Origin of the sequence: Chroococcidiopsis sp. (assembly GCF_051657925.1) — a bacterium.
Classification (GTDB): Bacteria; Cyanobacteriota; Cyanobacteriia; order Cyanobacteriales; family Chroococcidiopsidaceae; genus Chroococcidiopsis.
This window is the reverse complement of the sequence record NZ_JBOFLP010000068.1, coordinates 1-42,926: the sequence shown is the minus strand read 5'-3', so window position 1 is coordinate 42,926 and position 42,926 is coordinate 1. Positions and strand designations below refer to the sequence as shown.

The window sequence follows — 42,926 nt, the reverse complement described above, 5'->3', positions numbered from 1 at the left end:
TGCGCCCTACTTCAGTTAATACTGACTCATCGCTGCTACCTTGATAGAGACCGAGGGCATTGTAAGTACTCTGCCCGTGGCGTACTAAGATAACGCGGGTTGCTCGATCTTCCTCATGCTTCGATCGCATAAGTATCTCCTGTTGGCTCGCTATCGATAATGCTTTGCATCTGGTACAAGGTGGCATAATGTCCGCCCAGACGCATGAGTTCGCTATGCGTCCCCTGTTCCAAAATGCTGCCCCCTTCAACGTAGAGGATGATATTTGCGTGTTGCACTGCTCTGAGATTGTGGGAGATTGTAAATGTCGTCTGCCCCTCCGTGAGTTTTTCTAAGGCTGCATTGACAATTTGTTCGCTAGCACTGTCTAAACCCGTAGTTGGTTCGTCCAGAATGACAATCGGTGCTTGACGGATCGCCGCGCGGGCGATCGCAATTCTTTGTCGCTGTCCGCCCGATAGCGTTCCACCCCGTTCGCCCAAAACTGTATCGTAGCCTTGGGGCAGTTGCATGATGAATTCATGAGCATTAGCAAGACGGGCGGCTTGTTCTACTTCTTTGCGAGAAGATCCTAGTTTCCCGTAGGCAATATTTTCTTGTACGCTAACTGCAAACAAAACGCTATCTTGCAAAACTACGCTAATTTGCTGCCGCAGCGAGTTTAGGGTGTATTCGCGTAAATCTTGACTGTCAATTAAAATCCGACCGGAATCAGGGTCATACAGGCGGAGAATTAAACTCAGAAGAGTCGATTTACCACTTCCAGAAGGACCCACCACAGCTACTTGTTGCCCTGGCTGAACGGCAAAGCTAACATTTTTTAATATTTCCTTACCTGTACTGTAGCCAAAAGAGACATTTTCAAACCGGATTGCCCCAAAGAAAGGATGTGCTTTTTTTGCCCCTGGTAAGTCACGCACGTTGAGTTCGTAGTCCAATAACTCCACCACCCTTTCACCAGAAGCCGTCGCTTTAGCAATCTGCCCGACTTGAGTGGAAAGTTTTCGCATTGGTTCAAAAGCATTTTTTAAATAAGTCATAAATACTAATAATTCGCCAGGAGTAAGTCCCTTGTGCAGAACTACATGGGAGCCGCGCCACAAGACTGCGGCGATAATTACTGCCATTAGGACTTGCACCGTTCTTTCTAATGCTGCTGAAAGTTTTAAAGATTCAATCGCCTCATCTAAACTTTTTTGGTTTTGCGCTGCGAAAATGCTATGTAGCATCTCCTGCAAAGAAAGAACTTGTACGACTCTAATCGCCCCAATGGTTTCACCCGTGGTCGCTGCTAAAACACCTTCAGAATCGCGATGTTGTTTGGCAAAACTACGAATACGACCGATTGTTTTACTCGTGAGCAGGGTTAGGAGTGGGAATATTGCTGTTGCGACTAAGGCTAATTCCCAGTTCAGCCAATACATAATTGCCAACATTCCTAGTAAAGAAATAATGTTGGTCAATAAAGGTAGAGCAGTTTTGATCGTCACCAACCGCATTTTTTCAATATCAGCCGTGACGCGAGTAATTAAGTCGCCGCTTTTATGTTGTTGGTGAAAGGAAAGAGAGAGACGCTGCAAGCGATCGAACACTTGACCGCGTACCTCAGATAATATTTCTACAACAGCCAAAGACATACCATAGGTACTCAAATATGCTGCCATGCTACCCAGCCCAGTAATGCCAACTATTGCTAAAGCTGATAAAGTCAGCAGCATAACTGGATTGAGTCCAAAACTATTAGGAATATTAGTAGAGTTGTTATGAGCGGGAATTAGAATATTATCAAAAACATACTTTAGAGGCCAAGGTTCTAGTAATCGTAGACCTGTTTCTATTAATAAAGCGAAAAAAGCACCAACAATTGTGAATCTTTGCTTACGGATATAGGGAGAGAACTTTCTCAGAATCCGTACAAGACCTGGTATTACTCCTCTTAAATCTTTTTCTTTGGGGCGCTGACCCATTTAGTAGTTCTCCTTGAAGTAATGGTATATGGTGCGTGCGAAGAAAGCCATCGGTAGGTTAAATCAGCCAAAAACAATCAAACAAAACTCAAGGTTGCAATCTGAGGGTTGAGAAAACCTTCTAGGAAATTAGCTGTATTTTCAGCTCCTTTAAGATCGAATGCTTGCGAATTATGAAATCGTTGATTAGTTAAGCAATTGATAATTTTATTAGACAAACTTAGGGGCGATAAGGCTAGAGGATGAATACTGTTAACAATCTCCAATTGTTCTAATTTTTGCGTTCTGTGTAACTGTTCTTTATCCACATGCTCGTGACCAATAGGAATTATAATTGCACGGACTCCCGTACTCAGAATATTCATTGTGGTATTGTACCCGCCAAGACTAACGGAAATATCTGCCGTCCGCATGTATTCAAGCAGTTGTGGGGTATAAGTTTCAATTTGAATATTGTCGCGATCGCTAGCCAATTTTCTGAGGTATGTCACCTTCTCTGCTGGCATAAACGATCCAGTAAATATCTTAATAACGTGAGGTAGTTTTTGGCTCAATATCGCACTCGATTCAACCAGTGTTTCTAGCACTTCATAACCGATTCTACCGCCACCTATACTTGCTACAATTTTGACGGTATCTACACCAACTTCATTCCACAATTCTTCAAGAGGTGTAAAGGTAATTTTTGGTAGTTGTGTTACAAATCCTGTGTGGACAATTTTAGCCTTAATTTCTTTATGTCTAGCAAAACTATCCGAAAAAGTTTGAAAGCGAGAATCGGCATGAAACAGGAGCAAATCGAAATATCGATTCATGAGATCGCAAATTGTTTTCTCTTCTTCAGGAGCGCTTTCTTTTCCGATAACGTCACGCAAGCTAGAAACAATTTTGGTTGTAGGACTTGTCGCTTTTAGATATTCGACTAAAGGAATTAGCTCGAAGAGTAGCTTGTGTCTACCAAAAGGAAAAAATTCTGTAATTAAACAGTCAGGTTTGATGCGATCGCACTCTGCTATTAAGATCTTTTTCCTAGCTTCTTTCACTTCTTCAACAGTAAATGGACTATCCCCAACTGTAAATTTCCCCTCTTCTAGCCACAGTGCAGGTAATCGAATAACTTCTACTTGTGTTGGTAGCTCAAAACCTGGAATTTGAGGACCACCAACAATAAAGTAAACTTGAAAATATTTTGCTAAGCTTTGCACAATTTCTGAGCTACGAACTAAATGTCCCATACCACTCAGATATTGACAGTAAAACATAATTTTTTTCATAGCTAGCTCAGAATTCCTACAATAAAAACTATCTAAACTGCTGAGCGATCGATCGCTAAAGCGGGTAAAGAAGTATATTTTTGATAAATTTGGTTCAGTTGATGTTCGCAGACTTTTTGCGACATGAGTTGAAGGAAATAATCTTTCACTCGAACTAACCCATTCATGTCTAAGTTAAAGTCTGGCTTTTGTTGTCCTTCTAACTGACTTAGAAGTAGATTCATTAAAGTTGTGGAACTAAAATCTTCCTTACCAGGTATGAGCGTCTTAATTAACCCTAAGCTCGCCATCCTCTCAGCTCTAATTGATTGTTCTTGAGACGGCTTACTACGCGGAATAATGACAGATGGTTTTCTTGCTGATAAAATCTCACAAACAGTATTGTATCCAGCCATAGACACCACAATATCTGCGGCATTTATATAGCTCATTAAATCATTTGTAAATTCTCCAACTCGAACTTGAGAGTTATTTTCTGCTGCTCGTTCAACGAGTTGCTTTTGCTTTTTAGGCATTTCAGGACCGCAAATTATCAAACTTTTAATGCGATACTTTGCTGGTAATAGTGCTAAGGCTGACAAATAAGTATCTACTAACTCATAGCCATCCTCTCCACCTCCAGGGGTCACTAGAATTAAGCGTTCTCGCTGCGAAACTTGTAATTCTTGTCGAATGCGAGTTCGACTCTTTTGTCCCGGTTGACGGTGCAGATAGCCACAGTAGCGTACTTTTTCAGCAATAGTAGGTGGAAATCTGTATTCTCGTACCGTGTCAAAAACTGCTGGCGTTCCAACTATTTGTATTTGATGGTAAAACTTTTCAATCGCTGTATAAAAATCGTTCTTTTGCCAATCCGCGATCGTTTTTTCTGGACAGTCAAGAATATCTCGTAATAACAGTACTAGTTTAGTCTCTGGTAATGTTGTTTTTAGATAATTGAGCGTACCTCGTAACTCATTTTTTAGTCCATAGGGTTTCTTATCTACCAAAAAGATATCTGGTTGAAAAATAATTGCCGCTGACAAGATCAGTTCCGAACGCAGCTTAACCGTATCTTCCACACCCATTCCTAAATATTTGACAGCGATTTCGCCAGTTTCACCGCGATTGAGACAAGGTAACTTAATATAATCAAGTCCTTTTGGTAATCGAAAGCCCTGAAGCATGGGCGAACCAGAAAGTAATAAAATTGAAAGGTCAGGAATTTCGCTTAATAGGTGTTCGCAGATTGCTAACATTCTGCGAATATTGCCAAGTCCAAATGCGTCGTGGGAATAAACCAGCAGTCGCATGACTGATATCCTTTTTGTGTGGTTGGTTGTGAAAAATTGACCGGCGATCGCAGTTCTTCACTAACGATTTGTTTTCCATCTACATATATCTTTGCAGTCAGTGATGAATTGACAATGAATGTTTAATGAGAGATTTCTCATGAGAAATCTCTCATTTTCGCCATAATTTTCTCTTTCACTTCAACTCATTCGTTCGCATACTTAAACTTAGAGAGGTGACTGCATCTCTACAAAGTCATTAAGAAAACATCTCAGTAGGGTACGTTAGCCTTTGGCATAACGCACCCTACTACCATTTTTTCAAAACTACGCTTGGAGGCGATCCCCCCCAACCCCTCTTGATAAGGGGGGCTAGGAGGGATCTCATGTAGTACAAGGGGCGCACAGATGTGCGCCCCTACAAATGCTAAAAATGTTATTTGAGCATCGTTGGTTTGCAAGCGATTTCCAACTGTGCCTGTATACATCCTAATAAGTCTTTGAAGAGGAAAGGCTTAGTAATGTAATCATTTGCACCAGCTTGCAAAGCAGCTGCCTTACATTGATTATCGTCGCGAGCAGTCATAATGACAATTGGTAGCACTTCTCCCTTGCTACGTAGTTCTTGCATGACCTGCCAACCATCTTTAATTGGTAAACCAAGGTCGAGTAACAATAGATCGGGTTGACTAGTTCGAGCCAATTCAATCGCCTGTTCTCCATCAGTCGCTACAAGAGTATTGAAACCACTTTTGCCAAGTCCTTTCTCAACAAAAGCAGCTAGACGAGCTTCGTCTTCCACAATCAAAATTTGGCTCATAACCTTGTGGTGTACCTATTTCAAGGTGGTCAATGAATCAAGTAAATGCTGAAGAGAACGATTTCGCTAATTTTGCATGGAAATCCTTGCAAATCTTAGCTAGCGATCGCCCTACTGCTACAACTTAACATTCCTCATGATTGTAGGATGATGGAAATAGCTACACAGATAATAACAGACTAAAAATAAACGTCATAAAAGATAAATCTTTTATTTATAAATATTTTATTTATCCGTCTTCTGTTTTCTTAATCCTATCTTCTAGAAACAGTAATAGAACAACCCAGCGAACTCTTAATCATTTCAGCAATTATTCTCTTACCGATTACTTTGGCAGCTCAAGATGAGATTGTGATGAAATTGAAATGAGAAACTTTTCATCTCTGAACTTGCCGATCGCCTTTCTACTTTGATTTAATCGTCAACCAACTCGTTCGACATGACTTTTTTCTCTGGCGATCGCATCAAGGGTATGACAATCGTGAATCTAGCGCCAGCAGCAACATCGCTTTTGAGTAAAACCCGTCCACCGTGAGCTTCTACAATTGCTTGGACGATTGATAATCCCAATCCAGCACCTTCAGAGCGGCGGCGACTGTTAGCAGCACGAGCAAAGCGTTCAAATATCCTTTTTTGATCTACAAGTGCGATCCCTTCTCCCGTGTCACGTACCCAAAAACTAATTCTACTTTTACTAATTGCCGAGCCAATACCAATTATGTCATTCTCTTTTGTGTGTTGGATAGCGTTTTGGATCAAGTTCATCACTGCCTGAGTTAAACGCTGACGATCGGCGATCGTTTGACCTTGAGCTGTACTATCGAATTGCCAGTTACGCTGGGCTAGTGCTTGTGCTTTAGCAAATAATTCCTCTGTAAAAGATTGAAGCTCGACAGTTTCCCAGCGTAAAAAGTCTGGGCGTTCCGCTTTTGCTAGTAAAATCATGTCACTGACAAATCGGCTCATGCGATCTAGCTCATCTAACACTAGCGCTAGAGTTTCCCGTATTTCCTCGGGGTTGTCGCCCATCAATTCTAAATGTCCGCGCACGATCGCGATTGGCGTTCGCAGTTCGTGTCCCGCATCGTTGATAAACTCTTGCTGGCTAGTAAAAGCGGCTTGCAATCTATCCATCATTTCATTAAAGGTAGTTGCTAGCTCCGCCAGTTCGCCCTTTCCTTCCACGGAAATGCGTTGATTGAGATCGGATTCGCTAATCTGATGAGTTGTTTGGAGTAGGAGGCGCAGAGGAGCCAAAACCCCCCGAGAAGCAACCCAAGCTATTAGCAAAGCCAGAAATAGTACTACAGCACTGACTTGAACGATTGCTAATACGGCTTCTACAACTTCAGCTCGTTCGCCAGCGGTAGTATGAGCAACCACAAATACACCCGCAATTTTGCCGTCAATCCAAACAGGTTTAGCTGTGTAAAGAACGCTATTAATATTTGGTTCTGTGGGAAATTCCTTTTCACCTTGCTCTGGTTGAGTCAGTTTTCCCCAGAATTGAATTAACTTAGAATCGGGAGCGAGTACTTTGGGTCTAGCTCTCGGACTAGATTTACGAAATTCTCCATCCACGATCGCAATCAAAAAAGTATCATCTTCCGATAGCTGGCGACCGAGAAAAGCATCGAAAAATTCTTCCAACTCATCCTCTGTCGCTGGAGGTCTTGTCAAACGTATATCTGCTTGTTTGAGCAAATTGACAGCAGCCGTCACTTCTTCATTTTCGCGATCGCCTGCTTCGGTTTCTGGAGCAATTAATTGAGTAAATATTTCCATCTTCTCCGTCAGTTCCCGATTGACACGCTGGTTGACGCGCTCGTAAAGCACCTGGCGAAACGCAGGGATGGAAACCACAAAAATGAAACCGATTGTCAGCAGATACCAGAAGAAAATACGGGTACGTGCTGCCCAAAAGAACCCTCTGGCAGGCGAGAAATTTGATTTAACCTTAGGAGAGGCTCTACTCTCGCTCCGTTTTTCTTGCATCAATCGAAATTTATGATAGTTCTAGAAAAAATTAATAGTTCTTAATATCTGCCATTGATTTACATAATAACTGCTAAACAGGTCTTTTTTGTCAGGGTACTACCTAAGAAGATTAAATATCCTTCCATAAGGGGCTTGACAAATTTATCAACAAGAAAGATTATTCCAGAATCTCTTAGGAGCAAGCTAACAAGACTCACTACAGTCAAAACAGGCACTTGTAAAGAATTAATGCGTCTACGAAAGAGATGAGTCAAACCCGATCTGTGAGTGGCGATCGCTCCTCTATGATGAGAACTGGTCTGACTTTAACCCCAAACCGAACGGTTCAACTACCATTTTTACTTCGGTTTAGCTTGTCACTGGTAGCAAAAATACTTAGTGCGATCGATCGCCTGAAATCTCGTCCACAATGCTAGCGAAGGATATTAAAACATGCACGTATTAGTGACTGGAGTTGCCGGATTTATCGGTTATCATTTAGCACAACGGTTGCTTCAAGAGGGGATAGGAGTCTATGGCATAGACAACCTCAACAGCTACTACGATGTCAAACTCAAGCACGACCGCTTAGCGCAACTTCAGCCACATCCGGGGTTTGCATTTCAAAAATTGGACTTAGCAGAACGCGATCGCCTTTTAGAATTGTTTCAATACAATAAATTCGATTATGTCGTCAATTTAGCGGCCCAAGCAGGGGTTCGTTATTCCCTACAAAATCCCTTTGCCTACTCTGATAGTAATCTTTCCGGGTTTGTTAACCTGCTGGAAGGCTGTCGTCACAGTCAGGTCAAACACTTAGTCTTTGCGTCTTCCAGTTCTGTTTACGGTGCAAATACCAAAATACCTTTCTCAGTTAGCGATCGCGTCGATCGCCCTGTGTCCCTCTACGCTGCTACCAAAAAAGCCAACGAACTAATCGCCCACGTCTACAGCCATCTCTACAATTTACCTACTACCGGATTGCGTTTTTTTACGGTTTACGGTCCTTGGGGAAGACCGGATATGGCTTATTTTAAATTTGTCCAGGCGATTGAAGCAGGCAAACCAATTGAAGTCTACAACTATGGCAAGATGAAACGCGACTTCACCTATATTGATGATGTCGTAGAAGGCGTAGTGCGAGTTATGCAGCGTCCACCTCAACTGTATTCTCAACCCAACGGCAGTAGTGCAATACCTGAAAACCAAGCTCCATATAAAATTTACAACATTGGTAATAACAGTCCGGTAGAACTGAATGAGTTTATTCAGACAATTGAGAGCGCTTTGGGAAAATCAGCTCGCACGCAAATGTTACCGATGCAACCCGGTGACGTTCCTTGCACTTACGCGGATGTAGACGATTTAATTCACGATGTTGGATTCAAACCTACTACGCCTTTATCAGAAGGGATTCAACGCTTTGTTGACTGGTATAAACTTTACTACAAAGAGCAGGGAGCAGGGAGCAGGGAGCAGGGAGCAGTGTAGAGACGTTACATGTAACGCCTGTACAAAGTTATCAGTGACCGTAGGGGTGGGTTTGGCGAATAGATTGACAGCCTGAGCAATACATCTTCGCTCGAAATTCGCCCTTCTCAGGTATCAGTTATTAGCGATCGCCAGATCGCCGATTGAAACAATTTGTAATTATTAAAAATAGTTTTGAAACTCTCTATTGTCTTTCATACTATTACTTTCATTTCTTCATTCTGAGATCAGAGATTTATTTCATAGAAACCTTTCTGAAGGAGTAGTTTTCAACAAATTTATAGAGATTATTCTATAAGTATTATTATCTAAGCTATGGCTGTACTCGTTCGTGAATGTTGTTTTTCTCAAGTTATATGTACAATAAGAACGGTAAACCTCCTATTAAGAAACAATAAGCATTAATACCTGACTCACGAAGCAGAAAAGATGCAGTTGTAATTATCAATCTATTCCTATAGTAATAGTTAGCTTGATGCATATCTGACTCTCGCTCAGTTGCCGCGATCGCCAACATCTAAAAAGGCAAGAAGAATCACGAGCAATCAGTTTAGCAGCTTTTAAAAGTCTTGCTAAAATAAAAAAATATAGAGTGGCAGTAATATGTAGAATTATTGCCAATATAAAATAAATAGACAAATTAGCTAATATATAGAACCTTAGAGTTCGACTAGAGCAAAGTCGGGTTTTTCAGGAATCCAAAGCAAAAGTAAAGCAAAAAGCATAAGGTTGTTAATTATACCATAAATTAACTAACCGCTAGCAATCTATTTAACATTTCATTTCTAAAATCAAGGTCGATTTGGAGTTTCTCTATGAATCAACACAGTTCCCGAAGGAAGTTGATCCGCTTAAGAGAGCTAATAATTACCACTATAGTAGGCTCCTTGCCTAAGCTCGCTATGGGTACGGCTGCACGCCGAAAATTCTACCCGCTAATCTTGCGGCACATGGGTAAAAAAGTCTTTATCCAAGAGGGAGTAGAGTTTCTCAGTGCTGAAAAGATCGAGCTTGGCGACGAGGTTTATTTATTTGGCAACGTCAAGCTGAACGCTTGGAATGATAATTGTCAAATTTTGCTGGGCGATCGCGTTGCTATAGATCGAGGCGTTGATATTAGTTGTGCCGGAGATAACTGCACGATTGAAATTGGTGATGGCACGTTCGTCGGTCCCTACTCCTGTATTGCTGGTCCAGGGAATGTCAGAATTGGCAAGGACTGCATGGTTGCTGCTCACAGTGGCATAGTGGCTAACAATCATATTTTTGCAGACCCCTTACAGAGGATTCGCGATCAAGGAGTGACGAAAAAGGGAATTGAAATTGGCGACGATTGCTGGTTAGGTTATGGCGTGAAAGTTTTAGATGGGGTCACGATCGGCAAGGGTAGCGTCATCGGTGCTGGCGCGGTTGTCACTAAAGATCTTCCCCCTTACTCCGTTGCCGTTGGCGTACCAGCCAAAGCAATTGACAGTCGCCTGCAAGTCAAAGAAGAAGTGACTCACCAACACGAATACAACCAGATCGCTCAAGGCGATCGAGTTTCAGCAAATCCATCCCGCGATCGCGCTGCGAGCAAAAACGAACTTGCCCATAGACCACTAGAAAATTTACTCCAAGCAACCTTGGAATGTATTCGCCACATCCTAGAAGTTGATACTGTCGCAGTCTTATTACAAACAGAAAACGGAGAACAACTAGCAGTTCATGCCACTTTGGGCTTGGAAGAAGAAATCGAAACTGGAGTCAGAATTCCCATCGGACAGGGGTTTGCAGGTAAAATTGCAGCTCATCCAGAGTTAACAATTGTTGACGACCTATCGACAATAGAAGTTTACAGCCCCGTACTGCGACAAAAGGGACTGCATTCTATGCTAGGCGTTCCTTTATTTGCTAGCAATCGAGTTGTTGGTGTATTTCATATTGGCAGCTTGCACCCGCGCCACTTCACCAACAAAGAAGCACAAACAGTACGCTACGTTGCCGATCGCATTGGAGAAGCGATTGAACCAGTCTTTCGTCTGTGGCAGATGCCTGATTATGTGAGTGGGTGATTGAAGAAAGGGAGCAGGGAGCAGGGAACAGGGAGCAGAGGAAGAGAGCTGGGGGAGCTGGAGAGGCTGGGGAAGGCTGGGGGAGAAAAAACAACTGTCTTCACGCAGTGTAGCGGAGCGCGTCAACTGTCAACCAATTACCAATTACTACTCTTCACCAGATCCGTAGCGCCAAGCGTCAATCCAGCGGTGGTATTGGTACTGTTGTGGTGCGGGTAGGTTTTTTAGCCAAGGTTGGATAATGGGACTGAATTTAGATAAGACTGAATAGATTCCGAGGTTAGTGTAATGGATCGTCCAATCTATTAAAGCCCCTAAGCCAACGTGAGGGATAATTTGGGCGATTAACAAAGGATGCGCGATCGCAGTTTTGAACAAAGTTTGTGTCAGGGGTAAAAACTGTACTACATCTTGTAGAAACGGTTTGAGGACGCGATCGCCCAACTGTTGCATGGTGAGAAATACAACTGCTAGCAACCGATTAATGCGATCGGGCGGAATATTTCCCCCAATATCTGCCCTCATCGCTTTTTGAAACAACCACGTAACGCTGAGATTTGGTTGATAAGGGGCTAGTAATGACAGTGACGATGCAGATAACTGCTCGCTAGAAAGTGCTGCATGAATGCCAAGCGTTAGACGTTCTAAATGGCGTACCATCGCTCCAAACCCCCCAAAGCTTAGCGGTGATTGATTACCACTACTATCTCCTACTGGTAGAATCCGACTCCAAGGAGTGTGTAAAGGACTTTGGCGATAGGCAGGAAAAAAGCCAAATAAGGCTCGTTGAAAATGCAGTTTATCTAAATCTACAGCCTGATACTGTGGCAGCAATCGCAAATATTCTTCAAATAACGCTTCTAAACCCAAATGTTCTGGACTAGCATCCATGTAGGTAAATAAATACGTCGTCCTACCATCTCTAGCAGGAAAAGCCTCCCAAAAATACTGACAGCGATTTTGAATCGGCGTGAAAGTGGCAATCAAATCGCCAGTTTGATTCTGGGGAAACCCTTGAGCGCAACTACCAACAACCAAACAAATACTATCGGGTTTTTGTCCCTGACGTGCTTGTTTTGTCATCGGGGACAAATGCCCCATTGCATCAATGAGGAGGCGCGTGGTGAGGAGTGAGGAGTGAGGAGTGAGGAGTGAGGAGTGAGAGACATTCTCTTGCTTGTCCCCCTTGTCCCTCGCTGCTCCCTGCTCCACAAGCACGCCATTGGGATGAACGATCGCACTTACAAAGGGAGTATTTTCTAATAACACGCCACCTGCTGCTAGAAATTTTTGCTTTAAGGTTTCTAGCAAGTAAATTGGATCTATACCAAGATTGAGTACGTCTTGAATCCAAATTTCACCGCCGTTGTGAAAGCTGACGCGGGCGGGGTTATACTCAGTAGCGATCGCTTGTTCTAATTCCGCTTCAGTTAATAAATTCAGCCGCAAAAAAACCGCCAATTCTTGGCGAGAAATATTCCACTCTTGCTGTCTACCTCGTAAAATTCCGCGTTCGAGCAAAGCGACTCGCCATCCCCGCTGTACCAAAGCGCTGCCAATTAAAATTCCCAGCGTACCACCACAGATCGCGACATCCCAGTCAACGGTGTCTAAAAGAGTTTCGCTTTGAGTCACGACTGTCGGTACTGCTGTCATCTCCGTTCTCAACGTCGCGAGCAAGCGATCTGCTTGTCGCAAGCCACTCAGAACATCGCCTGGTAATTGAGTCAGAATATCTTCTGTTAAACTCATGACTCATTTCTCACTACTCTCTTCTAACTTAGCGCGATCGAATATACCCAATCTTGATATTTTGGTTCTCTACCTTCAGTAATTGCAATCAGTTTTTCTTGCAGTTTTTGCGTAATCTTATTTTGTGGCGATAATTGATAATTTTCTAGTCTTTTTACTGGAACAATTTTAGCTGCTGTACCGCATAAGAACACTTCATCGGCAATCAAAAGTTCAGTTCGATCGACTGGTCTTTCTATTGTTTCAATTCCCAAATCTCGGGCAATTTCAATGACGCTATCCCTAGTAATTCCTTCTAAAATATCTTGATCGAAACCTGGGGTAATCAGTCTTTCGTTTCTGACAATGAATATATTCATCCCCGAAGCTTCGCTGACTTTACCTTGAGAATTCAGTAGAATTGCCTCATCAAAACCCGATTCAACTGCTTCTGTTTTTGCTAAAGCAGAAGTGATGTAAGCAGCGCTAATTTTACCCCGTAGTGGCATACTGCGATCTTCTTGTCGATACCAAGAGCTGATGCGACAGCTAACACCTTCAGCAGATAAATAGTCTTGTAACTCTAATCCGTAAACAAAAAAATCTTTTTCGATCGAATGTAATCGCGGTGCAATTCCTAAGCCAGAAGTGTAAACAAAAGGACGAATGTAGAAAGATGCTGTGGGCTGATTGCGTTTGACAAATTCAACGATGACGCTTTGAATTTTGTCCGCTGGTAAATCGTAATGGAGAAATCTAGCACTATTACTCAATCTCTGGCAATGGCGATCGAGCCGAAACAGCAAAATTTGCTGGGAATCCTGCGGGTGGGGAATTCCGCGTAAACCACCTAAGGCTCCCGTTCCGTAGTGTAAGGCATGGGTGGCAATGGAGATCTTAGCCTCGCCAAACGGAACAAACTGATTTTGAAAGTAGGCGATCGGTAGGAAGCTTTGCACGGGCAAACTTAAACAGAGGTGAGATATTCCACTATAGACGATTTTACAGCTCTAATCCCAGTACGATTTGAACTAAATTCAAATAGAACGGATGAATTTGGAAAACCTAATATACTATCATTAAGCATAGTAAAATCAAAAGTACTAAGTTTACAGTCAGCAAGTCGAATTAGGTTTGTTGGAGCTTTAGCTAATTGAGTTGGCGATCGCGATCGCTCTCTACAACTCAAGCTTAAAGCGAGTATAAATAAAAATTAAGATTCAGTTCTGCCTGTGGAAAACTTCGGGTTTTCTGTGGAAAACCCGGGGACAATTTGTGGAAAACTATTGATTTTACGTGGAAAATTTATAGTAAGTATAAATACCCTGTGGAAAACTTAAGGCTTTTTTCCACAAGTTTTCCACAAGTTTTAATCTCTAGGATCGCCACAGAAACAGCAAGAGCCATTTTTTTTCACAGTTTCCACAGCACCTACTACTACTAATAAAAAAAATATATCTTTAAGTCGGATCTATTCGCAGAGAAGTTTATTGGTTCATTTTTACAACAACCTTGACAAGAGTGATACTATGTCTATTCTGGAGCAAATCTGTCCTAGCCCAGTGCCATCTGTTAGCCGTCCATGAAACTCGTCTGTACTCAAAACGACCTTAGTACAAACCTTTCTCTTGTCAGTCGCGCCGTCCCCTCGCGTCCGACTCATCCGGTTTTGGCTAACGTATTGCTGCAAGCCGACGCAGATACGCAGCAGGTAAGCTTGACAGCTTTCGATCTCGAACTGGGAATTCGCACCACGTTTGCTGCTACAGTGACGGTAAGCGGCGCGATGACTTTGCCTGCTAAGTTGTTAAATGACATTGTGGCAAGGCTTCCAGAAGGAGAAATTACGCTGGAAGAAGAGGAAGGAGAAGTCCCATTTATTGCTGCGATCGCCTCTCAGCATGGACGCTACCAAATTCGCGGTATGGGGGTGGAAGAATTTCCTGAATTACCCGTGTTAGAAAAGGGTGAATTCGTGCATTTGCAAGCAGAGGCTTTGATGGAGGGTTTAAAAGGCTCGTTATTTGCAACAAGTGCTGACGAAAGCAAGCAAATTTTGAAAGGATTGCATTTGACAGTCCAGCAGGACACGCTAGAATTTGCAGCAACAGACGGTCATCGCTTGGCAGTCGTGCAAACTGCAAATGATACTTCAGATAGCGAAGAGTTCAGACAGCTTGAAGTCACCGTACCTGCTAAAGCGTTTCGAGAATTGGAACGGATGCTGGGTAAGCTACAAGCCAGCGAACCAATTGCCTTAAATTGCGATCGCGGTCAAATCGTGTTTGAATGGTCGGAGCAACGGTTGACGTGTCGTACCCTAGAAGGTCAGTATCCTGCTTATCGTCAGTTAATTCCGCGTCAATTCGAGCGCCAAATTGCGATCGATCGGAAACAATTACTGAGTGCATTAGAACGAATTGCGATTATTGCCGACCAGAAAAATAATATTGTCAAGTTTCATATTGATACCGACAAACAAGAATTAGCCTTATCAGTTGACGCGCAAGATGTAGGTAGCGGGAAAGAATTTCTACCTGCTGAAATTTCTGGTGGGGGCAATCTCGATATCGCTTTTAATATTGCTTATTTGATGGATGGAGTCAAAGCATTACCTTCAGGGGAAATCGAAATGCATCTCAATACGGCAGTTACTCCAGTGGTTTTGACTCCCATTGGTGGGTTGCAGATGACTTATTTGATTATGCCCGTACAGATCAGGAATTAGTAGGGTACGTTATTCACGCACCCTACCAAATTAAACCTTAGCAATATCGGCAAAGCGAATTTTGAGATAATCCTCGTCCATCTTTGCTCCAGATGGTTGTAATGCAGCTAAAGCTTGCGGTAAAACTAAATTACGGCGATGGTTGCCGATGGTAATGTTTAATTCATCTCCTGTTTTACTCAACTGAATTTTATCTTTGGGAATGCCAGGTAAATACAGTTCTAGACTATATTGATTGTGTTCTTGTACGACTTTGAGCGTAGTTTCTTTGTAATAAACTTGGGCAGGATCTTCTTCTTGATATAATGTTTCTTTCAATCTTTCTAAAGCTGCTAAACCACACATTTCTTCAGAATAAAGTGGCACTTCTTTCACGGGTAAAGGACGAAAGTTTTCGTGAATTTCCTGACGATATTGCTGTTGATTTTCTTTCCACTTTTGGAAGAAAGGATCGGTTACTTGTTCGGGAATGATCCGGTTGGCAACGACTAAATCTGTAGAAACATTATATAAACTGAGATAGGCATGAGCGCGAAGAGACTCTTTAATCACCATTTTTTCAGGATTAGTGATTAGGCGCACGGAAGTTTTCGTGTTGTCAGTTAAAACTTTTTCCAATGCCTCAATTTGCTCGTAAAATTCATAGGGAGCGTCCATCACTTCTTTATCTGGAAGCGAAAAACCTGCAATAGGTTTAAATAAAGGCTCTACCAAAGGTCTAAGCGCTACCGACATTTTTTGCAGTGGCTTGTAAAAGCGACGCATATACCATCCACTGACTTCAGGTAAGCTAAGCAACCTTAAAGCCGTACCCGTAGGCGCAGAATCGATAATTAAGACATCGTATTCGCCTTCGTCGTAGTGACGCTTCATCCGCACTAGACCGAAAATTTCATCCATGCCTGGTAGAATAGCTAATTCTTCAGCTTGGACTCCATCTAATCCCCGTGCTTGCAAGACTTGGGTGATATAGCGTTTAACTGCACCCCAGTTTCCTTCTAATTCCAGCAGCGCGTCTAATTCTGCACCCCAGAGATTTTGGCGCACCAAGCGAGGTTCGTGTCCTAATTCTAAGTCAAAGCTATCTGCTAGGGAGTGTGCGGGGTCAGTGCTGAGAACCAGCGTGCGATAGCCGAGTTCGGCGCAGCGCAGTCCAGTAGCCGCCGCCACAGAGGTTTTCCCAACTCCTCCTTTACCAGTCATGAGGATTAGACGCATGAATATTGTCCTATCTGAGAAATGTTCATATTTGTTTATAATCTATCAGCTATTGAATTATCGGTGTGGAGTTAGGTTCAATGGTAATGGGTAATGGGTAATGGGTCATTAGTCATTGGTCATTTGTAAGGAGTCGGGAGTCAGAATTTTCAATTTCTTTCTCCCCCACACTTCCCACACTTCCCACACTCCCCCCTCTCCCTTGTCCCCCTTGTCCCTTGTCCCCAATCCCTACAATGCAGACAAATCTCTGGACTAATGCTGACCACGTTTTGTGGTATCTCGCCAAGGCAGATAAAATTCCCCATCGGACTGAGGGAGAAGGCGTGTTGTTGGAACAAGTGCCAAAAACTGTAGAGCGAATTCTCGATTTAGGGACGGGGGATGGTCGTTTACTAGGTTTGTTAAAAATCGATCGTCCGCAAGTTCAAAGTGTGGCGATCGATTTTTCTCCTACAATGCTAGAAGCAGTGCGTCAGCGTTTTGCTGGAGATAAAACAGTAGAAATCATAGCTCACAATTTAGATGAACCTTTACCAGCTTTAGGTCAATTTGATGCTGTTGTTTCTAGCTTTGCAATTCATCATTTAACGCACGATCGCAAACGTTCTCTGTATGAGGAAATTTTTTCTCTCTTAGTACCAGGTGGAATTTTTTGCAACTTAGAACATGTTGCTTCTCCAACTCAAAATTTACACGATCGCTTTCGTCAAGCACTGGGAATTGCAGATGAGCCAGACGATCCATCAAACATATTATTAGATGTTGAAACTCAACTCAAATGGTTGCGAGAAATTGGTTTCACAGATGTTGATTGTTATTGGAAATGGTTAGAATTGGCTTTATTAGTAGGGTGCGTTAAATAACGCACCCTACGATAAGGCGCGATCGCCAACTGCTGCGCAGAAAGATAGAATGAGCGAGAGGAACAAGTCAGGGAATCTTAAGTGATGGAAACAAAACAGCTAGGGAATACTGATGTCACCATCAGCGCCATTGGTTTAGGTGGAATGCCAATGTCATTGAGCAGCAGACCACCGGAAGCACAAGCAATTGAGACTATTCATCGCGCTCTCGATTTAGGTGTATTTTTAATTGATACGGCTGACTCATATTGCAAAGATGAGTCAGATAAACACCATAACGAGCGTTTAATTCATAAAGCATTGCAACAATATCAGGGTGATGCGAGTAACGTAGTTGTTGCTACCAAAGGCGGTTTAATGCGTCCTGGTGGAAGTTGGACGCGCAATGGTAATCCAGACCACTTACGGGAGACGATTCAGATTAGTTTTGACGCTTTTGGAGGAGAAAAACCGATCGATCTTTGGCAGTATCACGCCCCAGATCCAAACTATACAATTGAGGAATCTCTCACACCTGCTAAAGAAGCCGTTGCAGCAGGAACGATCCGGTTTGTTGGTGTTTCTAATTTTTCAGTAGAACAGATTAAACGCGCCCGCGACGTAGTTGATATCGTCTCCGTTCAAAACCAATATAATCCCTGGCAGCGACAACCAGAGACAGATGGAGTATTAGAATATTGCGAACGTGAAGGTTTGACTTTCTTGCCGTGGAGTCCTTTAGGGGGTAGCCGTCGCGTTGCTAGCTTACCAGACATTCCCGCGATCGCGCAATTAGCGAAAGCAAAAGGTGTCTCTGTCTACGCGATCGTCTTAGCATGGCTGCGGGCAAAATCTCCTTGTATCGTGCCTATACCTGGTGCAAGTAAAGCTAGTAGTATTGAGAACTCGGTCAAATCTGCCCAAATTCAACTATCTTCAGAGGAAGTAGGGCAGATCGATAATGCTACAAGTTAGTGCCAAAGGAGACGTTCCGTAGAACGTCTCTACATTAGCTACACGTCGTAAATTAGACATTCAATTGCTTCTGGATGCTCTATACAGTAGAGATCGAGACTATTTCTTTGTTGAGCAGCTTCACGATGGCTTCTTTCTGCTTGTAATTCTTCCACAATGTCCCACGCTACCGCGCATTCGCTAGAACTGTCACCTGAAGTTTGGCACGCAGCACGCGCTTCTTCTAAAGCTTGCACGATCGCTTTTTCTAAAGAACTACTAATTTCGTTTCCCGCGATCGCAGTAGCCATTTTAGTAACTTGGGAGGGACGATCTGTTGCCTGAGTCATAAAAATCTCCTGTTTAGCTTTTCAGCCTTGATTCCGCTGTGCTTGTCTTTCTCGCTCCCTCAAAGTTGGTAACTCTGAGTATTTCCTTTTCTAATTTAGGCATGAGAAGACCAGCTGCCAGTGAGTAAAACCGTAATTTTAAGCATCGGTTTTTACTGCCTATATCTTAGACCGATTTTTCTAGATGTTTTGGTTTTGCTTATAATTTTTTAGTTTAGTTTTTCGTACATTAATCTTAGACTTCTAATATTTTAAATATTTAATCAAATATTCTTATAACTTAAAAAAATGTTTACAACTTTTGTTAAATTATAGTGTTTGCCTTAGAAGATGCTTAAAATTAATAGAACTGTCAGCGTACTTATTTTGTAGCTAGCATAACACTAATGTAAATCAATCGTTTGAAATACATTCGTAGGGGCGCACAGCTGTGCGCCCCTACAGATCTTATGTACCCCATCCAATTGAGAATAGCTATATCTAATTTTCTAAAGATAGAATAATCTAAAGTAGATACGCAAACAGTAACTACATAATAAAAAGCATACTTCATAATATCAAGCCGCTCAGAATACGATCGCATTCTAAGCGGCTGAATGATTAACATATAGTTAGATATAAAAGCCAACTCTAAACGTGAACTACCTCAGACCGTTCTGATGGAGGGTTTCGCCTCCCCTTGGTAGTAACGAAGTGGAGGAAGCGATAAAAACTCCACACCGTTTAGAACTGATATTTACACTGTCCATTTGCCTGACATCGCTCTCCTTCAGCTAATGGCTCTGGGTCACAACGGCGTAACCCCCATCCAGTGCATTCTTTTATTATCTACAGTTATTAGAATAGCGATTCCAGAAACAATAACGATCGCACCACAGTAAGAGTTTCTACTCATCTACAAGTTGGACTCTTTACATTTTTTTCTACCTAGAAGTAGATAGATATGCCTAGCTATTAGTCAATAGTTATGTATTTTCAGCCGACCAATTACAACATAATCAATCCTTGTCTTGCTCCTAAAGTCACGGCTTCTGTACGGCTGCTGGCGTTGAGTTTGCTAAAGATGGAGGAAACGTGAAACTTAACCGTATGCTCCGAGATACCTAAATGCTTGGCGATCGCTTTGTTGCCTAAGCCTTCAGCTAGCATTCCCAAAACTTCAATTTCGCGGGAAGTTAGTGCTTGTAGTGGTGGTGTTGCTTCTACAACTCGTTCGCTAATTGGTAAAAGAGTGAGGAGAATATCGATCGCATCGGCGTGCAATACAACTAATCCAGTTGCTACAGCTTCTACGGCTTGTAAAATCTCTTCTGCCGATGCCGATCGCGGTAAGATGGCTTTGACACCAGAACGAAGCAGTTCGGGTAGGCGATCGCGATCCTCGGTGTCGGTGAGAATGGCGATTGGTAATTCTCCTACTCCTGCTAAAGCAACTAATTTTTCACTGACAGACTCCCCTTCTGGTAGACTCAGCTCGATCAGAACTACATCAGGGTTATGAGTTGCGATCGCCGTAGCTAAGGTCGCTGAATCGGCAGAACTACCAATTGCCAATAGATCGGGATTTGTCCGCACGATACTCTCTAAACCCGCACGGACAATCGGATTAGTGGCAGCAACCAGAACCCGCATCACGCCGCCACTGCTCCCGACTTATCTGGAATTTCGATTTGAGCGATCGCCGATTTGCCAGCACGAATCAAATTGAGTTGTAGTAAATCTCCTGGGGAAAACTGCCAAAGAACTTGGGCTAAATCTGAAATGTCAGTGAACCCTCGTCCGGCTACTCCTGTCAATACATCGCCAGTTAATAATCCTGCAGATTCAGCTAAACTACCTGCTTGTACTTCCAAAATTAATAAACCTAACCTGCGCCTGTATCTCCGCCCGATTGCCACAGGCTGAAGAGTCACTCCTAAATAAGGTTTAACTGTACCACGCCGTAAGAAACGCTCTACTATATTGCTGGGTATAGCTAAGCCCAAACCACCCGCGATCGCAGTGTTGATACCGATGACTTTACCTTGAGTATCGGCAAGAGCGCCGCCAGAATTCCCAGCACTCAAGCGAATATTTGCTTGTATCCAGGTTCCAGGTTGTTTCTTGCCAGTTTGATTTTTGGAATTGACAGCATGAATAATCCCAGTTGTTAAAGCATTTGTTATGCCTAGTGGATTGCCAACTGCAAATACCATCTGACCGACTCGCAGCGTGTCAGAATCTCCAATGGGAGCAGCTGGTAGATCGGTAGCATCAACCTTCAATACAGCTAAATCTTGTAGGCGATCGCGGTTAGTACATACAGCGTCGAGAACCCGATTATCTGGAAGTTTGACTGTAGGGCGATCGCTCCTAATGACGTGAGCGTTCGTAATAATGACACCATCAGCTTGCCAAATTACACCAGAGCCGCCGCCAAATCTCCGGTCTTGTATCTGTACGGTAGAACGGCTCAAAGCTGCGGCAACACTTGCTAGTTCGTCGTTTAGTGTAGTCATATTAACGTTCTCCAATCGCGATCGGTACTGTTAATAATCCGCCGCCTCGAATAACTTGTGCGTTGAGGGTTTTACCTACAGACTCCGAGCCGAGCATTGCTTGCACGTCTCCAGTGTCGGCGATCGACCTGCCATCAAGGGAAATGAGTACGTCACCAATTAATACGCCAGCGCGATCGGCGGGACCATCAGATTCGATATTGACGACGATTACGCCCCCGTTACTGGATAAGTTCAACGCATTTTTCAGATTGTCGGGTAGTAACACGGGCTGCATTCCCAAACCCAAATAACCTCTTGCAATTTTGCCTTTTTCTAATAAGGTGTCAATAACGCGGTTAACAGTCGCAACAGGTATCGCTAGCACCATATTACGAGGACCAACAGTATTGATACCGACAACACTACCTTTTACATCTACTAATGGACTGCCAGAAAAACCAGGATAAAGTGATAAATCTAATTTGAGCAATCCTTCAGTCTGTTTGCCACACCAATCGCGTTGTGTAAGACCAATACCTTTGGCGCTAACAACCCCCCAGCTAGCACTCAACCCGTTCTCACCGGGACGTGCTACAGCCAACACTATGTTTCCAACTTGCAAGGTACTGGTATCGCCAATTTCTGCTGTAGGTAACTGGGTATCTGGTATTTTGAGTACAGCTAAATCCGTACTGGAATCTCGACCGATTAAAGTTGCAGCTACAGTGCGATCGTCTGGTAGCCTGACAGCAATTTCCTCATCCCGCCTCACCGTGTGTTCGGCAGTAACGATGATACCATTGCGCCAGTGAACGCCAGTTGAAGGAATACGGTGACGTGCATTTACAGCAACAACGGCACGACCTGCTCGTTCGACTGCATCAGCTAAATTATTGGAAAGTGCTAGCAAAGTGTTACGCTCAATTGATGGCGACTCCATATCATTTTTCCTTTTAGCAAGTGGTCATTGGTCATTTGTTATTGGTCATTTGTCGCTGCTCCCTACTCCCTGCTCCCTTTCTTCTGACAACTGATTACTCATCATTTTGCCGAACTTATACTATGGATGACATCAGAAAAATGGGGAGAGGAAGACCTAGAAAAATGACTAGGAACTAGATTTCTAAAAAAAGAGCTGCCGTTAATACGGACAGCTCTAGGCTTATTTATTCAAATTCGGTCAGCGTTTCTCAGTAGGTTAAATAGTTCTATTCCGTAGTTAAGACTTAAAAAATCTAGTGAAATAGCTAGCAAAATAGCAATTAATTTTTCAGCTTAAGCTTATTTTGAAATACGTTGTTAGCTGACGTATTTGAAGTAGCTTCCACCAATATTAACTGACTCTGGCGTAGTTCCGTGCAAAATAGCGATCAGTTCTTGCGTGCCGGGATTGTTAGCAAATTCAGCATAAATTCCCGTTCCTTGTAGGAGTAAATCGCTTGGTGCTGCACCTAAGCTGTAGGTGACTTGTGTTTGCATGAATGATGGTCCAGATGTATCAATACTTCTTAAAACGATCGTATCTTCAAGGGGATTGAAGTCTGTAATGAGAGCATAATCGTTATTGCCAGCAAATCTGTAAGATGTACCTGCGCCATCACGCCCAGCACCACCTTCAAGCCTGAATGTATCTGCTCCTGCACCTCCAGTCAAGACATCTATTTCATTAGCACCACGACTAACTGAACTACCGATGTACGCACCTCCTCCAGCACCATCGATGATGTCGTTTCCTTCTGCTCCATCTAAAACGTCGTTGCCAAATCCACCAATTAAGTTATCGTTATTTCCGTCTCCAAATAAGATATCGTTACCGTTGAAGCCGTATACAGTGTCGTTACCTGTTCCGCCGTATACAGTGTCGTCTCCGTAACCGCCATCCAGTAAGTCGCTGCCCGATCCGCCTTTTAATCTATCGTTACCGTTGCCACCCCACAGAGAGTCATCTCCATCTCTACCGTAAAGTTTATCGTTGCCATCGTATCCGTAAATAAAATCGCTTTCAGCAGTATCGATATTGCCGGAAAGTTTGTCATCAGAAAACGTTCCTTCAATAGTTGCCATGTTCTTTGCTCCTCGTACCAGGTTTGTTTAACTATTTGTAGATTGGTTGAAAAACTTTCTCTGTTGAACTGACGAACAGAGGATAGAGAAGTTCAATCCAATAATTACAACCTAACTTTGTAGCTTACTGCTGTCTTGAGAAGGATTACCGCACGACTTGGTAAAAAAAGCTACTTTGAAACCATCGTAGCGATCGCAATCTGAAATGGTGCTTATTGCCGCTACTTTCACTAAATATTGTTCGATTGAACAGCTCAAAACCTTACAGAAGCTTGTATTTCAATAGCAAGCTTCTTTGAATAAAATTTCAATTAAAAAGCAAATTTAGCTGTAACTACTATCGTTATGATTAAGTTTTTTTGCTCAAAGAATATTAAATTCATATTATTAATATTTTTTTAATAATACTTTTGTATTTGAGCAAAACACTAACTAGTGATATTATCTTACAGGTTTTAATTACCTTTGTCGATCTCTTTATGAAGCAGAGAACAACTTAGCTAGATTTCATTTCTTATTATGCCGCAATTGTGCAGATTTGGTGCAGTTTTCTTGCAGTTTTCTTGCAGATATTTTGGCTGAAAGTACAATCTTCTAGGTAGAAGCAATCTTTACCGGAAATTCATAGTTTTATCTCAAGAAATATAGCAGAAATACTCAAGACTCGCCCTGAAACAGAAAGAATGAAACGTAGCCTGCGTTACTCAACGAGATAACAACAGTACAGCTATACCACTAAGGGCTATAAAAACCCCTAAAATTGCTCTAAGACTGATTCTTTCTCCCAAGCAAATAACAATGGGAATGACAAATAAAGGACTGGTATTGCTCAACGTGAGGGCAACTCCTACAACTGCAAACTTGACTGCTACTTGTTGCAGCCAGATTCCTAAGTAAGTGCCAGCAAAAGCGGCAACGCAAATTGCTAAGATTATCTTGGTATTTAAGCTTCTGAATCTAAAGCGCCTTGGTTGTTGTCTCAACCACCTCCAAGGCAATAGAACCAATACGCCACCGCACAAGCGTAATAAAGCTGCCCATAACGGACTAATATTGCTGGTAGTCAGTACTATCCGAGAAATGATAGCACCACTAGCAAGGGCGATCGCGGCTAAAATTCCAAAACCCACACCACGTAGTATATGAACAGAGCTTTCTGATAGACTGGGGACTTGCTCTGTAATAACCCAAGCCACGCCTAGAATAGTTAGTAGAATGCCGCACCAAGCACTAAAACGGAGCTGTTCTTGCAGAAAAATCAATGCCAAAATTGCTGCAAGAGGAGGTGATAAAGTCTCCATTAACAAGGCGCGTCTAGCACCCAAGTAATTTAAAGCAAAAAAGAACGCTGTATCTCCAATACCAATTCCTAAAACACCACTGAGTAGAAGTAAGCCTAAAGTGGTAGGAGTAACATCTGTAAATGTTGCTTTTTGTAACAATAGCGTACAAACAAGTAAGGCGATCGCGATCGCGCCTTTGAGAATATTTAATTCTAGTGGTGGAATACGTTGTCCGATGCGTCCGTAGATAACTGAAGATATTGCCCACAAACAAGCAGCTGTTAGCGCCGCTAGCTCACCCAAGAAATCTGTCTGCAAGATTGTAAAAAAGTTATTAAAAATACTGAACAACTCTGTTTAATGTTTTAAATAAAATACTATAACGCCTATTTCAGATTAGCACTCAAAGTAGTTTAGTGCTAATTTCTATCTGTAGCTTTTTAGCACTCAAGCACAAACGGTGCTAATTTTTTTACTAAATAATCCTCATGATATAGCTCATTCTCCACCTTTTTTCGGATGTCATTGCAGCTTAATTACAGCTATAACGATGGCTAATAATAAGTGACTAGTAAGTGGCTGGTGACTGGAAAAGAGCTTAGCCACCGATGGTTGATAACTGACAACTGACAACTGATAACTGATATTAAGAGGTCAAGATGGAATATACATTTGAAATTGTCGGAGTTTCATCAATTCTCTACTTTTTTCAGCATCAACAGCAAGTCGTACAAGTTCCTCAGTGGCGAGGAGTAGAATATTTAGGAGCATACAAGTGTACCTTGGATGCTTTTTTAAAATCGATAGAAACTATTCCCTGCAAACAGAATTGGAATTTAGAACAAGTCATCGATACCGTCGTTAGTTTTTGGATGCGTAACTCAGACACGGTTCAGTATTGGAAATCTCGTTTTGACGATGCCGGAGGCAAAGATAATTTATTAGTAGCAAGAGTAGCAGATGTTAATGGTTTAAAGGCAGAATTTGAAGCTTTGTTGGGCAACGGATGATTGGTATTACCAACAATCAATAACTAATAACTAACAACTAACTATTCACTTTGCCAGCGCAATAGCCTTGGTAGTTGGGATAAATCGAGGGCGTAGTTTAAAGTCCATAAAACAATATTGACGACTAATAAATTCTCGATCCAAACTGTCTCGTTGGTAGGACTTAGTAGTGTCATACCTTCGTATAACTGCCAGATGCGGTAAGGCAAGTAAAGGTAAGGAACCATGACCCACACTACAGTGTGAAAATATCTCAGGGTGACAATTTCGGAAAGAATTTGCAGACCCAGCATGACCAAGTACGGTATGAGTATAGTTAAAACGCTGGAGTAGCCCTGCCAAATTCCCCACACCAAGGCAGCTATTGGTAGTAATAATCCAACAACCTGCACTGTACCAAACCAGATTTTGAACCATTCAGGCAGTGGTTCGGGAAGATAAAAAGGTTTTGAATGTCTCCACGCCCAGCCGACGAGGGCAAAAAAGGACGTGGCGATCGCAAAAAACAGCAGGTTCTCGAACAGTAGGTAAACTTCTGTAGACATCTGCAAGCTAGAGATAAACAACGAGCGATCGCGCTTGTCTGCATTTTAGCGAAGTATCTCTAGCAAGAATGCGATCGCTCGCGACAAAGAACTGCAAATGAGTATCGTGTAAGGACTCAACCGATTGACAGCTCCATGACACGACTGTTATCGACTAAGCTTAAGCTGCGATCGCCAACTTGTGCTTGCTCCAAGCAATTCTTGAGTTTAGAAGCTAATACTTGCACGTTTGGTTCATCCAACAAACCCAAATGCGTACCAGGTATTTCATGGATCTCGACTCCTGGCTCGACAAAGCTATTCCAACCGCGATCGGGTGTAGAGTAACACCATCTCAAAACTTCTTTACTCGTAAACAGAGCCACTCGACCGGAGTAACTTTGCGGAACGTAATCTACCATTGTTGCCTGCTTTAGCGCCTCAATTAGCACCATATCGTAAGGGTTGGCATTTTCAGATAAAGCGTAGTTGTTCCAGAGGTCATATTTGCTGCTTTGTTTGCCAGTCAACAGCGAGTGTATCCAATCTAACTTTTGCAGAAAATAAGTTTGTTTTTCTGGTAGCGGCAACTGCCAAAGAGTACGCAAGTAACTATAAATTGTGCGAAATAGCGAGGGATTGTGAATAAATAAACGGGGGCTGTAAGTGTCGAACATGGCTAGTAAAGCTACTTCCTCGCCCTGCGCTTGTAACTGTCGCGCCATCTCAAAAGCTACCGTACCCCCACTGGAAAAGCCACATAACAAATAAGGACCATTGGGCTGAACCGTCCGCATTTCTTGAATATAATCGGCTGCCATATCTTCAACTTTGGTGTGAGGGTTTTGTTTACCATCCAACCCCCGTGCTTGCAATCCATAAACAGGTTGTTCCGCACCCAAATGACGAACTAGTTTTTGGTAGCCGAGAACGTTTCCCCCCAGTGCGTGGATGCAGAATAAAGGATATCGATCTCCGTGAGGCTGAATGGCTACTAATGAAGACCAAGAAACCAACTGTTCCGATCCACCGACTATATTTGCTAGCTGCTCGATTGTCGGCGCTTGAAACAAAGTTGCTAGGGGGAGTTTTTTCCCAAACTTGCTTTCGATTTGGGTAAATAATTGTACGGCTAACAGCGAATGCCCCCCTAGCTCGAAGAAATTATCGCTGACTCCAATTGATTGAATGCCTAAAATTTCCGACCAAATTTGAGTTAACTGGAGTTCCACGGCGTTGCTAGGAGCAGCAAAAGCCTTTTCTAGATCGGGTCGATCGCGATCGGGAATTGGCAAAGCGCGACGGTCTACTTTACCGTTAGGAGTGAGCGGAATCTCGGCGATCGCTACGAAAGCAGCAGGAACCATGTACTCTGGCAATCTTTCCTGAAGGAAACGTCGCAGTTCGCTTGTACCAGGTGCAGACTGATGTCCTACGACATACGCTACTAGTCGCTTATGTCCTGGCTCATCTTCCCGTACTAAGATGACAGTTTCTCTCACTTGCGGATGTTGTGCCAGTACGGTTTCAATCTCTCCCAACTCGATGCGAAAACCGCGAATCTTGACTTGATGATCAATGCGACCGAGAAATTCAATGTTGCCGTCTGATAGATAGCGGGCTAAGTCTCCCGTCTTGTAGAGTCGTGCTGTTGGATTGTCATTAAACGGGTCGGGAATGAATTTTTGTGCAGTGAGATCGGGCTGATTTAAATAGCCAGAGGCAAGACACTTGCCACCAATATGTAACTCTCCAGCCACACCAATCGGACAGGGGTTGAGATCGGAATCGAGAATATAATAGCGAGCATTTTGTATTGGTTTACCGTATGGAATACTCACCCAATGCGGCTCGACTGTTTGAATCGGATAATAGTTAGACCAGACTGTGGCTTCGGTTGCTCCGCCGAGACTAATGACCTTAACTCCTGGGAATGCGGCTTTGAGTGCATCCGGTAACTTTACTGGTATCCAATCACCGCTCATAAATACTAGTCGTAGCTGTGGATGGCGATCGCCCCATTCGATCTTGGGGAAAAAAGTAGCAAGCTGTTGTAGTGCAGGTGGTGCTGAGTCCCAGAATGTAATTGGTTCGTCACGCAATATGCGCCACAAAGCTTCTGGATCTTGTACGTCACGGTTGGACACAACTCGAATCGATCCACCTGCGGCTAAAAGCCCGAAAATGTCGTAAACTGACAGGTCAAAGCACAAAGATGTAACGAACAAAACTCTGTCGGAAGAGTTGATGGCAAAAGTTTTGTTAACCCACTGAATCAAGTTGATGACGGGTTGATGGCGAACTACGACTCCTTTAGGCGTTCCGGTAGAACCAGAGGTAAAAATTACGTAGGCGACATCATCTGAGCTGGCAGATAGAGGTAAATTGTCTGTAGGGAGTCGATCGAGATCGGCACGCAGCCAAATTTGGCGATCGAATGGTTTTTCAGATCCCCCCAACCCCCCTTTTGAAGGGGGGCTAAATTCTGCTAACCCCCCTTTTGAAGGGGGGCGAGGGGGGATCGCTTGCGAATCTCCAGCATCCAAACAAATTAAGTGTTGTAGCGCCGGAAGTTGAGATTGAATCTCGTCAAGATTTGGTAATAGCGAAGTTTGCGTTACCAAACAATTAATTGCCAGTGAAGAAAGCAGTAATTGAATCCGTGCTTTGGGAAAGCTGGGTTCGAGCGGTACGTATGCACCCCCTGCTTTGACAATTCCCATGACTGCTACGACTGTCTCTAGCGATCGCTCTAAATATACGGCAACTAGTACTCCTGGCTTCACGCCTAATTGCTGTAGATGCCGTGCTAGCTGATTGGCTCTCCAGTTCAGTTCTCTGTAGGTGAGTTGTCGATCTTCAAAAACGACAGCAACGGCTTCCGGTGTCAGTTCTACCTGTGCTTCAAATAGTTGGTGGATACAAAGCTCTTGGGAAAAGTCTGTCTCGGTGTCGTTCCATTCCCGCACGATGCGATCGCGTTCTGCCGCTGTCAACAGTGGTATTTCGCCGATGCACTGCTCGGGGTTTGTTGCCATGCTTGACAGCAAGGTTTGCAAATGTCCTAGCATTCGCTCGATCGTCGCATCATCGAATCTTTGTCGATCGTATTTGAGTTTGAGTAAAAGCTCCGATGCGGCACAACTAACTAAGGTGAGCGGATAATTTGTTTGTTCTTCTAATCGGAATTCTAGATTTTGCCATCGACTACCTTGAGCGCGTAAAGCCGAATTCAATTCGTAGTTTTCAAATACCAAAAGGCTATTAAATAGAGGCGTACCGCATGGAACGTCGCTCCAACCTTGAATATTGACTAAAGGAGTATGTTCGTAGTCGCGCAAAGTCACCCACTGCGATCGCAATTCCTGCAACCACGGTAAAAGCTGCTGCTGTGGCGATACGTCTACCCGTACTGGTAGGGTATTAATCAGCAGTCCTACCATAGACTCAGCACCAGCTACAGATGAGTGACGGCAGGCTCTAGTGGCTCCAAAGACAATATCGGTTTCGCGACTATAGCGGCTCAATAGTATAGCCCAAGCTCCCTGTACCAAAGTGTTAAGCGTGAGCTGGTGTTGTTGTGCCAAAGATTTTAATATCGCTGTCGTTTGCTCTGACAGTCGAAGTTCGCGATCGCCAAAACTGCGATCGACGATTGTTAAGTCTGTATTTAAGGTTTTAGCTAATGTTGAGTTAGCTATTAATGGAGTTGGTGCGGTAAAGCCTTTGAGTAAGTGCTGCCAGAAGTTTGCAGTTTCTGACCAATCTTGCTGCAACCATTGGATGTAATCTTGATAAGGACGAGGTTGTGGTATTTCTAAGTCCTCTCCCAAGCAGAAAGCATCGTAAAAAGCAAAAACTTCTGTAAGGACTATATGCAAAGACCGACCGTCTAATATGGCATGATGAAAAGTCCAAATCAAGCGGTAGTCACAATCGCCGAGCTGCAACAGAGCTAAACGCATTAATGGCAAGCGATCCATCTGAAAGCCAGAGGCGCGATCGCGCTGAAGATAGACTTGCAACTGTTGTTTTTGTTCTAGAGCTGATAAGCTGCGCCAATCTTCTTGTTCTATCTCAATAGCGGGTTGTAGGTGAACGCATTGTAATGGTTGGCGATCGCTTTTCCAATCAAAGCTCGTTCTTAAAACTGGATGGCGTTCCACAACTCGCTGCCATGCTTGAATAAAAGCAGAAACATTGAGGCGATCGCGGATCGAACAAATTACCTGCTCGATATCGACTCCAGATTGTTGAGCGTGGAGGCTATGAAATAGCATTCCCTGCTGCATCGCTGAAAGTGGGTACGCAGTTTCTATAGTTGTTACTTTCATTGGAATTCAATTCTTAATAGTTCGGTTTGCTAGTGAGTTTGGATTAAATCTTAAACTCAGAGTTAAGTTTTATCAAATATGTCTGATTAAACAAAAACAAAAGATCGAAAAAATTCAGTCATAAAATTTTTATAGAACTTGCGCTATTTTATTTAAGTTCTGCTATAAGAGATTTCTTATCTACTTTTAGCAGGTCTTTATAAAATCGAATAAGTTGACTGAAAATCCTCTCCTTTAAAAAATATAAAAGATCGAAATATAAAACTTAAGTGCATAATTTGTGAAAGATAAAATATTTAAATCATATAAATATGGAAAATTAATGTATCCGCCATAAAGAATTGCTAGAAGATCGTAGCGATCGCCATGTTTTCAGATAAATATTGATACAGGAATTACTGATAATAATACTGAAAAACGGTGAACGTAATATGTAGTTTTCATATTTTTTTGATTAAGACTAGTAGCAGACGGACAGTAGGCATTGAATCGTCCATTTTAAGCAAACTGGCTTCCTCGCTGCATGAGAAATAGAAAAATTAAGCGATCGCCTGCAAAAATCTAGCCAGAATGAGAGCGATCCGGGGTCAGTACTAGCGCTAAATTAAGAAAACGTATCTAGTTTGACCAATCCGCCCACTCAAGGTTGCAGCATGACGACATCAGCGCCAGGAACCCAACCCATAAGAAATCGCCGCCGCCAGAATGATTGGCGATTGTTCCTCAGATTAATTCCTTACGGTCGCCGCCACGGTCGGTTATTGTTGATTTCTACGATTTTGCTAGTTCCAGTTGCGATCGCCAATGCGGTTCAACCAATTTTGATCGGTCAAGCGATCTCCCTCATTCGTAAAGAACCAAATACCTACGATTTTCTCAAAAATCTACCTCTGGGGCAGGGTTTACAAATTCTGGAAGGTTTGTTGCTGTTGACAGTTGTAGTTCGTCTAATCTTTACAGGAGTGCAAGGCTACCTAGTGCAAAAAGTTGGACAACAAATGACAGCGGATATTCGTAACGATCTATTTGCACACGTTACATCTTTAGCAGTTCGCTTTTTCGATCGTACTCCTGTGGGAAAATTAATTACTCGCTTAACAAGCGATGTGGAAGCATTAGGAGATGTCTTCACAACTGGAGCAATAGGTATTATCAGCGATCTATTCTCTATGTTGGTAATTTTAGTTCTCATGTTTCAGCAACAGTGGCAACTCGCTTTAATGCTGTTGTTGATGCTATTTCCAGTCACGGGATTAATTATTTTCTTTCAGCAGCAATATCGTAAAGCCAATTATAAAGCTAGAGAAGAACTGTCTTTACTCAATTCCACCTTACAAGAGAATATTTCTGGGATTAATGTCGTACAGATGTTTCGCCGCGAACAATTCAACGCCGAACTATTTCGCGCTACGAATTTAAACTATATTCGTGAGGTAGATAGAACGATCTTTCACGATTCAGCAGTCTCGGCAACTTTAGAATGGGTGGCTTTAGTGGCAGTTGCAGGGGTACTCTGGTTGGGTGGTATTTTTGTCCTGCAAGAAAGATTAGAATTTGGCGTTCTTGCTGCATTTATTCTATTTGCCCAACGATTATTCGATCCTTTACGCCAGTTTGCTGAAAAATTTACCGCAATTCAAGCCGGATTTACAGCTGTTGAGCGCATCAGCGATATTTTAGACGAACCAATTGAGATTCGCGATCCTGTGTGGGAAGGGAGCAGGGAGCAGGGAGCAGGGAGCAGGGGACAAGGGGGACAAGGGGGACAAGGGGGACAAGGGGGGGAAGGGAGCAAACTGTTAACTGTTTACCAAAAACCAACTACCCCAACGGGAGAAATCCGTTTTGAACACGTTTGGTTTGCCTATAAAAATGACGATTATGTGATTAAAGATTTAGATTTTACGATTCGTCCAGGAGAAAAAATTGCTTTAGTTGGTCCCACGGGGGCGGGAAAAAGTTCGATTATTCGGCTGCTGTGTCGTCTCTACGAACCGACACGAGGACGAATATTAGTGGATGGAGTTGATATTCGAGATATTCCGCAGGCAGAATTGCGCTGTCGGATGGGTGTGATTTTGCAAGAAGGCTTTATCTTTGCTGGGGATGTGAAAAGTAACATTACGCTGGGGGATACTTACACTTTTGATGAAATTCGCGCTGCCGCAGAGAATACGAATGTGGCACAGTTTATCGAGCAGTTACCCCAAGGATACGATACTCAGTTGCGAGAGCGTGGTACAAATCTTTCTAGCGGACAAAAGCAATTGTTGGCGTTTGCTCGTGCAGCAATTCGTAACCCTCATATCCTCGTACTAGACGAAGCTACAGCTAGTTTGGATGTGGGTACGGAAGCATATATTCAAGATGCCTTAGAACGCTTGCTAGAGGGGCGAACGGCGATTATTATTGCTCACCGTCTTTCAACAATTCGTAATGTGGATCGAATTTTTGTCTTGAAGCGGGGCGAATTAGTAGAGTCTGGAACTCATGATGAGTTGTTACAGCTTGGTGGGTTGTACGCAGGTTTGCACCAGTTGCAGATGTTAGGTACATAACCAAATAAAAGGGCAGAGGAATACTGAAAGCCCCCCTGCTCTGTTTCCTTGTCAATTATTAAGAATTGTAACACACGCGATCGCGCTTGTTGCTCTATCTGAGGGGTAATTTGTGTTGTAGGGTGCGTTACTAACGCACCCTACTATGGATACAACCGCTCGCCTGTAGCTGGCTCAAAGACAAATAAACGATTGAGATCTAGTTGCAGAGATAAGCGATCGCCTACACGTAAGTTGACATCAGGACTCACTTGTGCACTTAATAACACGCTCGTTCCTGGTATGTTTCCTCTAATTAAAATCTCTCTGCCCAACGGTTCTACTACTTTTAGAGCGACTGTTAAAGCGGGAGTTGGGAGTCGGGAGTCGGGAGTCGAGAATTGAGTATTTTTATCTTCTGTCTTTTGCAGATATACATATTCTGGACGAATTCCTAAATCTACGGGTTTTCCCTGTGTTAAGTTCAATTCCTGTTGTATTTCTGTCGGACAAGAAATGTGTTGTTCTCCTACCTGAAAACCTTTGTTAACATAAACGGCAGGCAAAATATTCATTGGAGGGTTGCCCATAAAAGTTGCTACCATTCGGTTAGCGGGATGGGCATAAATTTCTTGTGGTGTGCCGATTTGCTGAATTCTACCGCGATTTAAGACAACAATCTTGTCGGCTAAAGTCATTGCCTCAATTTGATCGTGAGTGACATATACAGTTGTTACGCCTAATTGTTCGTGTAATTGTTTCAATTCTGCTCGCGTATCGTCTCGTAATTGAGCATCTAAATTCGATAGTGGTTCGTCTAGTAAAAATACTTGTGGTTGACGCGCGATCGCTCTACCTAATGCTACCCGTTGTTGCTGACCTCCTGATAGTTGTTTGGGTTTGCGATCGAGTAAATTTTCTAAAGAAAGCGATCGCGCTACTGTCTCTACCCTTTCCCTCGCAATCTTGCGATCGACTTGCCGCATTTGCAATCCGAAGGCGATATTTTCTGCTACCGTCATATGAGGGTAGAGGGCGTAATTTTGGAAGACCATCGCGACATCGCGCTGTCTGGCGGGGATATCATTCATCAGCGTGTCCCCAATATAGAGTTTGCCAGATGTAGCGGTTTCTAATCCCGCGATCGTTCTCAAAATTGTAGACTTACCGCATCCCGATGGTCCCACTAGCACCCAAAATTCTCCGTCGGGAACCTCGAATGTAATATCTTCGATCGCAGTGACGTTATTAAATCGGCGCTTAATATCTTCTAGACGGACGTTTGCCATTACTAGGGAGTAGGGAGTAGGGAGTAGGGAGTAGGGAGTAGGGGGAAAAGACAACCACCGACTACCAACTAATACAATACTTTATCCTTCATCCTTGACTAATTGTTCTAATTCTGCAACTACCCGTTCTAATTCTTCGCTCAAAGGTGTTGTTCCTTTGGCAATAAAAGCTTCGATAACGGCGCGATAGTACCACAGCGTACCGTCTTTACCACCTTTAAATCGTTCCCATACTGTTTCGCCTAGAGCGCGATAGTCTTTTAAGATCGACCTGGCGTTGTGTAGTTTGTCGGCAGCTGAGACTAAAATTATCGATGGAGAAGCTTGGGGAATAGTGGCGATATAAGCTTCTTTTCGCTGTCTCCAAGGTGGTTTGGGAATTATTTCTGCATCAGTGCAACCGTCTACAATAGCGGTAACTGTATCGCCAAAGCGACGACGAATTTCTGCTCGTGTCGCCGCACCTCCTTGGTCTTCAATCGCATCATGAAGTAAAGCTGCGATCGCTTCATCTTCATTTGCTCCATATTCTAGAGCAATACTGGTCACGCCGAGTAAATGCGAAATATAAGGCACGCCTGAACTTTTACGCACTTGATTTGCATGGAGTTCTGTAGCGTATGTCAGTGCCTCGGTAAAGCGGCTGGATAGCATGTTGCTATATTTAAGAAAGATTTAGTGCTTTTTTTATAGCCTGTTATATTAGTTTAACTAGGTTGGATGGTGGAATGCCTAATTTCCTTTGAAACACTGACTCACGTACTGTGGTGATTTTTTCAGCTCAAATTATAGAAGTTTTTTTCAAACCAGTTTGTTTAAATTCTATATTGGTTTCTTCTATTAATATCCAAGTTTCACGTAATGCCCCAGCAGGAACTTTAGAAAAAATTCCTATAATAATCAAATCTTCTCTATGTTCTGCTAAAACAAGAGCAGGTCTAACTTTTGTAGATGTGAGTTCTGTAAATGGAAATTTTACTAACCATATTTCTCCAGGTTTAGGCTTCGGCATTATATATATCTTCTTCTTCGTCTTCCCATTCTTGAAACCCAGTTTCCGCTAGGTGCATCATTGCTGTCGTCTGTAATCTTTCTTCCAGATCGGTAACTAACGTCACAAGCTCTTGTTCTGGTAGCTGAAAGAGTATGGCTTTGATTTCTTCTAAACTAAGATTTGACATAATATTTGACATAATAATTATATTGTTAATCCGATCGCGCCTCTTCTCAAAAGCGATCGCCTATTCTTTTACAACTTCTAATAAGTCTTCTATGATCACGTCAAAAGTCCGTGCTAACTTCCGCAGTGCGTTAATATCTGCCATTGCCATTCCAGGAGAGGCAGCATAAGTTTTAACTGTACCGTAAGCTACTCCCGATCGGTCGGAAACCTCTTTTAACGTCCACCCTTCTTTAGCTGCAAATTCTCTAATCTTTAACCGTACTAATCCATTTGTTGACATGCCGTTGACTTGTCAGCTGAAGCGTTCTATAATACTTAATCTGAATGAAAAGCGATCGCCCTGGTCTGGCAAACTACGACGATCGCTTTGTCAAAATACAACCCACAAAGTAGGAATTCACTCCAAAGTAGGAAGTCACTACCAAAGGCAGGAATTCACTTCAAAGCAGGAATTCACTTCAAAGTAGGAATTCACTCACATGATAGCAACACAAACGACGGAAGCCAAGTCAAATCATCCTCTGGCGCGATTTGTCACCAGAGAAGCGATTGCTCTTTGCCTCAACCTGCAACCAGAACAAATCTACAAAATCGACTGCTGGCGCTACGTCATCCACGTTGTCGGTAAAGGCGTGAGTACGTTTATCAGCTATGCCGATTTACCTCCCATCATCGGAGTCGAACCACCCACAAATAAAGATTTTTGGCGTTGGCGCAAGCGGTTTGCCAAGCAGAACAAACAAGCACCCCAATTTTGGCGAGAGTTCTATCAGCAAAAATTGCAGCAAGCAGCCTCTCAGACTGAATTAAACAACTGGAAGCAAATCTTGCAGGTAATCCAACACATCCTGCCCTCAGAAATCGTAGCTATTTCACGCACCACGCATCACGCACCACTCACCACCCACAAATGAATGACTAGCTAAGCTACAATTATTAAGGCATGTTTACAGAATTGCTGTTATTTCTCCAATTCTGCTAAAAGCTGCTAATACCATATCAGCTTAATTATCCTATACAAAACTCTGGAACGCCCTTATGACGCTCCCCATTCGCAACGTCGCCATTATCGCCCACGTCGATCACGGCAAAACTACTCTCGTTGATGCCCTCCTGAGACAATCTGGCATCTTCCGCGAAGGGGAAGACGTACCTGATTGCGTGATGGACTCAAATGCCTTGGAACGAGAGCGAGGCATTACCATCTTGTCAAAAAATACAGCGGTGCGCTACAAAGACACGCTGATCAACATTGTCGATACTCCCGGTCACGCTGACTTTGGCGGCGAAGTCGAACGAGTTTTGGGCATGGTTGACGGTTGTATCTTGATTGTAGATGCCAACGAAGGACCGATGCCGCAGACGCGCTTCGTACTGAAGAAAGCCCTAGAAAAGGGACTGCGCCCGATTGTTGTGGTTAATAAAATTGACCGACCCCAGGCAGATCCCCACGGTGCAGTTGATAAAGTGTTGGATCTGTTTTTGGAACTGGGTGCAGACGATGACCAGTGCGATTTCCCTTATTTATTTGCTTCTGGTTTAAGCGGCTATGCCAAAGAAGATTTAGAAGCCGAAGGGGTAGACATGCAGCCCCTGTTTGATGCGATTTTGCGCCACGTTCCACCACCTGTAGGCGATCCGGCAAAGCCATTGCAGTTGCAGGTCACGACTCTAGATTACTCGGAGTATGTAGGACGAATTGCTATTGGGAAAATCCATAATGGTACGATCCGCGTCGGACAGCAAGCCGCCTTAATCCGCGACACGGGGGAAATCGTTAAAGGCAAAGTCACTAAGTTGATGGGCTTTGAGGGTTTAAAACGGATCGACCAAGAAGAAGCATCTGCGGGTAACATTATTGCGATCGCCGGATTTGCCGATGCTAATATTGGCGAAACAATTACTTGTCCCAACGAACCCCAGGCACTACCACTAATTAAAGTGGACGAGCCGACCTTACAAATGACATTTTCCGTCAACGACTCGCCCTTTGCCGGACAGGAAGGCAATTTTGTGACTTCCAGACAAGTGCGCGATCGCTTGATGCGAGAATTGGAAACTAACGTCGCTCTGCGTGTAGAAGAAACAGACTCCCCCGACAAATTCTTGGTTTCGGGACGGGGCGAACTTCACTTGGGAATCTTAATTGAAACCATGCGACGCGAGGGCTACGAGTTTCAAGTTTCTCAGCCACAAGTCATTTATCGCGAAGTCAGCGGGCAACCCTGCGAACCGTTTGAATATCTGGTGTTAGACGTACCGGAAGAAGCTGTAGGCAGTTGTATCGAACGCCTGGGACAGCGACGGGGTGAAATGCAAGATATGCAAGTTGGGGGTAACGGACGCACTCAACTCGATTTTGTCATTCCTGCCCGTGGTTTAGTTGGCTTCCGAGGCGAGTTTATGCGGATGACTCGTGGTGAAGGGATCATGAACCACAGCTTCCTCGAATACCGTGCCATTTCTGGAGAAATCGAAGCCCGTCGTAACGGCGTACTCATTTCCTTTGAAGAAGGAGTAGCCACCTTCTACGCCATGAAGAATGCTGAAGACAGAGGCGTATTCTTTATCACTCCTGGTACTAAAGTCTACAAAGGTATGATTGTGGGCGAACACAATCGCCCGCAAGACTTAGAACTGAATGTTTGCAAGACCAAACAGCTAACCAACCACCGTGCTGCTAGCGGCGATGAATTAGTCCAGTTACAAGCACCCGTAGATATGAGCCTAGAACGCGCTCTAGAGTACATTGGACCCGATGAGCTAGTGGAAGTTACTCCTAAGTCAATTCGGCTGCGGAAGCTATCGAAAAAGCTGGCTAAGCGATGATTTATGTAGAGACGTTACATGTAACGTCTCTACATAAAATTGGTGAAATACATAATTCTCAATTTGGGGCGCACATCTGTGCGCCCCTACGTGTCTGTATCAACTATTGGCTGGCTTTTCAATAATGCCACCCCCCAGGACAACATCACCGTCGTACCAAACAGCAGCTTGTCCAGGGGTAATGCTAAATTGGGGTTCGTCAAATACCAACTTAACGCGAGAATTTGCCAAAGGAACCACCGTCACATCCACCGCACTAGAACGATACCGCACTTGGACTTGAGCGCGAATCGGTGCGTTGGGTTCGGATATAGAAACCCAGTTAACTCGCCCAACGGTACATTCTATCTGGTTAGCAGTAGTGCGATCGCCCACAATCACTCGATTCATTACCGGATCTAAGCCAATGACGTATAGCGGTTCGGCTGCGGCAATTCCTAAGCCTTTGCGCTGCCCGATTGTATAATGATGGACACCATCGTGTTGTCCAAGTACCTTACCAGCAGCATCGATAATTTCGCCTTTTTTGGGAGCAATGTATTTATCCAAAAACTCCCGCATAGAACCGTGGCTTTCAATCAAGCACAAGTCTTGGCTTTCTGGCTTATCGGCTGTTTTCAAATTGTATTCGGAGGCGATTTGGCGCGTTTCGGCTTTTAGTTTTTCGCCTAATGGAAATACGACACCTGCTAAAACATCTTGGGTCAAATCGTATAAAAAGTACGACTGATCCTTATTACGATCTACAGCTCGTCGCAATTGATAGCGTCCCGATCTTGGGTCGTGAGTAATTCGAGCGTAGTGTCCCGTCGCAATTTTGTCTACACCCAATTTTTCCCTAGCATACTGCAACATAGGGCTGAATTTTACCGTTTTGTTGCACTGCGAACAGGGTAGCGGGGTGATACCGTCGCTATATCCAGAGACTAAGTAGTCGATGATGTGAGTTTGAAAAACTTCCCGCATATCGACAATGTGATGTGAAATACCCAATTGTTCGCAGATATATGCAGCATCTACCATTCCCTCCGAACAGCACTGTCCTTTACCTTTCATCAGCCAAAGGGTCAGACCAACGACATTATATCCTTGGTTATGTAGAATGGCGGCGGCGGTGGAACTGTCAACTCCACCAGAAAGACCGACGACGATTTTATTCATGGTTCTGGGAAAATGGCGAGATACTGATACTAATTTAGATCTTCTTGGCGATCGCCTGCTGGAGGAGTCGGGAGTCGGGAAGAAGAGAGAGTCGCCCAGCTGTAGGGCGTAGACACCCGAAGGGTGGCTTCTCGGAGAATAGCCCTTCTCGTAGCCCGAAGGGCTTGCCGAAGGCTAGAATGGGAGCGCAAGGTTGCTGAGGGAGCAACTACAAATTCAAAATTCACGCATTCAAAATTCTTCCCACACCCTACACCCTACACCCTACACCCTACACCCTCTCTTCACTCACCACGCACCACTCTTTTACCAATTACCAATTACCACTCACTATTGCGAACTATCCAATTTCAGTACAGCCATAAATGCTTCTTGGGGTACGTCTACCGTACCAACGGCTTTCATCCGCTTTTTACCTTTAGCTTGCTTTTGCAAGAGTTTTTTCTTGCGGCTGATGTCACCACCGTAGCATTTGGCGAGTACGTCTTTACGCAGTGCGGGAATGTGTTCGCTGGCGATGACTTTACTGCCAATAGCGGCTTGAATGGGGACTTTGAATTGATGGCGCGGGATTAATTCTTTGAGTTTTTCTGCCATCGCTCGTCCGACACCATAGGCTTTGTCACGATGGACGATCATTGCTAAAGAGTCTACCGGATCGCCGTTGATCATTAAATCTAGGCGGACTAAGGGATTTTCGCGGTAGCCAATCAGATGATATTCCATGCTAGCATATCCGCGCGATCGCGACTTCATTTGATCGAAAAAGTCTGTGACTACCTCTGCCAAAGGCAATTCATAAGTTAATGTCGTGCGCCCCTGGGTAAGATACTTCATATCTTTGAAGATTCCCCGCCGATTTTGACACAACTCCATCAACGTGCCAACAAAAGATTCTGGCGTAATCATTTCTACTTGAGCGTAGGGTTCAGCAATGCTTTCCCGTTCGTTGGGTGCTGGTAACTTGCTGGGATTATCAACATAAATTTCTTCGCCGTTGTTGGTAACTACTTTGTAAACTACCGATGGAGCTGTAATCACCAAATCTAAATCGTATTCGCGTTCTAAACGTTCTTGGACGATTTCCATGTGTAACAATCCTAAGAAACCGCAACGGAAACCAAACCCCATCGCGCTTGAGGTTTCCGGTTCGTATTGCAAGGCTGCATCGTTGAGCCTCAGCTTTTCCAGAGCATCGCGCAGATTTTCAAACTCGTCTGAGTCAGTGGGAAACATCCCGCAAAATACCATCGGCTTTGCTTCGGTGTAACCTGGTAAAGCCTGAGCTGCTGGTTTTGCTGCTAGGGTAATTGTATCGCCCACCCGCGCATCGGCTACGGCTTTAATGGCGGCGGCGAGATAGCCGACTTCTCCGGCGTGGAGTTCTTCGACTTGCTTTTGATTTGGAGAGAGGACACCTAATTCGTCAATTTCGTATTCTTTTTTCGATGCCATCAAACGGACGCGATCGCCTTTTTTCACCGTACCATCCATGACGCGAAAATAGACGATGACCCCTCTATAGCTATCGTAGTAGCTATCAAAAATCAACGCCCGTAAGGGATCGTTAATCGTGTTATGTGGAGATGGTACGCGCTGGACGATCGCCTCTAAAATCTCGTCAATGCCGATTCCCTCTTTTGCCGATGCTAAAATTGCATTGCTGCAATCTAAGCCAATAATTTGTTCGATCTCCTCAATGACCCGTTCTGGTTCTGCCCCTGGCAAGTCAATTTTATTCAGTACGGGAATGATTTCTAAGTCATGCTCCAAGGCTAAGTAGACATTTGCTAGAGTTTGTGCTTCTACTCCTTGGGAAGCATCGACAACTAATAATGCTCCCTCGCAAGCTGCTAAAGAGCGAGACACTTCATAAGAAAAGTCAACATGTCCTGGGGTATCAATTAAGTTGAGGACGTAAGCTTCTCCGTCCTTTGCCTGATAGTTCATCCGAGCCGCTTGTAACTTAATCGTAATGCCGCGCTCTCGTTCCAACTCCATATTGTCGAGAAACTGCTGCTTCATCACCCGTTCTGCAACCGTACCAGTTGTCAGCAACAGGCGATCGGCTAGAGTTGATTTCCCGTGGTCAATGTGAGCGATAATTGAAAAATTACGAATACGCTCGGCGGAAACATCTGTCATATTTTTACGATTTAGTAGCAAGCAAATAGCGATCGTACTTAACGCATTTTAATCTTTTATTGAGGGAGTAGGGAGTGGCTAGTGGCTGGTGGCTGGTGGCTAGTTGTCATTGACACATGACGTTAGCCAAACTTGACCCTCTGCCCAAAAGCATTTGACAAGCATCATCTTGAACTAACCTTGTGTGTCATTGCAGCTAGTAGTAGAATTCTTCATCTAGTCACTAGTCACCAGCCACTAGTCACTGATAACTGGTCGCCAATCGAGCTTACAATAGACCTATTCGGACGCGATCGCCCTTGAGTAGCGCCGGAAAAGTCCTGTTCTAGTTTAGATAGCTGCGCAGGAAGAACTGCAAGCCAAGTATGGCAAAAGGTACGTTTGCTAAATCAATTACCGTTTAGCGCTTATGAATGACAACATCGATACATCAGACGCAAACCTCGACAAGGTAAAACTCTCGATTCATTTAGATTCGGAACTCGTCGATCAAATTCAGCATTTAACTAACGATCCGAGTAAAGTGATTGAAGTTGCTATCCGTCAATGGCTGCGCGGTGAAACGCAAAGAGATGACGAATTAACCCGCACAATCCCTCGTACACCCGTACCGCCGCGAGGTGAGTGGAACGATTAACAGTTTTCATCTGACTTGGTAAACGCTCTCTTTACTAGAGTGCTTGGTAAATTGCTGGCGACACCAAGCAAAATTCCCAATTTATCAGGTTTTGTGCCAAACTCGAAGCAAATATTTGCCGAGTCATTCGACTTGCGCTGTGTCGAACTATCTTTAGTAATGAGTGCTAATACAGATTCCCACCAGCCAGCTTTCACATCTTCATTCGAGTCATTTGGTATGAATTCCAACGGCTCTCTATCATCTCTAGGAGCTGAATTAGCTTACGTGCAGGATAGCTCGGGTTGCTATCTTTATTTTTCATGGCAACAAGCCGATAGTGTAGGTTTGCAGCAAGAGCGGATTGTAGGACAATCTTTAGAACAGACATTTGGACCTTTAGATCCAACTGCGTACTTAAGACGGGTGCAAAGGATTTTGGAAAGTCTTGTTCCCGAACGCTGTCACTGTGTATTTCGCTACGGACAAAAATTGTTTGGATTTGAGTTGGCAATTAGCCCAATTTTACCCGCAACGGGATCGGCTACTGCTGTTTTAGTCATAGGGCGACACTTAGAAGAAATAGACAACGAAGTGGTAGCCGATGTCTATTCGGAATTGGCGACTACCGCAATGGGATCGCTCGGTTCAGTCTCGTCTAAAAAGCTTCTCAGTCAAATTGCGCGTAACATTCGCCGCACGTTAGATCTAAATACAATTTGGCAGCAAACTGTAGAAAGTTTGGGTCAAGCCTTGGGTGTCAGTCATTGTATTATCTGCTCGTATAGACC

General features: G+C 43.6%; 36 protein-coding genes and 1 pseudogene. 12 read left to right on the top strand and 25 right to left on the bottom strand.

The window, feature by feature from the left end:
- The 6 genes from ACRC32_RS05355 to ACRC32_RS05330 form a co-directional block, all read right to left on the bottom strand.
- The coding region (locus ACRC32_RS05355) for a histidine phosphatase family protein (protein ID WP_438553020.1) at positions 1 to 130 on the bottom strand (130 nt) is incomplete at its 3' end.
- Positions 114 to 1,967, bottom strand: a complete 1,854-nt coding sequence (locus ACRC32_RS05350; protein ID WP_438553018.1) for an ABC transporter ATP-binding protein — start codon at positions 1,965 to 1,967, stop codon at positions 114 to 116. The genes ACRC32_RS05350 and ACRC32_RS05355, both read right to left, overlap by 17 nt.
- A 77-nt stretch (positions 1,968 to 2,044) precedes the next feature.
- Positions 2,045 to 3,241 (bottom strand): glycosyltransferase family protein, encoded by a 1,197-nt coding sequence (locus ACRC32_RS05345; protein ID WP_438553017.1) that lies wholly within the window; start codon positions 3,239 to 3,241, stop codon positions 2,045 to 2,047.
- Positions 3,242 to 3,273: 32 nt separating this feature from the next.
- Positions 3,274 to 4,533 (bottom strand): glycosyltransferase family protein, encoded by a 1,260-nt coding sequence (locus ACRC32_RS05340; protein WP_438553016.1) that lies wholly within the window; start codon positions 4,531 to 4,533, stop codon positions 3,274 to 3,276.
- A gap of 415 nt (positions 4,534 to 4,948) precedes the next feature.
- Positions 4,949 to 5,332, bottom strand: a complete 384-nt coding sequence (locus ACRC32_RS05335) for a response regulator transcription factor (RefSeq protein WP_438553015.1) — start codon at positions 5,330 to 5,332, stop codon at positions 4,949 to 4,951.
- A gap of 414 nt (positions 5,333 to 5,746) precedes the next feature.
- Entirely contained in the window at positions 5,747 to 7,327 is a 1,581-nt protein-coding gene (locus tag ACRC32_RS05330; RefSeq protein WP_438553014.1) for an ATP-binding protein, read from the bottom strand.
- 248 nt (positions 7,328 to 7,575) lie between these two features.
- On the opposite strand from ACRC32_RS05330, the gene ACRC32_RS05325 reads away from it, so the two are divergent.
- The 3 genes from ACRC32_RS05325 to ACRC32_RS05315 all read left to right on the top strand — a co-directional run bounded on the left by ACRC32_RS05325 (position 7,576) and on the right by ACRC32_RS05315 (position 10,854).
- Positions 7,576 to 7,746 (top strand): hypothetical protein, encoded by a 171-nt coding sequence (locus ACRC32_RS05325; RefSeq protein ID WP_438553013.1) that lies wholly within the window; start codon positions 7,576 to 7,578, stop codon positions 7,744 to 7,746.
- Between the two features lie 16 nt (positions 7,747 to 7,762).
- Positions 7,763 to 8,800, top strand: coding sequence for an NAD-dependent epimerase (locus ACRC32_RS05320; RefSeq protein WP_438553012.1), 1,038 nt, complete (start codon positions 7,763 to 7,765; stop codon positions 8,798 to 8,800).
- Positions 8,801 to 9,687: 887 nt separating this feature from the next.
- Complete coding sequence (locus ACRC32_RS05315) at positions 9,688 to 10,854, top strand: GAF domain-containing protein (RefSeq protein WP_438553011.1); 1,167 nt, start codon at positions 9,688 to 9,690, stop codon at positions 10,852 to 10,854.
- Between the two features lie 147 nt (positions 10,855 to 11,001).
- Here the strand turns inward: ACRC32_RS05315 and ACRC32_RS05310 are convergent, their stop codons facing one another.
- Entirely contained in the window at positions 11,002 to 12,606 is a 1,605-nt protein-coding gene (locus ACRC32_RS05310) for an FAD-binding oxidoreductase (protein ID WP_438553010.1), read from the bottom strand.
- A gap of 23 nt (positions 12,607 to 12,629) precedes the next feature.
- Positions 12,630 to 13,544, bottom strand: coding sequence for a branched-chain amino acid transaminase (locus ACRC32_RS05305; protein WP_438553009.1), 915 nt, complete (start codon positions 13,542 to 13,544; stop codon positions 12,630 to 12,632).
- A gap of 623 nt (positions 13,545 to 14,167) precedes the next feature.
- Here ACRC32_RS05305 and dnaN point away from each other — a divergent pair.
- Positions 14,168 to 15,313: a DNA polymerase III subunit beta gene (dnaN, locus tag ACRC32_RS05300; RefSeq protein ID WP_438553008.1), complete on the top strand. Its 1,146-nt coding sequence runs from the start codon at positions 14,168 to 14,170 to the stop codon at positions 15,311 to 15,313.
- Positions 15,314 to 15,343: 30 nt separating this feature from the next.
- Here the strand turns inward: dnaN and ACRC32_RS05295 are convergent, their stop codons facing one another.
- Positions 15,344 to 16,531: a TRC40/GET3/ArsA family transport-energizing ATPase gene (locus tag ACRC32_RS05295; RefSeq protein ID WP_438553007.1), complete on the bottom strand. Its 1,188-nt coding sequence runs from the start codon at positions 16,529 to 16,531 to the stop codon at positions 15,344 to 15,346.
- Between the two features lie 236 nt (positions 16,532 to 16,767).
- Between ACRC32_RS05295 and ACRC32_RS05290 the strand changes: the two genes are divergently transcribed.
- Positions 16,768 to 17,397, top strand: a complete 630-nt coding sequence (locus ACRC32_RS05290; RefSeq protein ID WP_438553006.1) for a class I SAM-dependent methyltransferase — start codon at positions 16,768 to 16,770, stop codon at positions 17,395 to 17,397.
- An 84-nt stretch (positions 17,398 to 17,481) separates the two neighbouring features.
- Positions 17,482 to 18,351, top strand: coding sequence for an aldo/keto reductase (locus ACRC32_RS05285; RefSeq protein WP_438553005.1), 870 nt, complete (start codon positions 17,482 to 17,484; stop codon positions 18,349 to 18,351).
- Between the two features lie 38 nt (positions 18,352 to 18,389).
- Here ACRC32_RS05285 and ACRC32_RS05280 read toward each other — a convergent pair whose 3' ends face one another.
- From ACRC32_RS05280 to ACRC32_RS05255, 6 genes are all read right to left on the bottom strand, one after another.
- Positions 18,390 to 18,680 carry a Calvin cycle protein CP12 gene (locus tag ACRC32_RS05280; protein WP_438553004.1) on the bottom strand — a complete coding sequence of 97 codons (291 nt, stop codon included), beginning with the start codon at positions 18,678 to 18,680 and terminating at the stop codon, positions 18,390 to 18,392.
- Between the two features lie 987 nt (positions 18,681 to 19,667).
- Entirely contained in the window at positions 19,668 to 20,312 is a 645-nt protein-coding gene (locus tag ACRC32_RS05275; RefSeq protein WP_438553019.1) for a response regulator transcription factor, read from the bottom strand.
- Complete coding sequence (locus ACRC32_RS05270) at positions 20,312 to 21,178, bottom strand: S1C family serine protease (protein WP_438553003.1); 867 nt, start codon at positions 21,176 to 21,178, stop codon at positions 20,312 to 20,314. The genes ACRC32_RS05275 and ACRC32_RS05270 overlap by 1 nt, the downstream gene beginning before the upstream one ends.
- Before the next feature lies 1 nt (position 21,179).
- Positions 21,180 to 22,100, bottom strand: a complete 921-nt coding sequence (locus ACRC32_RS05265; RefSeq protein WP_438553002.1) for a S1C family serine protease — start codon at positions 22,098 to 22,100, stop codon at positions 21,180 to 21,182.
- Between the two features lie 359 nt (positions 22,101 to 22,459).
- Entirely contained in the window at positions 22,460 to 23,224 is a 765-nt protein-coding gene (locus tag ACRC32_RS05260) for a calcium-binding protein (RefSeq protein WP_438553001.1), read from the bottom strand.
- 704 nt (positions 23,225 to 23,928) lie between these two features.
- Positions 23,929 to 24,825: a DMT family transporter gene (locus tag ACRC32_RS05255; protein WP_438553000.1), complete on the bottom strand. Its 897-nt coding sequence runs from the start codon at positions 24,823 to 24,825 to the stop codon at positions 23,929 to 23,931.
- Positions 24,826 to 25,166: 341 nt separating this feature from the next.
- Between ACRC32_RS05255 and ACRC32_RS05250 the strand changes: the two genes are divergently transcribed.
- Complete coding sequence (locus ACRC32_RS05250) at positions 25,167 to 25,517, top strand: hypothetical protein (protein WP_438552999.1); 351 nt, start codon at positions 25,167 to 25,169, stop codon at positions 25,515 to 25,517.
- A gap of 41 nt (positions 25,518 to 25,558) precedes the next feature.
- On the opposite strand, the gene ACRC32_RS05245 is transcribed toward ACRC32_RS05250, so the two are convergent.
- Both ACRC32_RS05245 and ACRC32_RS05240 read right to left on the bottom strand, forming a co-directional pair.
- The gene (locus ACRC32_RS05245) at positions 25,559 to 26,062 is read right to left on the bottom strand and encodes a DUF7733 domain-containing protein (protein ID WP_438552998.1); all 504 of its coding nucleotides are present in this window, start codon (positions 26,060 to 26,062) and stop codon (positions 25,559 to 25,561) included.
- 116 nt (positions 26,063 to 26,178) lie between these two features.
- Positions 26,179 to 30,375 carry an amino acid adenylation domain-containing protein gene (locus ACRC32_RS05240; protein ID WP_438552997.1) on the bottom strand — a complete coding sequence of 1,399 codons (4,197 nt, stop codon included), beginning with the start codon at positions 30,373 to 30,375 and terminating at the stop codon, positions 26,179 to 26,181.
- A 653-nt stretch (positions 30,376 to 31,028) separates the two neighbouring features.
- On the opposite strand from ACRC32_RS05240, the gene ACRC32_RS05235 reads away from it, so the two are divergent.
- Positions 31,029 to 32,933: an ABC transporter ATP-binding protein gene (locus ACRC32_RS05235; RefSeq protein ID WP_438552996.1), complete on the top strand. Its 1,905-nt coding sequence runs from the start codon at positions 31,029 to 31,031 to the stop codon at positions 32,931 to 32,933.
- A gap of 143 nt (positions 32,934 to 33,076) precedes the next feature.
- Here the strand turns inward: ACRC32_RS05235 and ACRC32_RS05230 are convergent, their stop codons facing one another.
- From ACRC32_RS05230 to ACRC32_RS05210, 5 genes are all read right to left on the bottom strand, one after another.
- Positions 33,077 to 34,201, bottom strand: coding sequence for an ABC transporter ATP-binding protein (locus ACRC32_RS05230; protein ID WP_438552995.1), 1,125 nt, complete (start codon positions 34,199 to 34,201; stop codon positions 33,077 to 33,079).
- An 81-nt stretch (positions 34,202 to 34,282) separates the two neighbouring features.
- A complete protein-coding gene (locus tag ACRC32_RS05225) occupies positions 34,283 to 34,855 on the bottom strand; it encodes an HD domain-containing protein (RefSeq protein WP_438552994.1) in 573 nt (190 codons plus the stop codon).
- A gap of 127 nt (positions 34,856 to 34,982) precedes the next feature.
- Positions 34,983 to 35,213, bottom strand: a complete 231-nt coding sequence (locus ACRC32_RS05220) for a hypothetical protein (RefSeq protein WP_438552993.1) — start codon at positions 35,211 to 35,213, stop codon at positions 34,983 to 34,985.
- Positions 35,200 to 35,394 (bottom strand): hypothetical protein, encoded by a 195-nt coding sequence (locus ACRC32_RS05215; RefSeq protein WP_438552992.1) that lies wholly within the window; start codon positions 35,392 to 35,394, stop codon positions 35,200 to 35,202. The genes ACRC32_RS05220 and ACRC32_RS05215 overlap by 14 nt, the downstream gene beginning before the upstream one ends.
- Positions 35,395 to 35,442: 48 nt before the next feature.
- Positions 35,443 to 35,664, bottom strand: a complete 222-nt coding sequence (locus ACRC32_RS05210; RefSeq protein WP_438552991.1) for a helix-turn-helix domain-containing protein — start codon at positions 35,662 to 35,664, stop codon at positions 35,443 to 35,445.
- A 199-nt stretch (positions 35,665 to 35,863) separates the two neighbouring features.
- Between ACRC32_RS05210 and ACRC32_RS05205 the strand changes: the two genes are divergently transcribed.
- Both ACRC32_RS05205 and typA read left to right on the top strand, forming a co-directional pair.
- Entirely contained in the window at positions 35,864 to 36,298 is a 435-nt protein-coding gene (locus ACRC32_RS05205) for a hypothetical protein (protein ID WP_438552990.1), read from the top strand.
- A gap of 124 nt (positions 36,299 to 36,422) precedes the next feature.
- A complete protein-coding gene (typA, locus tag ACRC32_RS05200) occupies positions 36,423 to 38,213 on the top strand; it encodes a translational GTPase TypA (RefSeq protein WP_438552989.1) in 1,791 nt (596 codons plus the stop codon).
- Between the two features lie 99 nt (positions 38,214 to 38,312).
- Here the strand turns inward: typA and mnmA are convergent, their stop codons facing one another.
- The 3 genes from mnmA to lepA form a co-directional block, all read right to left on the bottom strand.
- Positions 38,313 to 39,374, bottom strand: a complete 1,062-nt coding sequence (gene mnmA, locus ACRC32_RS05195) for a tRNA 2-thiouridine(34) synthase MnmA (protein ID WP_438552988.1) — start codon at positions 39,372 to 39,374, stop codon at positions 38,313 to 38,315.
- A gap of 29 nt (positions 39,375 to 39,403) precedes the next feature.
- Positions 39,404 to 39,601, bottom strand: a complete 198-nt coding sequence (locus ACRC32_RS05190; RefSeq protein ID WP_438552987.1) for a hypothetical protein — start codon at positions 39,599 to 39,601, stop codon at positions 39,404 to 39,406.
- A 103-nt stretch (positions 39,602 to 39,704) separates the two neighbouring features.
- On the bottom strand, positions 39,705 to 41,519 hold the full coding sequence (gene lepA, locus ACRC32_RS05185) for a translation elongation factor 4 (protein ID WP_438552986.1): 1,815 nt from the start codon (positions 41,517 to 41,519) through the stop codon (positions 39,705 to 39,707).
- Positions 41,520 to 41,928: 409 nt separating this feature from the next.
- Here lepA and ACRC32_RS05180 point away from each other — a divergent pair, with 409 nt between their 5' ends.
- Together ACRC32_RS05180 and ACRC32_RS05175 are read left to right on the top strand one after the other, a co-directional pair.
- The gene (locus tag ACRC32_RS05180; protein WP_015152176.1) at positions 41,929 to 42,156 is read left to right on the top strand and encodes a ribbon-helix-helix domain-containing protein; all 228 of its coding nucleotides are present in this window, start codon (positions 41,929 to 41,931) and stop codon (positions 42,154 to 42,156) included.
- Between the two features lie 93 nt (positions 42,157 to 42,249).
- A pseudogene (locus ACRC32_RS05175) lies at positions 42,250 to 42,926 on the top strand (histidine kinase); the annotation flags it as partial.

What these genes read in the sequence shown, in the direction of transcription:
- ACRC32_RS05325 (WP_438553013.1), top strand. Translation starts at nt 7,576, where the DNA reads ATGAGTCAAACCCGATCTGTGAGTGGCGATCGCTCCTCTATGATGAGA.
- ACRC32_RS05265 (WP_438553002.1), bottom strand. Translation starts at nt 22,100, where the DNA reads ATGGAGTCGCCATCAATTGAGCGTAACACTTTGCTAGCACTTTCCAAT.
- dnaN (WP_438553008.1), top strand. Translation starts at nt 14,168, where the DNA reads ATGAAACTCGTCTGTACTCAAAACGACCTTAGTACAAACCTTTCTCTT.
- ACRC32_RS05320 (WP_438553012.1), top strand. Translation starts at nt 7,763, where the DNA reads ATGCACGTATTAGTGACTGGAGTTGCCGGATTTATCGGTTATCATTTA.
- ACRC32_RS05215 (WP_438552992.1), bottom strand. Translation starts at nt 35,394, where the DNA reads ATGTCAAATATTATGTCAAATCTTAGTTTAGAAGAAATCAAAGCCATA.
- ACRC32_RS05290 (WP_438553006.1), top strand. Translation starts at nt 16,768, where the DNA reads ATGCAGACAAATCTCTGGACTAATGCTGACCACGTTTTGTGGTATCTC.
- ACRC32_RS05330 (WP_438553014.1), bottom strand. Translation starts at nt 7,327, where the DNA reads ATGCAAGAAAAACGGAGCGAGAGTAGAGCCTCTCCTAAGGTTAAATCA.
- ACRC32_RS05335 (WP_438553015.1), bottom strand. Translation starts at nt 5,332, where the DNA reads ATGAGCCAAATTTTGATTGTGGAAGACGAAGCTCGTCTAGCTGCTTTT.
- ACRC32_RS05295 (WP_438553007.1), bottom strand. Translation starts at nt 16,531, where the DNA reads ATGCGTCTAATCCTCATGACTGGTAAAGGAGGAGTTGGGAAAACCTCT.
- ACRC32_RS05250 (WP_438552999.1), top strand. Translation starts at nt 25,167, where the DNA reads ATGGAATATACATTTGAAATTGTCGGAGTTTCATCAATTCTCTACTTT.
- ACRC32_RS05345 (WP_438553017.1), bottom strand. Translation starts at nt 3,241, where the DNA reads ATGAAAAAAATTATGTTTTACTGTCAATATCTGAGTGGTATGGGACAT.
- ACRC32_RS05220 (WP_438552993.1), bottom strand. Translation starts at nt 35,213, where the DNA reads ATGCCGAAGCCTAAACCTGGAGAAATATGGTTAGTAAAATTTCCATTT.
- ACRC32_RS05180 (WP_015152176.1), top strand. Translation starts at nt 41,929, where the DNA reads ATGAATGACAACATCGATACATCAGACGCAAACCTCGACAAGGTAAAA.
- ACRC32_RS05270 (WP_438553003.1), bottom strand. Translation starts at nt 21,178, where the DNA reads ATGACTACACTAAACGACGAACTAGCAAGTGTTGCCGCAGCTTTGAGC.
- ACRC32_RS05285 (WP_438553005.1), top strand. Translation starts at nt 17,482, where the DNA reads ATGGAAACAAAACAGCTAGGGAATACTGATGTCACCATCAGCGCCATT.
- ACRC32_RS05350 (WP_438553018.1), bottom strand. Translation starts at nt 1,967, where the DNA reads ATGGGTCAGCGCCCCAAAGAAAAAGATTTAAGAGGAGTAATACCAGGT.
- ACRC32_RS05225 (WP_438552994.1), bottom strand. Translation starts at nt 34,855, where the DNA reads ATGCTATCCAGCCGCTTTACCGAGGCACTGACATACGCTACAGAACTC.
- typA (WP_438552989.1), top strand. Translation starts at nt 36,423, where the DNA reads ATGACGCTCCCCATTCGCAACGTCGCCATTATCGCCCACGTCGATCAC.
- ACRC32_RS05310 (WP_438553010.1), bottom strand. Translation starts at nt 12,606, where the DNA reads ATGAGTTTAACAGAAGATATTCTGACTCAATTACCAGGCGATGTTCTG.
- ACRC32_RS05230 (WP_438552995.1), bottom strand. Translation starts at nt 34,201, where the DNA reads ATGGCAAACGTCCGTCTAGAAGATATTAAGCGCCGATTTAATAACGTC.
- ACRC32_RS05275 (WP_438553019.1), bottom strand. Translation starts at nt 20,312, where the DNA reads ATGCGGGTTCTGGTTGCTGCCACTAATCCGATTGTCCGTGCGGGTTTA.
- ACRC32_RS05205 (WP_438552990.1), top strand. Translation starts at nt 35,864, where the DNA reads ATGATAGCAACACAAACGACGGAAGCCAAGTCAAATCATCCTCTGGCG.
- ACRC32_RS05280 (WP_438553004.1), bottom strand. Translation starts at nt 18,680, where the DNA reads ATGACTCAGGCAACAGATCGTCCCTCCCAAGTTACTAAAATGGCTACT.
- ACRC32_RS05210 (WP_438552991.1), bottom strand. Translation starts at nt 35,664, where the DNA reads ATGTCAACAAATGGATTAGTACGGTTAAAGATTAGAGAATTTGCAGCT.
- ACRC32_RS05240 (WP_438552997.1), bottom strand. Translation starts at nt 30,375, where the DNA reads ATGAAAGTAACAACTATAGAAACTGCGTACCCACTTTCAGCGATGCAG.
- ACRC32_RS05245 (WP_438552998.1), bottom strand. Translation starts at nt 26,062, where the DNA reads ATGTCTACAGAAGTTTACCTACTGTTCGAGAACCTGCTGTTTTTTGCG.
- ACRC32_RS05340 (WP_438553016.1), bottom strand. Translation starts at nt 4,533, where the DNA reads ATGCGACTGCTGGTTTATTCCCACGACGCATTTGGACTTGGCAATATT.
- ACRC32_RS05260 (WP_438553001.1), bottom strand. Translation starts at nt 23,224, where the DNA reads ATGGCAACTATTGAAGGAACGTTTTCTGATGACAAACTTTCCGGCAAT.
- lepA (WP_438552986.1), bottom strand. Translation starts at nt 41,519, where the DNA reads ATGACAGATGTTTCCGCCGAGCGTATTCGTAATTTTTCAATTATCGCT.
- ACRC32_RS05235 (WP_438552996.1), top strand. Translation starts at nt 31,029, where the DNA reads ATGACGACATCAGCGCCAGGAACCCAACCCATAAGAAATCGCCGCCGC.
- mnmA (WP_438552988.1), bottom strand. Translation starts at nt 39,374, where the DNA reads ATGAATAAAATCGTCGTCGGTCTTTCTGGTGGAGTTGACAGTTCCACC.